Here is a 55,210-nt window from a genome sequence, read left to right on the forward strand (position 1 = left end):
GGCCGGGTTGAACTGGTCTACACCCTTGACTGGTACATACCAACGCGGTTGAGTATGCCTCCCCACCCCCCCACCACGGCCGCCCCGCACGCCGTGGCCGGTCCGACCGGCACGCGCGCACAAGGCTCCGCTCCGCCCCACCCCTGTGACGGGAGCGGCCGTGCTCCGCCGAAGGAGGCAGATCCGTGTCGAGGCGCCGTATATCCGCCCTGGTGACCGTACTCGCCCTCGCGGGAGCCGTGCCCGTGCTCCTGCCCGCCACCGAGGCGTCCGCCGCCTCGTGCGCCGGCTACCCGGCCTGGTCGGCCGACGCGAACTACAACACCGGCGACATCGTCCGCTACACCGACGGCAAGGCCTACCGGGCCGAGCACGCCAACCCGGGCTACGACCCGCTCATCAGCACCTGGTACTGGGAGCCGTACGCCTGCGACGGCGGCTCGGAGACTCCCGTCGGCAACTTCGTCGTGTCCGAGGCCCAGTTCAACCAGATGTTCCCGGGCAGAAACTCCTTCTACACCTACAGCGGTCTGACCGCCGCGCTCGGCGCCTACCCCGGCTTCGCCAACACCGGCAGCGACACCACCAAGAAGCAGGAGGCCGCGGCCTTCCTCGCCAACGTCAGCCACGAGACCGGCGGACTCGTCCACATCGTCGAGCAGAACACCGCCAACTACCCCCACTACTGCGACTGGAACCAGCCCTACGGCTGCCCGGCCGGCCAGGCCGCCTACTACGGGCGCGGCCCGATCCAGCTCAGCTGGAACTTCAACTACAAGGCCGCGGGCGACGCGCTCGGCATCGACCTGCTGAACAACCCCTGGCTGGTGCAGAACGACGCGGCCGTCGCCTGGAAGACCGCCCTGTGGTACTGGAACACCCAGTCCGGGCCGGGCAGCATGACCGGGCACAACGCCATGGTGAACGGCGCCGGCTTCGGCCAGACGATCCGCTCCATCAACGGCTCCCTGGAGTGCGACGGCAAGAACCCGGCGCAGGTGCAGAGCCGTGTCACCAAGTACCAGCAGTTCAGCCAGATCCTCGGCGTCTCACCCGGCGGCAACCTCTACTGCTGAGCCGCGCGGGGTGTGTGCGAAACTCCGCCGATGACCTCGGAGACGATCACCGCGGAGTCCGCGGGCACCTGGCACCTCGGCGACCTGCCCGTCCGCCGCGTCGGCTTCGGCGCGATGCGGCTGACGGGCAGCGCCGCCTTCCACCTCGGTGCGCCGAGCGACCGGGAGCGGTCCCTCGCCGTACTGCGCCGGGCGGTCGAACTCGGCGTCAACCACATCGACACCGCCGCCTTCTACTTCTCGTCCCTGCGCTCCGCCAACGAACTGATCAACAGCGCGCTGGCTCCCTACGCCGACGACCTGGTGATCGTCACCAAGGTCGGCCCGTACCGCGACTGGTCGGGGGAGTGGGGCACCTCCGCCCGGCCCGAGGACCTGCGGGCCCACGTCGAGGAGAACCTGCGCCAACTCGGCCGGGACCATCTCGACGTCGTCTACCTGCGCCGCATGCGGCAGGACTCGATCGCCGACCATTTCGGCGCCCTCGCCGAACTGCGCGAGGCCGGCCTGATCCGCCACCTCGGCATCTCCGACGTGGAGCCCCGGCACCTCGCCGAGGCCCAGGCCATCGCGCCCGTGGTCTCGGTCCAGAACCGGTACGGCCTCGGCTTCCACGACCCCGCCACCGACGAACTCCTCGCCCTGTGCCGTGCGCAGGGCATCGCTTTCGTGCCGTTCTACGCCATCGCCGGCGAGGCCGGGCCGCAGGGCGCCGGCACGGCCCACGAGGACGAGGTCCGCGCGGTCGCCCGGGCGTACGGCGCGAGCCCCGCGCAGGTGCGGATCGCCTGGACCCTGCACCAGGGCCCGAACGTCCTGGCCATTCCCGGTACAGGCAACCCCGGCCATCTCGCCGAGAACGTCGCGGCGGGCGCCCTCCGCCTCACCGACGAGGACCTGGCGCGACTCGACCGCGCCCGGACGCGCTGACCCGCCCGCCCGGCGGCTCGCGCTCCCCGGCACGGACCGAGGCGTGCCCACGGCCGGAGACGCCGGACGGGCCGAGGCGTACCCCACGGGCCGGGCCCACGCGCGCTACACGGTCCACACCCCGTCCCGCATGAGGTGCCGCTCCTTGAGCTCATGCACCTCGTGCCACGCCTGCACCGCGAGCGGACGCACCCGGAACCAGGCGTAGGAGGCGCTGTCCTCGCGCGGGTCCCAGCCGGTCTTCGCGAGGAACGCCTCGGCCGCCGCGGCCGGCGCCTCCCGCGGTCCGAACGTCTCGACCTCGCCGTCGATCAGGGCGACGTCCCGCGTGTGCCCGAAGGCCAGCCGGGCCCGGGCACCGTCACGCAGGTTGCGGCCGGTCGGGTTGGTGAGCCGCGTGCACAGCCAGACCGACTCCCCGTGCCACACGAACCACAGCGGAACCATGCAGGGCAGGCCGTCGGCGTCCGCCGTGGCCACCCAGATGTCCTCCTCCCGCTCCAGGCGGTCCAGCACGTCCTGCTTGCGTCGCCCGGGCTCACGCGGCGGTGCGGTGATCTTCATATCCGTGACGGTAGTGGACGGGCGGCGCTCGCACCTCGGGCCCCGGACGTAGGACCGGAGACCGGCACGGCATTGTGCGGAGAGCAGTTTTACGTATAACCTCTCCCGTCAATCGCCCGTCCCGAAAGGCCCCGATGACACGCATCGCCCTGGTCGCCCTCGTCGTCGACGACTACGACGAGGCGATCCGCTTCTACACCGAGGCCCTCGGATTCCGCCTCGCCGAGGACACGCCCCGGCCCGACGGTTCCCGCTGGGTCGTCGTCGAACCCGGTGGCGCGGCACAGGGCACCGCCCTGCTGCTGGCCCGCGCCAGGGGAGAGGCCCAGCGCTCCCGGATCGGCGACCAGACGGGCGGGCGCGTCGGCTTCTTCCTGTACACCGACGACTTCGCCCGCGACCACGCCCGTATGACGGACGCGGGTGTGACCTTCCTGGAGGAGCCCCGGCACGAGCCCTACGGTTCGGTCGTCGTCTTCCAGGACCTGTACGGCAACCGCTGGGACCTGCTCCAGCCCGCCGACTCCTGACCCAACCTGCCCCGCATCCTTGCCCAACGACCCGCCGAGGAACGACCGCACATGCCATCTACGCGCATAGACACCGAGACCCTCCGCCGCCTCCCCAAGGCGGTACTGCACGACCACCTCGACGGCGGCCTGCGCCCCGCGACCGTGGTGGAGCTGGCGGAGACCGTCGGCCACACCCTGCCCACCACCGACCCCGCCGAGCTGGCCGCCTGGTACTACGAGGCCGCCAACTCCGGGGACCTGGTGCGCTACATCGCCACCTTCGAACACACCCTCGCGGTGATGCAGAACCGCGAGGGCCTGCTGCGCACCGCCGAGGAGTACGTCCTCGACCTCGCCGCCGACGGTGTGGTCTACGGCGAGGTCCGCTACGCCCCCGAGCTGATGACCAGCGGCGGACTGACCCTCGCCGAGGTCGTCGAGACCGTCCAGGAGGGCCTGGCCGCCGGCATGGCCAGGGCGGCGGCAGCGGGCACGCCGGTCCGCGTCGGAACCCTGCTCTGCGGCATGCGGATGTTCGACCGCACCCGGGAGACCGCCGACCTCGCGGTGGCCTTCCGGGACGCCGGTGTCGTGGGTTTCGACATCGCGGGCGCCGAGGACGGCTTCCCGCCCGCCGACCACCTCGACGCCTTCGAACACCTGCGCCGCGAGAACGTGCCCTTCACCATCCACGCCGGCGAGGCGCACGGGCTGCCCAGCATCCACCAGGCGCTCCAGGTGTGCGGCGCCCAGCGCATCGGTCACGGCGTGCGCATCACGGACGACATCCCGGACCTCGCGGCGGGCAAGCTCGGCCGCCTCGCCGGCTGGGTCCGCGACCGGCGGATCGCCCTGGAGATGTGCCCGACCTCCAACCTCCAGACGGGCGCCGCGACCTCGATCGCCGAGCACCCCATCACCGCGCTCAAGGACCTCGGCTTCCGCGTCACGCTCAACACCGACAACCGCCTCGTCTCCGGCACGACGATGACCCGCGAGATGTCCCTGCTGGTCGAGCAGGCGGGCTGGACGGCCGAGGACCTGCGCACGGTCACGGTGAACGCGGTGAAGAGCGCCTTCATCCCCTTCGACGAGCGCAGGGCCCTGATCGAGGACGTGATCCTGCCGGGTTACGAAGCGGCGCTCTGAACGAGTCCGCGCGCGTAGGCGGCCTGTCCGACGTGCTGGAGATCGTCGGACAGGACGCTCACCAGCCGGGCGCCGAGGGTGACCGGCGGGTCCCAGTCCTCGTCCACGATCCGTTCCAGGTCCCCCGCGGTCAGGGAGCGCAGGGCGCCGAGCGTCTGCTCGTGCACGGCGTCGTGGTAGCCGGTCAGCAGGTCGGCCGAGTCGACCCGCACCTTCGCGACCTCCGCGGAGCTGTGGCCGTACCCGGTGTCGTGGCGGGGCAGACCGAGGGCGAAGCGTTTCTCCCACTCGCCGGTCAGCCACACCTGGTCGAGCCCGAAGGCGTCCGCGACGTGGTCGTCCTGGACGCGGGTGAGGTGCCAGACGAGCCAGGAGACGGAGTTGGCGTCGTCGGCGGGACGGGCGTTCAGGGCGTCGGGGTCGAGGCCCTCGACGGCGGCGTGGACTTCTTCCTGGATGCGGCCGTAGCCCTCGATGAGAATGTCCTTTGCGTGCATAGGTCCACCATCGCGCACTCCTTCCTCACGCGCTTCCCGTTTCCAGCAGCCCCATCAGTGCCCGCGCCGCAGGGCTGGTGGCCTCGGCCGGTGGCAGCAGCGCGATGGTCTCGTACGCCGTGTCGTCGGTGTCCTTCAGCGGCAGTGAGGTGAGGGAGGCCCGCTTGTGCCGGAAATGGCGCGGCACGACCGCGATGCCGAGGTTTTCGTCGAGCAGGTCGAGCAGACCGTGTACGTCGTTCACCTCCAGCGCGACGGTCCGCCGTACGCCCGCCTCGGCGAAGGCGGTGTCGGTGACGCGGCGCGGGCCCCAGTCCGGGTGGAAGTCGACGAAGACCTCGTCGGCGAGATCGCGCGGGGTCAGCACCGCGCCGACCGTCGCGAGGCGGTGGCCGGGATGACAGAGGACGGTCATCGGCTCACCGGCCAGCGAGACCGAGCGCAGCTGGTCCGTGTCCGCCTGCGTCCGGTAGGCGAAGGCCAGGTCGAGCCGCCCGGCCGCGACCTCCTCCGCCAGCTCGCCCGAGCCCGCCTGCCGCAACCGGATCTCCACGTCCGGATGCTCCCTGCGGAACGCGGCCAGCAGGCCGGCCACCGGTACCCCGGCAATGCACTGCTCGGTGCCCAGCGACAGCGTGCCGCGCAGCACGCCCTGCACCGCGGCGACCGCCTCGTGCGCCGAACGCACCTGGGCGAGGATCCGCTCCGCCTCGCCCAGCAGGGCCCGCCCGGCCTCCGTCAGCGTCACCCGGCGGGTCGTGCGTACGAACAACGGCGCCCGCAGCTCCCGCTCCAGCGCCCGGATGGACGCCGACAGGCCGGACTGGGAGACCAGCAGCCGTTCCGCCGCGCGGGTGAAGTGCTGGTCCTCGGCGACCGCGACGAAGTGCTGGAGATGACGCAGTTCCATGACTGAGAAGCGTAGCCGCACAATCCCATCGGATTCTTCTGTTGGACCACTGCCCGCAGGTCACGACAGAGTGGGACACGGTTCCGCCCAAGCCCCGTACCCCCGGGTGCCAACCCCTCTGGAGTCGCGTTGTACACCGCACACCCCGACCGCTACGCGGACATGCCCTACCGGCGCACCGGACGCAGCGGCCTGAAGCTCCCCGCGCTCTCGCTCGGCCTGTGGCACAACTTCGGCCCGGACCGCCCTGTCGAGACCCAGCGCGCCATCCTGCGCCGCGCCTTCGACCTCGGCGTCACCCACTTCGACCTCGCCAACAACTACGGCCCGCCGCCCGGCTCCGCCGAGTCCGCCCTCGGCGAGGCCCTGAAGGCCGACTTCGCGTCGTACCGCGACGAACTGGTCATCTCCACCAAGGCCGGCTATCTGATGTGGCCCGGCCCGTACGGCGAGTGGGGCTCGCGCAAGTACCTGCTGTCCTCCCTCGACCAGAGCCTGACCCGCATGGGCCTGGACTACGTCGACGTCTTCTACTCGCACCGCCCCGACCCGGAGACTCCCCTGGAGGAGACGATGGGCGCCCTGCACACGGCGGTGCGGCAGGGCAAGGCGCTGTACGTCGGCGTCTCCAACTACTCGCCGGAGCAGACCCGCGAGGCCGCGCGCATCCTCGCCGAGCTGGGGACCCCGCTGCTGATCCACCAGCCGCGCTACTCCATGCTCGACCGCCGCCCCGAGACCAGCGGCCTCCTGGACACCCTCGACGAGCTCCGGGTCGGCTCCATCGCCTACTCCCCGCTGGAGCAGGGCCTGCTGACCGGCCGCTACCTCGACGGCACCCCGGAGGACTCGCGCGCCGCGAGCGACAGCCCCTTCCTGAACTCCGACGCGGTCACCGAGGAACTGGTGGGCAAGCTGCGCGACCTGGACGAGATCGCGAAGTCCCGCGGCCAGTCGCTGGCCCAGATGGCGCTGGCGTGGGTGCTGCGCGAAGGCCGGGTGACCTCCGCCCTGGTCGGCGCGAGCAGCCCGAAGCAGCTGGAGGACAGCGTGTCGGCCATCGGGAACCTCGACTTCGGCTCCGACGAACTGACCCGGATCGACAAGATCGTCAACCGGTAGTACGCGCCCGGACGATCCCGGAGGCGGTCCGCCCCTCCGGGATCGTCGGCGTTCGCGAGGCGTCGGAGGGCGAGCCGAGGACGGAATGCCCGGCGGACCGTCACGCCCCCTCGGGCACCCGGTCCAGGAAGCCGTACACGGCCCGGATCCGTCCCTCGGCGTCCAGCGTGACCACGTCGGATCCGGCCACGGGCGCGGTGCCGTCGGCCTCGCTCACCAGCTCCCAGGAGAAGCGCGCCGTGTCGTGGTGCCCGTCCACGGCACCCGACAGCCGGAAGACGAAGCCGGGGAACTGCTCGTGCGTCGCCGCGATCACGGCGGAGATCTGCTCGTGGCCGCGGACGTCGGCGAGGGGATCGGTGTAGCCGCCGTCATTGGTCCAGGCCGCGGCAACCGCCTTGGCCCGGGCGTCCGGTCCTGCGTTCCAGGCCTCGAAGTAGCGGGCGACGGCATCGTCGTAGCGGCGGGTGGGTGCGGACATGGCGATCAGCCTCCGTCGAAGTGGTACGCGCTGGTCAGGGACCGGGTCCCGGTCGCGGCGACCCGGTACCGCAACCATGCCCGGACCCGTCGGCGGCGTCGATTACCCCAGAGGTCATGACGCCGGAACCGGGGCGCGAAGGAGGCGCACCCGAAAGCGTGGAGACGGCGCACCTCGGAGTGCTGACAACGGGGCCGCGAGCCGCAGGGTTTCGGCCACCAACGGCCGTGAATATGCCAGGAGACTGGCCGGAAATTCATGGTGACAGTGGTTCAGTAGTGAACATACTCACCTCTAGGACGTCTCACACCATGCGACAGCGTCCTCACGCACAGCACACGCGCCGCACGGACGTCATGCCCGACCGGCAGGCGGGCCGGGCGACGGGGGAGGGGAGCAGTGCACGACGAGTTCCTGTGCCATGTCACCGCCTACGGCGTCTGCGACGGCCGGCGTATCGGCGTACCTCTGGGCACCTACCGGGCTCCCACCCTCGCCCTCGCCCTGTGGTGGCTGCGCGACCGCGCCTCCTGGATGGCCGAGCGGCTGGATCCGCAGCCCGACACCCCGCACTTACCGCGCGGCGCCCTGACACCGGTCGCCGACGACGCCCCCGACGTACCGCGCGTCCTGCGCACCTGGTGCGCCGACGACGTCCAGCAGGAAATGGTCGCCGACGAGTTGGCGGCGGGGCGCCTGGTGCGGATCGCCACCAGCGACGACACCACCGAGTACGAACTGATGGCCGAGTCCGTGGACGCGCTGCGCATGCAGCGGGCCTCCCCGCCCCTCGTCGTCCCCGTCGCCTGAACCGCCGGAACACCTGCCGGCGCGTCACCCGAGTGTCTGCGGTGTGTTCTCCGAGTGTCTGCCGGCGCGCCGCACGGGCGTCTGCCGTGCAGCCCTAGGGACCCGCCGGGGCCCGGCCGCCCCGCCGGCCCGCCCACCGAGCGAGCAGGGCGCCGAGGAACCCGGCGACCAGCCCCCACAACAGGGCGAGACCGACGGCACCGCGCAGGCGCGGCCGCAGGAACACCTGCCCGGACAGCCCACCGCCCAGGTCGCCGATGCCGAGCACCGACAGGCCGTAGTGCGCGGAGATCCGGCCGACCAGGCCGATCATGAGGACCGTGAGTGCCAACGCCACGCCCAGGCGCACGGCATGCAGCCAGGCCGGGGTCCCGGCCGGAGAGCGGGACGCGAGCACGAACCCGGCCGCCAGGACCAGGACCGCCGCGACGGCCAGGAGCCACCACCACCGCCCGTCGTGCTCGGTGAGCGTCCCCAGGTCCAGGGTCGAGACGTCCGGCGTGCGCAGCACCTCGTCGAGCACATGCGGCATCGGCAGCCCGAAGGGCCCCTCCACCCGCCCGTCCCAGGAGGCGCCGAGACCGATCGTGAGCGCGAGCCACGCCAGGTTCGGCAGCCCGAGCAGCAGCACGGCGAAGGTGTCCGCGGGATGTCCCCGCGTTCCGGCGACGACCAGCGCGACGACGGCGCCGACGACGACATAGGCGAGCAGCAGCGCGACCATCGCGTACGCCGCCGGCCGCACCGACGTCTGCGGGCGCAGGAGCCGCCCGGGCAGCGGCGCCCCGCGCGAGACCAGCAGGGCCAGCACGAGCACGCCCGCCAGCCACAGCAGGCCGAAGAGGACGGTCAGCGGCACGTCCGTGGTGAAGCCGACCCTCGGGGTGACGCCGAACAGGTCGCCGAGGTCGCTCAGCACGCCTTCCCCGAGGGAGACCTCGAAGGTCTGGCGGGCGGCGAAGGACAGCCCGAGGAGGGCGAGCAGCCACAGGACCGCGATCCGCCCGGCCCAGCCGGCCAGCTCCGGGGCGCCGGCCACCGCCCGGTGGCGCAGTGGCCGCAGAAACCCCCGGGCGATCACCAGGGCACCGGTCAGCGTGACGGACAGCGGGATCACGGTCAGCCCCGCGTCGCTGTCGGCGAACTCGCCGGCGTCGCCGGACAGCTCCAGCGCGCCGCCCACGGCGGTCACCACGGTCGCGGTGACGACCCGGGGGAAGGCGTTGTCGGGCAGGTCCGCCGCCCCGGCCGCCCACAGTCCGAGCGCGGCCACGGCTCCCATGGCGACCAGCCCGGCCAGCACCGTGGCCAGGGCCTGGACCCAGCCGTGCCGGGCGACTGCCCGGCCGGAAGGGCCGGAGGGGGTTCGCGAGCTCACGCTGCCACGCTAAGCAGCACCCGCCGGGCCCGCCCGGTGACAGGGCCGTCCGCGTCGGCCGGAGTACGGCAGCACCGTGCGAGCCGGGCCGAGGGCCGGCACGGGCAGCTTCTGCGCGCGCCGGCCCGAGGGCGGCTCGGGCCTCGGTTCGTGGCCTGCCCCGGCGGGCTGTCCGTGAGGAGAGCCCGCCGGGAACACGCGACCGGGGCACCGGCGCGCCCGGCCTCCGTCGGAGCCGGTCCCGGTGGCTCAGCCCGCCCGGACGACGAGGGCGTTGTCGCCCAGCCCCAGCAGCCGGTCGGGCGGCACCTCGCCGCGCGTCGTGAGGACGGCGAGGACCCGGCCGGTCTCCGGGTCGAACGCCACGTCCAGCACCGTGCCGTGGGCGGTGCCCGCCTCGGTCAGTACCCGGCGGCCCAGCAGGTCGTGGTGGGGCGGAACGGTGTGCGGGGCGGCGGCGGAACGGACCCGGACGGCGCCCGGGCCGACCGCGTGCACCGAGTCCCAGGGCAGCACGCTCTCCCTACGGAGACGGCTGCCTCGCAGCCGCACATGGCTCACCACGCCGGACGCGACGTCGACGGTCAGGGACGTCACGGTGCCGATCGGCCCGGCCCCGGCCGGCGGCACCACCGGCAGTCCCCGCACCTCGCTGAACAGCATCACGGCAGCGAGCCCTTCCAGGGACCGGGGACGCCACCGACCAGGGCGGTGAGACCCGGCAGGTCGTCGGCGACGCGCCGGGCGGCGTCCTCGGGCAGCACCAGGGACCGGCCGGAGACCGTGACCGTCCCGCAGCGCGGCACGTACACCCGGCGGTGCCGCCGGCCCGGACCCGGCGCGAACCGTCTGCTCGCCGCCACCCGGAAGCCGACGATCCGCCCGTCCGTGCCGCCCTCCACCACGACGTCGAGCACCGTGCCGATCTCGGTACCCGACTCCGTCAGCACCCTCGCCCCCAGCACCCGGGCCCGCAGGGTCCGCTGGTGCGCCATCATGGCCGCGGCGCTCACCAGGCCCCGCCGGTCGCGGATCATCACCGCGTCGTGGCCCAGCGCGTACACGGCCGACCAGGGCAGACTCTCCTTCGGCGGGCCGGACAGCAGGCGCCGTCCGCTCAGAGTGAAACCGGTGATCCGGCCCGCGGCGGCGTCGCATACGGTGTCCTTGACGAGGGCGACGGCGTCGCCGCCGAGGGTGACCACCGGCCGGGTGGTGAGGCTTCGCGCGGCCATCAGTTCGTTCATCGCACACCCTTCCCGCCCCCTCGGGTTCCCCGCGCCACTGTGACGATGCCCGCAGTACGAGACAACGGGGACTGCATGGCCGGGCTCGGGGTACGAGGACAGGTGCAGCAGCGTCCGGCCAGTCCGGCTTCCGAGAGAGAAACGCATGACCGAATACCTGGACGGGGCAGTGATACCGACTGGTTTCGACGTACCCGTTGAACCGCTGAGGCGGGCGGCACACTACTCCGGTGAGCCGGGATGCATAGCGCAGGCGCGTTCCTTCGCCTCGCTCTTCCTCGATCAGTTGAGGACCGAGTGGTGCGCCACGATCGGCGGGCGCGCCGACGGCGCGGTACTGCTGGTGGTGAGCGAGCTGATCACCAACGCCGACCGCCACAGCAAGGGGCCGTACATCCTGGAGCTGGAGGGCACGGGCGCCTCGGTGGCGGTGACCGTCTACGACAGCAGTGGTGCGGCGCCCCAGCGTTTCCCCCGCGACCCCGAACGCGTCGGCGGGCACGGCCTGGAGATCGTCCACGCTCTGGCCAAGGCGGTCGTGGTCGAGCGGGTACCGGTCGGCAAGCGGGTGCGCGCGGTGGTGCCCCTCACCGAAGCGTGACCGTGCCGCCCCACCGCTGAGCTGTCCCAGCGGCGGTCTCCTCCTCGAACCGAGCGGCCTCGATCCGAGCGGCGACCTCCGCGCGCGCCGACACCCGTCTTCCCGCCGTGCGCCGTCGGTCAGGCGCAGCCCAGCTCGCCCAGCATGCCCTCGCGCAGCCGGCCGATGATCCGCTTGATCAGCCGGGACACGTGCATCTGCGAGCAGCCGAGCCGCTCGCCGATCTCCGCCTGGGTGGCCTCCTCCACGAAGCGCATGTGAATGATCTGCCGGTCGCGCTCACTGAGCTCGGCCATCAGCGGGGCGAGCGAGTGGAAGTCCTCGACGAGCCGCAGCCCGTCCTCCTCCACACCGATGAAGTCGGCCAGCACCGACTCCCCGTTCTCGGGCCCGTCACCGGTCAGCGCCGCGTCCAGCGAAGAGGAGTTGTAGCCGTTGGACGCGATCTGGCCCTCGACCACCTCGTTCTCGCTGATGTTCATCAGCGTGGCGAGTTCGGCGACGGTGGGCTCGCGGTCCAGGCGGGAGGAGAGCTCCTCGCGTGCCTTGGCCAGCTCCACCCGCAACTCCTGGAGCCGCCGCGGCACGTGCACGGCCCAGGTGGTGTCACGGAAGAAGCGCTTGATCTCGCCGACGATGTACGGCAGCGCGAAGGACGTGAACTCGACCTCGCGCGACAGCTCGAACCGGTCGATGGCCTTGATCAGGCCGATCATGCCGGTCTGGACGACGTCCTCCATGTCGTCCCCGCGACCGCGGAAACGGCCGGCGGCGAACCGCACCAGCGACATGTTCATCTCGATCAGAGTGTTCCGCGCGTACTGGTACTCGTACGTGCCCTCTTCGAGTTCCGTCAGACGCTGGAAGAACTGGCGGGACAGCTGCCGCGCGTCACGCGGAGCCACGGTGCGGGGGTCCACGGCACCCAACAGCGATCCGGCATCCGTCCTGCTCCGGGCGGTCTCCTCGACGACCTGCGCACCCGGCCGGATCACGGCGCTCTCCATTACCTCTCCCACGAAAGTCACGGTTCGACGTCTCCCTAGGTTCTTCCCGCTGGCGGGTACCCGGGTCGCGGCGGCACATGCCTCCCGTTCTCACGGGTGGCGGAAATCGTGCCGCTGCGTCTTCGCGGGGTGATCTGTCACCTCTCAGCGTAGTCCCGTGCGCGGCGGGCGGCACGCCGCGAACTCCTCGTGTTTCCCTCTGGGCGGAACGCCGGCCCCTTCCGTCGTGCGGCGGGACTCCTAGGCTGGGAAGGTGACCAGCCACGTGCCGAACGAAGCCCGAGTCATCCCCCTGCGCCCGCAGCCGCGTCCGCGTCCGCGGGCCGCTCGCCCGGGAGCCCGCCCCGCCGCCTCGCCGGTCCCCCCGGAACGGAGGTCGCCCACCTTCAGGGAGCCACTGTGGCGCGATCTGGTCGGTGACGTCCTGCGCCGTGAACGCCTCGAGCAGGAACGCACCCTGAAGGAGGTGGCGGAAACCGCCCGGATCTCCATGCCGTATCTGTCGGAGGTGGAACGCGGCCGCAAGGAGGCGTCGTCGGAGGTGCTGGCCGCCGCCGCGGGGGCCCTCGGCCTGGGCCTGGGCGACCTGTTGGCGCGGGCCCAGGGAGAGCTGGTCCGCCTCACCTCGCGGCACACCGGAGCCGGCCGGAGCCGCGGTACGACCGGCGCCCACCACGACGGGATGTGCCTGGCCGCCTGACCGTCCGCACGGGCCGGCGCCCCGCGGACCGCGGGACGCCGGCCCGGCCTCTCACACCCCCACCAGGCGCCGGCTGAGCACCTCGTCGGCCAGCCCGTACGCCACGGCCTCCTCGGCGGTGAACACCTTGTCGCGGTCCATGTCCGCGCGCAGCGTCGCGACGTCGTGCCGCGTGTGCCGGGCCAGTACCTCCTCGACCTGGGAGCGGATCCGCACCATCTCCTTGGCCTGGAGCGCCAGGTCCGAGACCGTGCCCTGCCGTCCGCCGCTGGCCGGCTGGCCGAGCAGGACCCGCGCGTGCTCCAGCACGAACCGCCGCCCAGGATCCCCGCCGGCCAGCAGCACGGCCGCCGTGGACGCCGCCTGCCCGACACAGAACGTCGAGATCGGCGCCTGTACGAAGGTCATCGTGTCGTAGATCGCCATCAGCGACGTGAACGAGCCGCCGGGGGAGTTGATGTAGACCGCGATCTCGCTCTCCGGGGCCGACGACTCCAGATGGAGGAGCTGCGCGATGACGACGTTGGCCACGCCGTCGTCGATCTCGGTGCCCAGGAAGATGATCCGCTCCGACAGCAGCCGGCTGAACACGTCGTAGGACCGCTCGCCCTGCGGAGTCCGCTCGACGACGTTCGGAATCGTGTAGCTCCCCATGTCACAGCCCCATCCGTCGCCTGGTGGCGGCCGGGCGCACGTCCGCGAGGGACTGGACGACCTGGTCCACCATTCCGTACTCCTTGGCCTCCTCGGCCGTGAACCAGCGGTCGCGGTCACCGTCCCGGGAGATGGTCTCCGGGCTCTGACCGGTGTGCTCGGCGGTGATCCGCTCGATGGTCCGCTTGGTGAACTCCAGGTTGTCGGCCTGGATCTCGATGTCGGCGGTGGTACCGCCGATGCCCGCCGACGGCTGGTGCATCATGACCCGCGCGTTCGGCAGGGCGTGGCGCTTGCCCGCCGCGCCGACGCTCAGCAGGAACTGCCCCATGCTGGCGGCGAAGCCCATGGCGAGCGTCGAGACGTCGTTCGGGATCAGCCGCATCGTGTCGTAGATGGCGAGCCCCGCGTGCACCGAGCCGCCGGGGCTGTTGATGTACAGGCTGATGTCGGTGCGCGGGTCCTCGGCGGAGAGGATCAGCAGCTGGGCGCAGATCCGGTTGGCGGAGACCTCGTCGACCTGGGTGCCCAGCAGCACGATCCGCTGCGCGAGCAACTGCGCGGCCAGATGGTCGTCGAACCGGGTCGCGGGGGTGTCGCCCTCCTGGGCCCGGGGCAGCGTGGCCGGGCCGGCGATGAGTGGAGACATCGGCGCTCCTTGTCGAGTCGTCGGGGGAGTCGTACGCGGCCGGTGGCGCCGCGGTTCCTCCACTCTCGGCCCGCCCCGGTGACCGGCGGGGATTTCTCTGCCCGTGGCAGATTCGCCAGGGGCAGAGCGCCCGTCCGAGAAGAATCCCGTGCGGCCGATGAGTTCCGTCGCTCGCACCGGTCGACAGTGGTGAGCGTGTTCCACACCAGGAGGTACTCATGAGCAGCGACGGATTCACCACGTGTCTGTGGTTCGACGGCCGGGCGGAGGAGGCCGCGCACTTCTACGTCTCCCTCTTCAAGAACTCCGGCGTCGGCCCCGTCACCCGCTACCCGGAGGGAGCGCACCAGCCCGCCGGCACCGTGCTCACCGTCGACTTCACGGCCAACGGCCAGAAGTTCGTCGCCCTCAACGGCGGCCCGGAGTTCAGGTTCAACGAGGCGATCTCCTTCCAGATCACCTGTGAGAACCAGGAGGAGGTCGACCACTACTGGACCAGGCTCACCGAGGGCGGCGGCGAGGAGGGCCCCTGCGGCTGGGTGAAGGACAGGTTCGGAGTGTCGTGGCAGGTCGTCCCGGGCCGGCTCGAGGAGATGTTCCGCGACCCGGATCCCGCGAAGGCGGCGCGCGCCAACCAGGCCATGATGGCGATGCGCAAGCTCGACATCGCCGCGCTGGAGAAGGCGTACGCCGGGGAGTGACCTCACGACGACCCGAGGGGGAGGTGCCGAAGGTCACGGACGTCTCCTGAGCCCCGTCCGGACACCCCGCCGGGCCATGGCATGATCGGGCGCATGCGTGAACGTGTTGTGGCCGCGTGCGACGGGGCTTCGAAGGGAAACCCGGGTCCGGCCGGCTGGGCCTGGGTGGTCGCCGACGCCTCTCAGAGCCCGGTCCGCTGGGAGGCGGGCCCGCTCGGCAAGGCCACCAACAACATCGCCGAACTCACGGCGCTGGAGCGCCTGCTGGCATCGACCGACCCCGGCGTACCGCTCGAGGTCCGGATGGACTCGCAGTACGCCATGAAGGCCGTCACCACCTGGCTGCCCGGCTGGAAGCGCAACGGCTGGAAGACGGCCGCCGGCAAGCCGGTCGCCAACCAGGAGCTGGTCGTACGGATCGACGAGCTGCTCGACGGCCGCTCGGTCGAGTTCCGCTACGTGCCCGCCCACCAGGTCGACGGCGACCGGCTCAACGACTTCGCCGACCGTGCCGCCAGCCAGGCCGCCGTGGTCCAGGAGCCCGCGGGCAGCGGCCTCGGCTCACCGGAGCCGCCGCCGTCGCCGGACGTCCCGGCGGCCCGCAAGGCACCGCGCCGGGGACCGGGCGCGGCCCGCAAGAGCGGCGGCTCGTCGGCGCGCACCATCAAGGCGAAGTTCCCGGGTCGCTGCCTGTGCGGCCGCTCGTACGCGGCGGGGGAGTCCATCGCCAAGAACGACCAGGGCTGGGGCCACCCGGAGTGCCGCACGGCGGCGGCCGGATAACCCACGCCGTCCCCCGGCCGCGTAGCGCCGGTCCGCACCCCCTCACTTGTTACTGTGCGTTCCCGAATGACCGCGATGACCGTAATGAGTGCATACCAGGGGTGTGTGTGAAGGTCGCTTGTGTCGGCGGCGGGCCCGCCGGACTGTATCTGTCGATCCTGCTCAAACTGCGGGACCCCTCCCACGACATCACCGTCCACGAACGCGACCCGGAGGGCTCCACCTACGGCTGGGGCGTCACCTACTGGCGCGGGCTGCTCGACCGGCTCCAGGAACACGACCCCGAGTCCGCGCGCGCCGTCGAGGAGAACTCGGTGCGCTGGCGGGACGGTGTCGCCCACGTGGGCGACCGGTCCACCCGGCACCACGGCGACGAGGGCTTCGGCATCGGCCGCCACCGGCTCCTGGAGATCCTCGCCGCCCGCGCCCGCTCCCTCGGTGTGCGCCTGGAGTTCGAGTGCGAGATCACCGGCGACGCCCCGCCCGCCGCCGACCTCGTCGTGGCGGCCGACGGGGTGGGCAGCGCCCTGCGCACCCGCCACGCCGGTCACTTCGGGACCGACATCCGCGCCGGGCGCGACCCCTACGTCTGGCTCGGCACCACCAAGGTCTTCGACGCCTTCACCTTCGCCTTCGTCGAGACCCGCCACGGCTGGATCTGGGCGTACGGCTACGGCTACGGCCCCGAGGGCAGCACCTGCGTCGTCGAGTGCGCGCCCGAGACGTGGACCGGCCTGGGCCTGGACCGGGCCGACGAGGCCGAAGGGCTGATCCTGCTGGAGAAGCTCTTCGCCGACGTCCTGGACGGCCACCCGCTCACCGGCCGGTCCGCGCCCGGCGCCCGCGCCCCGTGGCAGACCTTCCGCACCCTCACCAACCGCACCTGGTCCCGGGACAACCTCGTCCTGCTCGGCGACGCCGCCCACACCACGCACTACTCCATCGGCGCCGGCACCACCCTCGCGCTGGAGGACGCCATGGCCCTGTCCGCGGCCCTGCGCGAGAGGGCGACCCTCCCGGAGGCCCTCGCCCACTACGAACGCGAACGCAGGGCGGCCCTGCTGCCGGTGCAGAGCGCGGCCCGCCACAGCGCACAGTGGTACGAGAACCTGCCCCGCTACATCCACCTGCCCCCGGAGCGGATGTTCGCCCTGCTCGGCCAGCGCCACTCGCCCCTGCTGCCGTATGTCCCGCCCCGTCTCTACTACCGGCTCGACCGGGCGGCCGGACAGCTGGAGGCGCTGCGCCGGCTCAAACGCTGGCTGGGACCGCGGGTGGCGCGGACGGCGCAGGCACGGAACCTGGCCGCCCGCGAGTAGCGGGACGTGACCGAGCACTCCCGGCGCGGTGCGGGATCACTCCGGATGACAGACTGGCGGCATGGACGAGCGCACATTCGACAGGTCGGATCAGCACGCATCGGTGGTCGGCCTCGGCACCTGGCAACTGGGCGCCGACTGGGGAGACGTGGACGACAAGGAAGCCCTCGCGGTGCTGGAGGCGGCGGCCGAGTCGGGGGTGACCTTCTTCGACACGGCGGACGTCTACGGCGACGGACGCAGCGAGGAGACCATCGCCACCTTCCTGCGCGGCAGGCCCGACCTGCACGTGCTGGTCGCCACCAAGATGGGCCGCCGGGTCGAGCAGATCCCGCAGAACTACGTCCTCGACAACTTCCGGGAGTGGAACGACCGCTCCCGCCGCAACCTCGGCGTCGACGTCGTCGACCTGGTGCAGCTGCACTGCCCGCCGACCTCCGTCTACTCCACCGACGAGGTGTTCGACGCCCTGGACACCCTGGTCGCGGAGGAGCGCGTGGCCGCGTACGGCGTCAGCGTGGAGACCTGCGAGGAGGCCCTGGCCGCGATCGCCCGGCCGAACGTGGCCAGCGTCCAGATCATCCTCAACCCGTTCCGGATGAAGCCCCTGCGCGAGGTCCTCCCGGCCGCCCGGGAGGCGGGCGTCGGCATCATCGCCCGGGTGCCGCTGGCCTCCGGCCTGCTGTCCGGCAAGTACACCCGGGACACGGTCTTCGCCGCGAACGACCACCGGAACTTCAACCGGCACGGCGAGGCCTTCGACCAGGGCGAGACCTTCTCGGGCGTCGACTTCGCCACGGGCGTGGAAGCCGCCGCGGAGTTCGCCGCGCTCGCCCCCGAGGGATACACCCCGGCCCAGCTGGCGCTGCGCTGGATCATCCAGCAGCCCGGCGTGACCACCGTGATCCCTGGTGCCCGTACGCCCGAGCAGGCCCGCGCCAACACGGACGCCGCCCGGCTGCCGGAGCTGTCCGAGGACACGCTCTCGGCGATCCGCGACCTCTACGACCGCCGTGTCAAGGACCAGGTCGAGGGCCGCTGGTAGCCGGTACCCGGTAGTCGGTCACCGGCCTCACGGCACCAGGAGCAGCTGCCGTTCCCGCTCCTGGTCGCCGGAGGCCGCTCCCTCGTTCCGTGTGCTGAAGGCGTGGGACAACGTCTCGCTCGCCGCCTCGACGGCCTGCGGCGTGCCCTGAACGGTGACCGTCACCGGCGCGGACAGCGGGGCACCCGCCTCACCCGGTGCCGAGGACGCCTCCGGGGCCGCCGGGGAGTCGAAGGTCGCGGTGCGCACCGTCGCCTGCTCGTCGGCCGGGAGGCCGTCGGGTGCGCCGAAGACACCCTCCAGTGCGCGGACGATCGCCCGCGCGTCGTCGATGCCGCCACCGCTGAGTGTCACGGTGAGCTGAGTGTCGGACATCCTTCGCCTTCCTCCTGGGCCTGCGTCGGTCCCGGCCCGTGTAACCGTCCCCCGATCACTCAAACAGGGCGCCCCGGCCTCGGCACGGCGCCTGAGCACGGGGAAGGCGGGAAGAGGGAAGAGGACGCAGGCCGCGGCAACCGGGAGGAACAGTGACGGACTCGGACACGGCGGACGGCAACGGCTCGGGCCGACGCAGGGGACGCAACGAGAGCGAGGAGGAGCGGGCGGACCGGATGTGGACGGAGCTGATCCAGGAGGTCCGCGTCGCGCAGATGGGCGTGCAGATCCTGTTCGCCTTCCTGCTGACCGTGGTGTTCACCCCCAAGTACGACGATCTCTCGGACACGGACCAGACGATCTACCTCGTGACGGTCGTCCTCGGCGCCGTGACGACCGGGGCGCTGATCGGGCCGGTGTCCCTGCACCGCATCGTCTCCGGGAGGCGCGTGAAACCGCAGGCCGTGCGGTGGGCCTCCCGGCTGACCCTGCTCGGCCTGGTGCTGTTGCTCGCCACGATGGCGGCCTCGCTGCTGCTGATCCTCCGCGTGGCGACGGACGACGGCTTCGTGCCCTACCTCGTCGCCGGCGTGGTGCTCTGGTACCTGCTGTGCTGGTTCGGGATCCCGCTGTGGACCCGGCACCGCTACACGTCCCGCTGAGACCGGTCGCGCGAAGGTCAGCCCTCGGCCATGAGCTCGGCGAGGAAGTCGTCGACGCGCACCCGCTCCTTCCCCGGCCGGACCATGGCGTGCGTCTCGCGCAGGAAGGCCTCCACGGCCGCCGCCCACACGAACACCACGGCGTGGTGGCGGTCCCCCTCGGGCCGGGCGTCGCCCAGCAGCTCGATGCGCAGTTCGTCCCACAGGCCCCGCGACTCGGGACGCATCCGGACGTCGCCCACGCCGACCGGGCGGGTGAGTCCGTCGCCCACCATCTCCCTGTCCAGCGTCCAGCGGGCGAGCACGCGGCCGTCATGGCTGAACACCATGGTGAGCGCGAACGGGTCCGCGGCGTCGTAGCCGAGGTGGGCGAGCACCGGGAAACGGTCGGCGTCGCCCGCCTGGAGCTGCACCACCAGGGTCTTGTGCACGACGGTGTTCACGACAGGACCTCCAGGGGAACGGACGTAGAGCCCTCTAGTACCCCGCCCGTCCGCAAGATGCTCACGCAGACGGGTGATTCGCCCGCGTCCGGGTTTCGGCCCGGAGCTCAGGATCCGCCCAGCGCCTCGCGCAGCGCGGGCAGCAGCGTCTTCTCCGACCAGTCCAGGAAGGCCGGTTGCGACTCGCCGCCGATCTGCACCAGGGCGACCTCGGTGAACCCGGCCTCCGCGTACGGGCGTACGGCCTCCACGAAGGCGTCCGGGTCGTCGCCGCAGGGAATCGACTCGGCGACGTCGTCGGGTGTCACGAACTGGGTGGCCGCGTCGAAGGAGTCCGGGTGCGGAAGTTCGGAGTTGACCTTCCAGCCGCTGCCGAACCAGCGGAACTGGTCGTGCGCGCGCTTGACCGCCGTGTTCCGGTCGGGGTCGTAGGAGACCGGCAGCTGCCCGACGCGCGGCTTTCCCTCGCCGCCGTGCCGGTCGAAGGCCTCGAGCAGCCGCGGCTTGGGCTCGGTGGCGATCACCAGGTCGGCGTGCTCGCCCGCGAGTGCGCAGGAACGCTCCCCGGAGACGGCGATCCCGATGGGCGGCGCGCTGTCCGGCAGGTCCCACAGCCGGGCCGACTCCACGTCGAAGTGGGCGCCGCGATGGTTCACATGGCCGCCCTCGAACAGTGCCCGGATGATCTCCACGGCCTCCTGGAGCATCTCGTGCCGCACGTCCACGGCGGGCCAGCCGCCTCCCACCACGTGCTCGTTGAGGTTCTCGCCCGAGCCGAGCCCCAGCCGGAACCGGCCCTCGGACAGCAACTGCAGCGTCGCCGCCTTCTGCGCCACCACCGCGGGGTGGTAGCGGAACGTCGGACACGTCACGTACGTCATCAGCGGGATGCGGGAGGTCGCCTGCGCGGCGGCGCCCAGCACGCTCCACGCGTACGGGGAGTGGCCCTGCGAGCGCAGCCACGGGAAGTAGTGGTCCGAGGTCACCGAGAAGTCGAACCCGACCTCCTCGGCCCGCACCAGATGGCCGACGAGATCACGGGGGCCGGCCTGCTCGGTCATCATCGTGTATCCGATTTGCACCATAACGGACGAGTCCCCGTCCGGGCGGACGGAAAACGGAGCGAAACAGAGCGCGATTCAGAGCGGAATTCAGAGCGGAACTCAGAGCGTGGAGGGCGCGTGGACGGCGCGAGCGCGGTGCCACGACGGTCACTCCGGGGCCTCCCGGAACGTCTTCAGAAGGGCGGCGAGCGCCCGCTCGTTCGCGGTGTCGTCCCAGTCGGCGGCCGGAGTGGTCCAGCGCAGCGAGAAGCTGCGTCCGTCGCCCAGGAGGAAGCCACGGCCGAAGGTGCGCGACCGGGTGCCGCCGTCCCCGGCGACCCACTGCATGTCGGCCGCCTCGCGTCCCCGGTACGTCGTCGCGTGGATCTCGCCGATCCGCCGGTACTCGCCCGACCGTTGCAGACCGGGCTCGACGTCGTCGCGCCAGACCGTCACGGGGTCCGTACCCGCGCGCTCGCTGTAGGTGACCGCGAGGGTCCGGGGATCGTCGGACGCGCCGAAGACGACCCGGTACGCCCCGTCCGGCACCCGCGAGGTGTCCAGCCGCCGCCAGCCCTCGGGGAGGGCGACGGAGAAGCCCTCCGGAGCCTCGTGGCGGCGGAAGCCGGCCGGCACGGCGTTGCCCGACGGCGGCGGCGGGGTCGTACTGGGCGGGGGTGAGGGGGAGGAGGGAGCGGTGGCGTCGCGGGACGGGGTGGTGGTGGGGGCCGAGGGGCGGTCCCGGGTGCCGGTGGCGGATTCGCCGCCCGTGCCGGGCAGACCGTGGGTGACGGCGAGGACGGCGAGGACGGCGACCGTGACCGCGACGACGGCCAGGACTGCCCCGGCGGCCGTCGTCCGCCGGCTCCACTCGCGGCTCACGTGCCGGGCGGCGGCGCGAGCGCCGCGCAGCCGGGGGTGGGGCACCTCGCGCACGGGGGCGTCGGCGCCCTCCGTCAGCACCCGGGTGAGGGCCTCGCGGACCACGGGGCGGCTCAGCCGCTCCCGGGAGTCCTTGCGCAACAGCCCCCGCACGGCCTGCGTGAGCGGACCGGCGCGCACCGGTGTGCGCAGCGGCAGCCGGTCCACACCCTTCAGCGTCGTCTCGGGCCGGCCCCGGTCACGGAACGGCGGACGGCCCTCGGCCATCGTGTAGAGGAGCGCGCCCAGCGTCCAGAGATCGGCCGCCGGCCCGATCCGCTCGTCGCGTGCCTGCTCGGGAGAGGCGTACGAGGGGGCGGTGAGCCGTGCGGCGAGGGTGGCACCGGCCAGTCCGAAGCCGGTGACGACGACGGAGCCCTCCTCGCCCACGAACACCTGCCCCGGGCTCAGCTCGCCGTGCACGACACCCTGGTCGTGCGCCGCCTCCAGCACGTCCAGCAGCTCCAGGCCGATGCGCGCGGCCCGCACATAGCCGAACGTGCCCTGCCGGTCCAGGAGTTCGCCGAGCGGTACGCCGCCGACCCATTCGGTCACCGTCCACAGGGCGCCGTCCGCCACCACCGCGTCGACCACCTCGGCGATCCGGCCGGGGCACAGCGACTGCACGGTCTCGCAGGTGCGGACCACCCGGCCGGCGGTCCGGCGCGCGTGCGCACCGGGCTGCTCCTGCGGGAGCCCGACCCGCGTGACCAGGTACGGGCGCCCCGTCCCGGCGTCCTGACCGGACCAGCAGACACGGTTCGTCTCACGGTGGACGACCTCGAGAAGGCGGTACCGTCCGGCGACCAACTCTGGTGTGGAGACGCGCGCCCTGCCCATGGCCATCCCTCGTTCGCACCGCCGGCTGTCAGCTTGCCCAGAGGTACGGAGAGAGGGCCTTGGTGCGTTCAACGCCGGTGCGACACCGGGTCCCTTTCTGACCCTTCTTCAAAACGGCGCCAGGATCGTGTGCTGGAAAGCGGCGTCAGCGCAGGCCGAATCGGTGCGCCCAGGCCGTCATGTCCGCGCTCGTGGAGTTGCCTCCGCACACCACCAGCCCGATCCGGGCGCCGTCACCCACCCGCTCCACCACGCGCCGGGCCGCGGGCAGCAGACAGCCGGCGGCCGGCTCGGTCCACAGCTTGCCGTGCTCGGCGAGGGCCAGTGAACCCTCGACGGCCTCCCGGTCCGGCACCACGAGCACCTCGCCCACGAGCTCCGACACATGGTCGTACGTCAGCTGCGAGACGGACGGGGCGCTGAGCGTGGTGACGACCGAGGACAGGGGCACGGTCAGTGGTCCGCCCGCCGCCAGCGCCCGCGACATCGCCTCGGCGCCCTCGGTCTCCACGCCCCAGATCCGCACGTCCGGCCGCAGGTCCCGCAGCGCCGCCGCGACTCCCGCGATCAGCCCGCCGCCCCCGACGCTCACGACCACGTCGGTGAGCCCTCCGGCGTCCTCGGCGAACTCCAGGCCGACGGTGCCCTGGCCCGCGATCACCACGGGGTCGTCGAAGGGGTGGACGAGAGTCAGTCCCTCCTCCCGCAGCCGGGTCACCAGCGTGAAGGCACTGTCCATGCCGTCGGTGAGCCGCACCAGCGCGCCCGCCTCCTGCGCGGTCTCCACGGAGCGGGCGGGTGCCGTACGCGGCATGACCACCGTGGCCTTCACGTCGAGGGCGGCGGCCATGACGGCCACGGCGATGCCGTGGTTGCCGCCGCTGACCGCGACGACACCGGCGGCCCGCTCGGCCTCGGTCAGCGACAGCAGCTTCGCCGTCGCACCGCGCGCCTTGAAGGAGCCGGTGCGCTGGAGCAGCTCCAGCTTCGCGGTGACCGGGACCCCGAGCAGCGCGGACAACCCGGGGCTGGGCACGGTCGGGGTGCGTACGACATGTCCGGCGATCCGCTCGGCCGCGGCTTCGATCTCCGTGATCCCGATCAAGGCAGTCATCCTTCCGGCGCGGGCGGTGATCCACGCCGCTTCGCACCCTTTCGCGCGCCGCGCCCGAGGTCAACACGGTTCCCGAGGACGGGGGAGCGTCCGCGTACCGGGCCCGCGCCTCAGTGCTGCTGCCCCTTCTGCGGTGTCACCTCACTCGGCCGTACGACGACATAGCCCTGCCCCTGGAGTACCAGTTGCACGGCCTCGCCCGAACCGCCGCGCAGCATCGAGCCGATGGACTGCGAACGGTGCAGGGAGGTCGACAGTCCCGCCGACCAGCCGACGATCGCGTCGGTGTCGACGTACACCGGGTACTCGGGCGAGACCGGGATGACCAGCGGGCTGCCCTCGCACACCAGCCCCAGCCTGCCATGGCCGGTGAAGACGCTGTTGAACAGCCCGCCGCCGGTGATGCCCGCGCCCTTCACGGTGGCGATGCGGTACGACAACGAGGAGTCGAAGCACAGGACGTTGCGGCCGTTGACCGTGAACTCGTCGCCGGGCTCCACCTCCACGACGAAGCAGCTCTGCGCCTCGTGCGCGAACCAGGCCTCGCCCTGTCCGCGCACCGCCATCAGGGGCAGGCCCTCCCCGGTGACCGCGCGCTTGAGCATGCCGCCCACGCCCTGGCCCTTGCGTTCGAACTGGAGGTTGCCGCGATAGGCGACCATCGCGCCCTGCCGGGCGAGCATGTCGCCGTTCACCGTGTAACGGATGCACTTGGAGTTCTCGACGGTCATGCCCGGCGCGGTGGCGGGCTGCACCATGTGCTCGCTGGAAAAGAGGTCACCCTTCATACGGGCATCCTCGCCCGGAGTCTCCCGTTCCGCCAAGATCGCGTTCCTGTCGACGTGTTCAGCCGCCGAAGACCTGGGTCCAGTAGGTGCCCGACCGGCCGCCGCAGGCGAGGCCGATCCCGATGTGGGTGAAGTCCGCCTTGAGGATGTTGGCGCGGTGCCCCGGGCTGTTCATCCAGCCCTCCACCACGTCGGCGGGGGAACGCTGGCCGCAGGCTATGTTCTCCCCGACCGTGCGCCGCGTGGCACCCGCGGCGGCGGCCCGGTCCCAGGGCTTGCCGCCGTCGGGGTCGGTGTGGGAGTAGAAGTCGCGGGCCACCATGTCCGCGCTGTGCGCCTGCGCGGCCCGGGTCAGCCGGGCGTCGACGGCCAGCGCGGGGAGGCCGGCCCCGGCCCGCTCCCGGTTGGTGAGGTCGACGACCTCGGCCGTCGTGCGGGCCAGGCCGTCCGGGGTGAGCGGCACGGCCCACACCACGGTCCAGTACGTGTCGTCCGAGGGCCCGCCGGTGACGGACGCCCACCCGGCGTGCGTGAAGGCCGCCTCGTGCAGTGTGCGCCGGGTCCGCTCGGTGCGCAGGCAGTACGCGACGAACTCGGTGGGCGTGCGCGGGCCGGAGACCAGGTGCTCGCCGACGGTGAGATAGGCGTAACCGGCCAGGGCGACGCGCTGGTGGACGGAGACACCGTCCCGGGTCTCGACGCTCAGTGTGCCCGCGGCGGCCATGGCGGCGGCGTGGGCACGGGCCGCGGAGACCAGGCGCGGGTCGGTGGAGACGGGACGGGAACCGGCGGCGGTCCGGGCGGAGTTGACCAGGGCGAGGAAGCCGTCGGGGTCGGCGGGGGAGGAGGAGTCGGCGGGGGACGCGGCCGGTGTCGCGGCGCCGGGCGAAGGGGTGGCGGGCGCGGGCGAGGGTGCGTCGTCGTCCACGTCCACCCCGAAGTCGCGGGCGAGACCGGCGAGTCCGTCGGCGTACCCCTGTCCCAGAGCACGCAACTTCCATGCCTCGCCGCGTCGGTAGAACTCCGCGAGCAGCAGTACGGTCTCCTGCCGGGGGCGCGAGGGGGTGAACCGGGTCAGCGCGTGCCCGCGCGCGTCGGTGACACGGAGGGTGGGGGAGGGGAGGGCGCTCAGGGTGGTCCCGGGGTCCGAGGGGCTGACCGCCACCGTCACCCGGGTGGCGCCGGGGCGCAGCCGCGCGGGATCGACGGTGAGCGTGTCACCCCGCAACCGGGCGCCAGGTGCCTCCGGCTGGTTGTAGAAGACGAAGTCGCCGTCGCCGGCCACCTTGCCACCGTCATCGGTGATGAGTGCCGTCACGTCGAAGCCACCGGGCACCCGCACGCTCACGGGGCCGTCGGGCAGGGGGACGTTGCCTCCGGGGACCAACTCGCTCATCGTGCCGCCTGTGTCCTCGTTCCATGTTTTCGGCCGGGGGTGCGTTTCGGTCGGAGTGTCGCGGTGTCGGTGTCGGGTCAACGTCCACAGGGCAACGGGGGTTCCCGGCGCACGGCCGGCGCCCAGGGCTCAGCCCGAGGCCGTTCGCTCCGGAGTGATCAGGCCCTGCCGGTAGGCGACGGCCACCGCCTCCGTGCGGCTGGCCGCCCGAAGCTTGGCGAGGATGTTGGAGACGTGGACGCTCGCCGTCTTGGCGCTGATGAACAGCTCCTCACCGATCCGGCGATTGCTGCGGCCGAGGGCGAGGAGCCGCAGTACGTCCTGCTCGCGGGCGGTGAGCACCGCCGCACGGCCGCCGGTGGGCGCCGCGTCCGTCAGCCGGCCGCGGCGGACCAGGTCGTCCAGCCGCTCGCGCAGCAGCGTCGCGCCGAGCCGGTCGGCCTCCCGGCGTACGGTGTCCGCCTCGGCCGCCGCCTCCTCGCGGCGGTCGGCCGCCAGCAGGGCCTCCGCCAGCCGCAGCCGGCACCGCGCGCGTTCGTAGGCGTCGCCGTACGCGAATCCCGCCACCGCCTTCTCCCAGGACGCCGGGTCCGGACCGGTCCCGGCGATCCGTGCCAGTTCCGCCTCCGCGCGCGCCAGCCACGCCTGGCCCTCCGGGCCCTGCGGTGTGCCGTCCTCCCCTTGTCCGGCGGACGACCTGGCCTGCTCCACCAGGTCCGCCGCCGTCTCCTTCCAGCGACGGGCCCCCGACTCGTCGCCCGCCCCGCGCGACTCGACGACGCTGTCGGCGACCGCGGACAGCGCGAGGGCGATCAGCTTGACCGTCACGGCGGGCCGCGTGCCCGCGTCGTCGGTGAGCGCCTCGACGGTGGACCGCATCCACCGCACGGCGTCCTCCGGGTCCCCGCGCAGCGCGGCGGCGTCGGTCAGCACGACGCCCGCGACCATCGTGCCCATCCAGTCGAACGGCCCCTCCAGCATCGCGCGGGCGCGTTCGGCGGCCCCGGCGTCGCCGCGGGCCAACGCCACGTACAGACCGGGCCCGAGGGCGTGACCGTCCGCGGCGGGCAGCACCCCGGCACTGTCCGCGGTCCCGCGCACACAGTCGTCCCAGTGGCCCAACGTGTACTGCACCAGCAGCCGCAGATAGCGCATCTCCCGCGGATACGGCGACGACAGCAGCCCGGAGCGGCGGGCCCGGTCCAGTCCCTCCGCCGCCCAGGGCAGGCACTCCTCCAGGTCACCGGACTCGAAGCAGCCGATGGCGAGATTGAACAGCGCGCGCATCTCCACCGGCGCGTTCCCCGACCGCCGCGCCAGCTCCCGTGCCTCCAGCAGCCGCTCCCGGCCCTTCGGAGTGCTCCTGTTGTCGCCTTCGAGGCCGGCCAGGGAGATCAGGAGGTCGGCGCGTGCGTCGGTGACGCCCAGGTCCTTCGCGACGCGCAGGGCACGGCGGGCCACCCGCAGCGCCGTCTCGTTCTCGCCGACCTGGCGGGCCGCCGTCACATGGGTGGCCGCCGCCCACACCCACGTCGACGACGGCGGCTCGGCGGGGATCAGGCTGAGCGCCTCGCTGCTGTGGGCGAACGCGGACGACAGGTTGTCGACGTTCAGCAGGTTCCCGGCGAGTGTGTAGCGGACCCGGGCGGCGAGCTCCAGGTCCGCGTCGTGGCCGAGGCCGGCCAGCGCGGACCGGGTGAGGGAGACCGCGCGGTGCAGCTCCCCGGCGTGCGCCGCGGCCGCCGAGGCACGCAGCGTCAGCGTCACGGCGTCGGGGACGCCGGGCCGTGCGGCGGCGTCGACGGCCGGCCACAGGTCCAGGGCCGACTCGACGTGCCGCAGCTCCTCCGCGGGCGCGCCGACGCGCTGGGCGTGGTCGGCGGCCTCCAGCGAGGCGGCGAGCGCTTCGGGCAGGTCGTGACTCTCGCGGTAGTGATGGGCGCGCTCGGCCGCGCTGTCGGAACGGCGGTCCCTGGCGGCGAGCAGCCGCGCGAAGGCGCCGTGCAGCCGGGCCCGTTCGCCGGGAAGCAGGTCGGCGTAGACCGCCTCCCGCGCCAGGGCGTGCCGGAAGGAGTAGGTGCCCCCGTCGCCGGAGACGAGCAACTGCCGCTCCACGGCCTCGCGCAGCGCCGACTCCAGCTGCTCCTCGGGCAGCCCCACGGCGTCCCGCAGCAGATCGTGCCCCACGCGGCGCCCGGCCACCGCGGCGGTGCGCAGCACCTGCTGGGCGGTCTCGGAAAGCTGCTCGAAGCGGATGAGCAGCACGTCGGCCAGACCGCTGGGCACGCCCTTGGCGGGCGTGTCCGTGGCCGCGACCAGTTCCTCGGCGTAGAAGGCGTTGCCCTCGGCGCGTTCGACGATCCGGTGCACGGTGGTGTCGGGCAGCGGCCGGTCCCGCAGGGAACGCACCAGCCGGGCCACGTCGGCGTCGGGCAGGGGCCGCAGCTCCAGCCGCTCCACGGTGGGCAGGCGCACCAGCTCGGCCAGCAGGGGCCGCAGCGGGTGACGGCGGTGCAGGTCGTCCGCCCGGTAGGAGGCGAACACCGCGAGCCGCCCGCCGGGCACCCCGCCCGCGGGCCGTTGCGGAACTCCCCGGCTGAGCAGGAACCTCAGCAGGTCCCGGGAGGACTGGTCGGCCCAGTGCAGGTCCTCCAGGACCAGCAGCAGCGGGGCGACGTCCGTCAGCTCGGTCAGCAGCGCGGCCACACCCTCGAACAGCCGCAGCCGCGAGCGCGTGGTGGGATCCCCGTCGCCCCCCTCGTCCGGACCGCCGCCGAGCAGCCGGTCGGCCACCGGATGGGCGGCCAGCACGGCGGCGAACCGCTCGTCGGCGGCCAGCACGCCGAGGATCTCGGTGAAGGGCAGGTACGGCAGGCCGACGTCGCCCAGGTCGACGCAGTGCCCGGTGAGCACGGTCGTCCCGGCCGCGGCGGCCCGCCCGGAGACCTCGTCGAGGGTCCGGGTCTTGCCGACCCCGGCGTCCCCCGCGATCAGTACCGCGCGGGCCTCTCCGGCGCGGGCGCGCTCCAGCACGCCGGTGAGACGGGCGAGTTCGTCCTCGCGGCCGACGAGCGGGCTGGCGAATGAGGTCTGCGGCACGTTGCCATCCTGGCATGCGGGTCCGACAGCCCATGCGTGAACGAGGGCGCCGCGTCGAGCGGGCCGTGGCAACCCGCCGGCCCGAGCCCGCCGGCCCGAGTCGCCGGGCCCGGCCCAGCCGGCCGCAGAAAGGCTCCGGGCGCCCAGCACGCAGAACTCGTCGCCCTCGGTCGCGTCGACGTTCAGCTGCTCCCACTGCGAAGTCCTGGGGACCGGGTAGGGAAGACTGGACTTCATGGACGTGACCGCGACACAGGGAGGGAACCGCATGACGCGCCCGATCACGGCAGGGGTCGACGGTTCGGAGGAGAGCCTGGCCGCATTGGCCTGGGCCGCGAGGGAGGCGGTCCGCCGGGGAGCGCCTCTGCACGTCGTGCACGCCTGGCGGTTCCAGCCGCAGGACGCGGCCGCCACGGGGGACCGGGACGTGCAGGAGCGGTGGGTCCGGGACTCGGTCGCCGAGTCGGTGGGGACCGTCACCGAGCGGTATCCGGACCTCACGGTGTCCACCGAGGTCCGCGAGGGCGACGCCGTCGCCGCGCTGCTCGCCGCCGCGGGCGACGCCGGGACGCTGGTGCTCGGCTCGCGCGGCCACGGGGCGGTCGTCGGGTTCCTGCTCGGCTCGGTCGGCCAGCAGGTGATCGCCCAGGCGCCGCGACCGGTCGTCCTCGTACGGGCCGGAGAGGAGGCCGCGACCGAGGTCGCCGGCCGTGAGGTCGTCGTGGGACAGCAGGGGGAGCCGGAGGACAGTGCCGACGTGATCGGGTTCGCCTTCGAGGCGGCCGCCGCGCGCGGTGCCACCGTCCGGGCCGTCCGGGCCTGGGCCCTGCCGACGGTGTTCACCTACAGCCCGGGGTCGATGCGGCTCGCCGACGAGGCGGGGGGCCTGGAGTCCTACGAGAGGAAGGCGCTCGGCGAGGCGCTCGGGCCGTGGCGCGAGCGCTTCCCCGACGTCCCGGTGATCGAGCACGTGGAGATGGGCAGCGCGGGGCAGGTGCTGCTGTCGGTGGCCGCGGACGCCCAGCTGATGGTGGTCGGCCGCCGGGCCCGTCGTACGGCGGTCGGCGCCCGGATCGGCTCGGTGGCGCACGGCGTGCTGCACCACGCGGACTGCCCGGTGGCCGTGGTCCCGCACATGTGAGGCCCGCACATGGTGGAGGCGCACACGTGCGACCCGCACACGTGGCGCCCGCACACGTGGCGCCCGCACACGTGGCGCCCGCACACGTGGCGCCCGCGCGTGTCACGTGTGCGGGCGTCCCGACCGGGCCGTGACTCAGTCGGCCGTGGGCTGCAGGGTCTCCCGGGCCCTGGGCAGGATGTTCGCGATGTAGTCCACCACGGCCGTGTCCAGGCCGATGTCGTGCTGGGCCCGCTCGGACAGGTACCAGCGGTGCTCCAGCAGCTCGTGGTAGATCTCGGCCGGGTCCATCGCACCGCGCAGCTCCACCGGTACGGCGCGCACGGTGGGCCGGAAGACCTCGCGCACCCAGCGGTGGGCCAGAACCTCCGGGCGGGCGCCGAGAGGATCGCCGGGGGCGTAGTCGTCCTGGGTGGCCATCCAGCTCTCCAGGTCGTTCAGCAGCCGCCGGGCCTGGTTCTCCTCGGCGTCCAGGCCGGTCAGACGCAGCAGCTGGCGCTGGTGGTGGCCGGCGTCGACGACCTTGGGCACGAAGGTGACCGTGTCGCCGTTCGAGGCGTGCTCGATCTGCATCTCGGCCACGTCGAAACCGAGGTCGTTGAGCCGCCGGATCCGGCGCTCGATGTAGTGGTACTTGCCCGCCGGATAGACGGAGGTGCGGGTCAGCTCCTCCCACAGACTCCGGTAGCGGGCGCAGATCTCGGTACCGAAGTCGATCGGGTCGACGGAGGGGTGCAGCGCCCCCGACGCCTCCAGGTCGAGCAGTTCGCCGCTGATGTTCACCCGGGCGAGGTCGAGGTCGTAGTCGCGCTGCCCGTCGCTCAGCCGCGGGTGCAGGTCGCCGGTCTCGGCGTCCACCAGGTACGCGGCGTAGGCGCCCGCGTCGCGCCGGAAGAGCGTGTTGGACAGTGAGCAGTCTCCCCACGCGAACCCGGCCAGGTGCAGCCGGACCAGCAGCACGGCCAGGGCGTCCATCAGGCGGTGCATGGTCGCCGGGCGCAGCGTCGTCTCGAACATCGACCGGTACGGCAGCGAGCCGCCGAGGTGCCGGGTGACGAGCACCGGTTCCAGCGGCTCACCGGCGGTGCCGAGGCGGCCGGTGACGACGGCGAGCGCGTCCACCGCGGGGATGGCGAGGCGGTCGAGGTCGCGCAGCAGCTGGTATTCGCGCAGCGCGGGCCGTTCGGCCAGCTCCTTGACGGCGATCACCTCGTCCCCGGCGCGGGCGTAGCGGACCACGTGGCGGGAGATGCCGCGCGGCAGCGGCACGAGGTACTCCTCGGGCCACTCCTCCAGCGGCGTCTGCCACGGCAGTTCGAGCAGGAGCGCGGGGTGCTCCGGATTGGTGGCACTGATCTGCAAGGCCATGCCCCCGACTCTAGAACGCCCGTTCCCGAGCCTGTCGCGCGAGGCGTCCTTCTCGCCGAAGTGCCCGATGCCGTCAGGAAGGCGGCGGCAGCGGCGGGTCCGGCGGGTCCCGTGGCAGCGCCGGGTCCGGCGGAGGCGAACCCCGGACGGAGCGGCGCCGCGCGGCGGCCGGCCGCATCCCGAACAGGAAGCGTGTCACCGGCGTCCTGCGCACCCCGTACTCGTATCCGACGAGGATCGCCCCCAGCGAAGCCGTCACGATCACCGCGTACTCGACCGCCATCGGCGCGGACCATCCGACCACGCCGTACGCGAAGGCGACCACCACCGGCTGGTGCAGCACGTACAGGGGCAGCGCGGCCACCCCCAGATACCGCAGTGCCGCGTCCCGTCGCGCGGCCCGGCCGGCCGTGCCGGGCCGTGTGCGTGCCGTCCGGTTCCGGGGCCGGTCCAGCAGGCCGAGGATCGAGACCACCCAGCACCAACCGGCCGCCCCGAAGGCCGCCCGGGTGAACAGGGCGAGGGGGTCCCATGCGGTGAACGGGTCGTCACCCGCGACGAATCCGGGCGCGGACCCGGCGAACAGCGCGAGTCCGAGCAGGCCCACCGGTACCGCCGCGCGGCGCGTCACCTCCCGGATCCGCCCGTCGTCGGCGAGGGCGAAGCCGCACAGGAAGAACAGCAGATAGGCCCAGCGGTTCCAGCCCGCGTAGTCCTCCTCCATGCCCAGCAGCGCGTTGACGGCGGCGAGCGGCAGCGCGGGGAGCAGCAGCAGGGCCGGGTGGCGGCGCAGAGCGGGGGCCACGCGTCCGGCGCCGGTCGTCAGCCGGGTCGCCACCGGGGCGAGCAGCAGGCAGAAGGCGAGCAGCAGGACGACGAACCACAGATGCCCGGTCTCGAAGTGGTCCCCCTCCACGACGAAGGGGAAGTCGGCGAGGTCCGGGCGGACGGTCAGGAAGCGCGGCCAGAACCGCCAGTACGACTCGTCGTAGCCCGGGTCGGCGGCGCGCAGCCGCAGCCACTGGGGGAGGGGGCACAGGACCGCCGTCGCGAAGACGAGGGGGACGCCCAGGCGCAGCAGGCGTTCCCGGGCGAACCCGCCGGGTCCGCGGCGGCGGATCGAGTGCCGGGCGCCGAGACCGGCGACGAGGAACAGCATGGGCATGGCCCAGACCACACCGAACCCGGCGACGACGGTGACGGCGTCCGTGGTCTGCGCGTTCTTGACGTAGAAGTCGTCGTCCGGTGAGAACACGAGGGCGGTGTGGAAGAAGACCAGACCCAGTACGACGAGAGCGCGCAGCGCGTCGAGTTCGCCGCGCCGGCCGGCGTCCGCACCTCGCCCCGTGTCCGGCCCTCGTCCCGTGTCCGCGTTCATCGGCCCTCCCGCCCGAGGTGCGCCCAGTGTGGGGCAGCGGGCCGGGGGAGGACAGACTTCCGGTACGGCCCGCGGGCCGGGCGCCGAGTACGGCGGTTCAGCGCACGCCGTGCGGGCGGAACTGGACGCTGATGCGGGGCCCGCCGGCGCGGGTGCTCTTGGGGACGCAGTGCTCCCAGGTGCGCTGGCAGGAGCCGCCCATCACGATCAGGTCGCCGTGGCCCAGCGGACGGCGCACCGTGTCGCCGCCACCGCCCGCCGGGCGCAGCAGCAGGTCCCTGGGCGCCCCGACCGACAGGATGGCGACCATCGTGTCCTGTCGCGCGCCCCGTCCGATCCGGTCGCCGTGCCAGGCGACGCTGTCCCGGCCGTCGCGGTAGTGGCACAGCCCGGCGGTGGTGAAGGGCTCGCCCAGCTCCTCGGCGTAGTGAGCGGACAGCGCGTCGCGGGCCTCGGCCAGCAGCGGGTGCGGCAGCGTGTCACCGACGCCGTAGAAGGAGAGCAGCCGGGGTACGTCGACCACCTGGTCGTACATGGCACGCCGCTCCGCGCGCCACGGGACCTCGGCGGCCAGTCGTTCGAACAGCGCGTCGGCGCCGCTCAGCCAGCCGGGGAGCAGGTCGATCCAGGCACCGGAGCCGAGGCGGGTGCGGCGCAGCCCGTCGAGCGGGCCGAGCCGGGCCTCGTCGGTCTGGTCGAAGAGCGAGCCCTGGAGATGCGTGGTCATGGCACCAGCGTACCTCTCATTCGAATCTGCGTTCTATTTTCGTGGATGTGGGCGGTCCCGTCGCGAAGGCCTGTGGATACGGCGGCGTATCCGATACATTTCCGTATCGAGTGAGGGAAGGAGGGCCGGACATGGTGGTGAAGGAGACGGCCGGCCGCGTCACCCGGCGGCGTGTGCGGACCCGCGCGAACCTTCTGGACGCGGCGTTCGCGGTGTTCGCCGCCAAGGGTTTCGGCCGGGTGTCGATCGAGGAGGTCTGCGAGGCGGCCGGTTACAGCCGGGGCGCCTTCTACTCGAACTTCGACAGCCTCGACGAGCTGTTCTTCGCGCTCTACCGAGAACGGGCCGACCTGATCGCGGAGCAGGTGTCCGGCGCACTGGCACTGGACGGTCCGGACCTGGACGTGCCGGCCGCCGTGAACCGTGTCACCGAGGTGCTGCTCCTGGACCGGGAGTGGCTCCTGGTGAAGACGGACTTCCTGGTGCACGCCGCTCGCGACCCGGCCGTGGCACGGGCCCTGCTGGAGCACCGGGCGCGCCTGCGACGCGCGATCGCCGACCGCCTCGCCCGGGCGCGCGGGCACACCGCCCTGCCCGCCGTGCTGGGCGACGCCGACGGCGCCGCGCACGCCGTGGTCGCCGCGTACGACGGAGTCACCACCCAGCTGCTCCTGGACCGGGACGTCGAGCACGCCCGCGCCTGGCTGGGCCGGCTGCTCACCGCACTGCTCACCGAGGGCGGCAGCACTCCTTGAAGCCCTGACCCTTGAAACCCCACACCACTCGAACCCCGAACCCCCCGAACTCCCAGACCTCTTGAACCCCAATGACACGCAACAGGAAGGGACGGTCGCCATGGATGCCGACGTCATCGTGGTCGGAGCGGGCCTGGCGGGCCTGGTCGCGGCCCACGAACTGACCAGCCGGGGCAGGAGAGTGGCCCTCGTCGACCAGGAGAACGCGGCCAACCTCGGCGGGCAGGCCTTCTGGTCCTTCGGCGGCCTCTTCCTCGTCGACTCCCCTCAGCAGCGGCGCCTCGGCGTCAAGGACTCCTTCGACCTGGCCTGGAACGACTGGCAGGGCAGCGCGGGCTTCGACCGGACCGAGGACGAGGACTCGTGGGCGGTGCGCTGGGCCCGGGCGTACGTCGAGTGGGCGGCGGGGGAGAAGCGGTCCTGGCTCGCGGGGCACGGCATCACCTTCCTGCCCACCGTCGGCTGGGCCGAGCGCGGCGACCTCCGGGCCGGCGGACACGGCAACTCCGTGCCCCGCTTCCACATCGCCTGGGGCACCGGCACGGGCGTCGTCGAGCCGTTCGTGCGGTACGCCAGGCAGGCCGTGCGCGACGGGCTGCTCACCTTCCACCACCGTCACCGCGTCGACCACCTGGTCGTCGAGGACGGCACCGCGCGCGGCGTGCGCGGCACGGTACTGGCCGAGGACCACTCGCCTCGCGGGGTCGCCTCCAGCCGTGACGCGATCGGTGAGTTCGAACTCACCGCCCAGGCCGTGATCGTCACTTCCGGCGGCATCGGCGCCGACCACGACATCGTCCGCCGTCACTGGCCCGAGCGCCTCGGCACCCCGCCCGCCGAGATGGTCACCGGCGTCCCCGCCTACGTCGACGGGCGGATGCTCGACATCAGCGCCGAGGCGGGCGCACGCCTGGTCAACCGCGACCGCATGTGGCACTACACCGAGGGCATCCGCAACTGGGACCCGGTCTGGCCGGGCCACGGCATCCGCATCCTGCCCGGACCGTCCTCCCTGTGGTTCGACGCCCTCGGCCGTCGCCTGCCCGAACCGTGCCTGCCCGGCTACGACACCCTCGGCACCCTCCGGCATCTGCGCACGGCCGATGACCTCGCCGGCCACGACCACTCCTGGTTCATCCTCACCCAGAAGATCATCGAGAAGGAGTTCGCGCTCTCCGGCTCCGAGCAGAACCCCGACATCACCGCGAAGGACCGCGCCGGGTTCCTGCGCGAACGCGTCCTCGGCAAGGGCGCCCCGGGCCCGGTGGACGCCTTCCTGCGCAACGGCGCCGACTTCGTGACCGCGCCGAACCTGGAGCAACTCGTCGACAGGATGAACGGGCTGACCGACAAGCCGCTCCTCGACGCCGCCGGCATCCGGCGTCAGATAGAGGCCCGGGACCTCCAGATGGCCAACCCGTACGCCAAGGACGCCCAGGTCCAGGGCATCCGCAACGCCCGCCGCTACATCGGCGACCGCCTCGGCCGGGTCGCCACGCCGCACCGCGTCCTCGACCCGGCGGCGGGCCCGCTGATCGGCGTCAAACTGCACATCCTCACCCGCAAGACCCTCGGCGGCATCCAGACCGACCTCGACTCCCGCGCCCTGGGCGTCGACGGCACACCCGTCGAGGGCCTGTACGCGGCGGGTGAGGTGGCCGGTTTCGGCGGCGGCGGGGTGCACGGCTACAACGCGCTGGAAGGTACCTTCCTCGGCGGCTGCCTGTTCTCCGGACGGGCGGCGGGCCGGGCCGCGGCACGTCAGACCGCCTGACGGCACAAGCCGCCGCGCTCCGTCTCCTCACGCCGCACCGAGCCCGGGCCGCCCTCACCGAGCCCAGACCCTCGCCGAGCCCAGGCGCCCGCGCCGAGTTCGCGCCGTCGCCAGGTCCGGGCTGTCATCGGGCCCGCGCGTCGCGGGCTCAGGCCCCGTCGAGGAGGCGGAGCAGCACGGCGGCGTGGCTCTCCTCGGGCGACTTGGACGCGGTCAGCAGCGTCACGTCCCCCTCGCGCGCCAGCTCCCGTACGTGGTCGAGGAGCTCAGCCGCCTCCGGGGCGGCCAGCTCGGCCTCGTACCGGTCGGCGAACTCCTCGTAGGATCCCTCGTCCGCGTGGTACCAGCGGCGGAGTTCGGTCGACGGGGTGAGCCCCTTGGGCCACTCGTCCACGTGCGCGGCGTCCTTCGCCACACCCCGCGGCCACAGCCGGTCCACCAGGACCCGCACGCCGTCGTCCGGTTCGGGCGGGTCGTAGACGCGGTGCACACGGACACTCATGGCCGGGGTCCTCTCCACTGTCGGCGGAAAAGCTGTCGTCGCGAGCCCTGTCCGGCGCCCGCGCCGGACCCGGTCAGCCGGACCTCCGGCGTACGGCCTCGCGGCGCTTGAGCGCACGGCGTTCCAGCTCGCTGGCCCCGCCCCAGACACCGAGGGGTCTGCCCCGTGTCGAGCGCCCACCGCAGACACTGCTCCTGGACCGGACAGCGCCGGCAGACCGCCTTCGCCTGCTCGGTCTGCAAAGCGGCCGGACCGGTGGTCCCGATCGGGAAGAACAGGTCGGGGTCCTCCGTGCGGCACGCGGCGTGCTCTCGCCAGTTGTCCATCAAAGTCACCTGCGATCGGTATCGTTCGCGTCCTCGTGCATGCCTTGCTCCGTTCCGGGTGACCTGTCGACAGCGGGGTGAAACCGGCGCGACGCCTCGGGCCGCCTGCCGCGCCTACCTCAGCAGCGCCTCCCGGGCCGTCGCCACCACCGCGTCGGCCACCGCCGCCAGCGCCGGGGAGTCGAGTTTCCACTGCTGCCAGTACAGCGGGACGTCCACCGCCAGATCCGGGGCGAAGTCGACGATCCGGCCGGTGCTCAGCAGCGGCTCCGCCTGCGGTTCGGGCACCATGCCCCAGCCCAGGCCGGCGGCGACGGCCTCGACGAAGCCCTCCGAGGTCGGCACATAGTGCCGGGCGGGACTCGCGCCGCCGAGACCGAGCCGCCGCGCGAAACCGTCCTGGAAGTCGTCCCGCCGGTCGAAGAACACCACCGGCGCCTCGACGAGGACCTCCTGCGGCGGCCCGTCCAGATGCCGCGCGGCGAACCCGGGAGCGGCACAGGGGAGATACCGCATCCGGCCCAGGTACCGGACGGCGCAGCCGGGGACGGGGTCGGGCGACGACGTCACCGCGGCCATCACCACGCCCTCCCGCAACAGGGTCGCCGTGTGGTCCTCGTCCTCACGGCGCAGCTCGAAACAGAGCCGCGGCTCCCGGGGCACCCGCGTGAGGGCGCCGAGGAACCAGGTCGCGAGCGAGTCGGCGTTGACGGCGACCGAGACCCGGGTCGGCTCCCCGGCCCCGCCGCTCAGCCCCAGTTCCGTGTACGCGTCCCGTTCCAGCCGGGCCACCTGGCGGGCCAGGCGGACCAGCACCGCGCCGGAATCCGTCGGCCGCACCGGCTTGGTGCGCAGCAGCAGGACCCGGCCGGTGCGCTGCTCCAGCGCCTTCACCCGCTGGCTGACCGCGGACGGCGTCACGTGCAGCGCGGCGGCGGCCGCGTCGAACGTGCCCTCGTCCACCACGGCCAGCAGGGTGCGTACCTGATCCAGCGGAAGGTCCGCGAAAGCCGCCGCGGTCGTTCCCGTCATGCCTGCCCGTCCGTCCGTCTGTACGTCCGTCTGTACGTCCGTACCCCTCATCACGAACGCTAAGGTTACGTAAGAATCTTTAGCTGTACGTCCTGTGATCGCCCGCTTAGCGTCGAGAGCATGCACAACGCCCTCTCCGCCGCGGCCGCCGGCTTCGGCACCGGCCTCTCGCTCATCGTCGCCATCGGTGCCCAGAACGCCTTCGTCCTGCGCCAGGGGATCCGCCGCGAAGCGATCCTCGCGGTGGTCGGCATCTGCGCGCTGTCCGACGCCCTGCTCATCACCCTGGGCGTCGGCGGGGTCGGCGCGGTGGTGGTGGCCTGGCCGGGCGCGCTCACCGCGATCGGCTGGATCGGCGGCGCCTTCCTGCTCTGCTACGGCGCCCTGGCCGCCCGGCGCGTGTTCCGGCCGGCCGGTGCGCTGCGGGCGGACGGCGACGCCGCGGGCTCCCGCCGCCGGGCGGTCCTCACCTGCCTGGCACTGACCTGGCTCAACCCGCACGTCTATCTCGACACCGTGTTCCTGCTGGGCTCGGTCGCCGCCGACCAGGGGCCGCTGCGCTGGACGTTCGGCCTCGGTGCCGTCGTCGCCAGCCTGTGCTGGTTCGCCGCGCTCGGATTCGGTGCCCGCTACCTCGGCCGCTTCCTGGCCCGGCCCGCGGCCTGGCGCGTACTCGACGCCCTGGTCGCCACCACGATGATCGTGCTCGGGGTCACGCTCATCGCCGGAGCGTGAGCGGGGACCGGCCCGGCCCCCGCGTCCGGCGCCGCCTCACAGGGAGCCGCGCCCGTGCAGCGCGTAGTGCTCCATGAGCCGGCCCCTGGTGGTCTCCAGCCGGTGCGCGAGGATCTCGGCGACCGAGCGCACCAGCACGATGCCCAGCTGCGGGTCCTCCTCGCACAGGGCGAGCACCGAGGCCGCGTCGAACTCGTAGGCGCGTACCGGGCTGAAGGCCTCGGCGCCGAAGTCCCATTCGTAGGGCGGGAACAACCAGGACCAGCCGAGCAGGTCGCCCGCGCCCAAACTGGCCACCTGGACCTGTTGCACGGACGTCACCCGCTGGGTCAGGGAGACCGCGCCGGAGCGGATGACCCAGAAGCGGTCGGCCCTGCCGCCGGCCTCGAAGATCCGGGCGTCCTCCGGGAAGGAGACCTCCCGGGCGAGTGCCGTCAGCCGATCGCGCTGGGGAAGGGGGAGGGCGGTCAGCAGTTTGATCGCTTTGGTCATGGCACGGGGCTCCTCGCCGGCGATTCGGTTCCGGGGCTTTCCCTATGCCCATTTCAGTCGCTCGCAGCGCCCTCAGCACCTCGGCGGACGGCCAATTCCGTGCGGATTCCGTGCCGGATCCGGGGGCGGCCGGGGCGGGGCATGAAAAAGCCCTGGCTGGACGGGGGAAGCCAGCCAGGGCCGTAAGCGGTGACGTACGAAGGACACTCCGGTCGACCCCGTCGCCACGTATGGGTGAACGCTAAACCATTTCCGGGTCTTCCAAGAAGCGGGAAGCGGGTCACGTGACCCGTTTCACTCGCCGGGGCCGCCGCCGCTGCCTCCCCGCCTCCGGGGGCTCACCCGCCGTGCTCCGCGACGACCCGGATCGTCTCCAGGCCGGGATCGCTCGGGTCGGGCAGGTACATCCCGGCCTCCAGGCCGCTGCGCAGATACCGCAGGACGGGTTCGGCCAGCCGCTCGCCGGGCAGGACGGCCGGGATGCCGGGCGGATACGGCGTGATCATCTCCGCCGCGACGCGGCCCGCGGCCCGGTCGAGCGGCACGTCCTCGGTGGGCCCGAAGAACGCGTCCCGGACCAGGCCCGCCTGCGGCATCCGCAGCTCGGACGGTGAGGGCACCTCCACGCGCGGAGCGGGATCCAGGCCGGGGGCGGCGTGCGCGAGATCCTTGAGCGCGGCCAGCAGCTCGCCGGCGGTCTCCCGGTCGTCGCCGTGGGTGATCTGGGCGCCGATGCGGCGGTGGTCGGTGATGTGCGCGATCACGCTCCGGTGCTCGCGCAGCCAGTCCGCCGCCTGGAAACCCGAGATGCCGAGCTCGTCGAGGTCGATGACGACGGGCAGCGGATCGAAGCCGTGGGCCAGGCCCGGCCCGCAGAAGTCGTCCCGGTCGTTGACGTGCATGCCGTCGATCTCCTCGACGGCCGCGCGGACCTCCGCCGCCAGCTCCAGGGCACCGCCCATCAGCTCGTGTCCGCGCAGCGCCATCTGGCGGCGCCAGCCGTCCAGCCCGGCGAAGATCAGCGCCGAGGGGCTGGTGGTGCCCAGCAGGTCCGCCCGCATGCCGAGCAGCTTCGGTGGGACCAGGTCACCGCGCAGATGGAACACGGAGCCCTGCTCCAGACCGCTGCCCATCTTGTGGATGCTGGTCACGCAGATGTCGGCGCCCGCGTCCATCGCCCAGGACGGCAGATCGGGGTGGAAGGGCAGGTGCGCTCCCCACGCCTCGTCGACGATCAGCGGCGCCGAGCGGCGGTGGCAGACCTCGGCGACGGCCCGCAGGTCGGCGCTGGCGCCGTACGGTGTCGGGCTGGTGACCAGGGCACCCTTGGCGTCGGGATGGGCTTCGAACGCCTTCTCGAACTCCGCGGCGGACGGTGGATGGGCCAGGTGCCGCTCGGCGTCCCAGCGAGGCTCGACCCAGGCCGGTTCGATCCCGGACAGGATCAGCCCCGAGACCACGGACTTGTGGGCGTCCCGGCCGATCAGCAGCTTCTCGTGCGGCCCCGCGACCGCCAGCATCGCCGCCTTCACCGACAGGGAGGACCCGCACGTCGAGAAGAACGTGTGGTCGGCGTGCACGGCGTCGGCCATCAGCTCCTGGGCGCGCTGCAGCACCCGCCCCCGGGTGAGCCGGTCGTCGAGTCCGCCCGTCGCCAGCACGTCACCGTAGAAGACGGCGTCGCCCAGCACCTCGCGCACCGCCGGGTCGGCCCCACGCGCCTGTTTGTGCCCCGGCGGTGTGAACGACAGCCGCCCCTCGCGGCGGTAGTCGACGAGGGCTTCCAGAACGGGTGCGCGGGTGTGGTCGGCCGTCATGCCGATCCGGTTTCCCGCCCGGCCTCCGGTCAATCCGCCCCACCGCCCGTCATCCGGTCGGTGGCCCGTCGCTCCCCGCGGCGGCCTGTCATCCGGCCCGGCGGCCCGTCACTCCGCCCCGCCCCGCCGCTGTTCGGCCGCGCGTTCCGTCACTCCGCGTTCCGGCCCGGGGTCAGCACCTCGTCCAGCACCCGCAGGACGGCCTCGTACGCGATCGTCCGTACGGCGGCGTCCCGGGAGCCCTCCGGGTCGGTCGGCCGCAGTTCTTCCCTACGTGCCCGCCAGGTCCGCTCCTGAGCCACCGCGCAGGCCCTCGCGCGGTGCATGCGGCGCAGTAGTTCGTCCGAGTCCACAACATCCGTCATGTACTCCGCGTACCCCCGCGGAGCCCGTGGATGGCCGCTGGGCCGTACGGAGGGCCGGAGGTTTGGGGGTACGGGCAGAGGTCAGCCGGAAGTAGCGAGGCCGCACGGCGCGCGGACGGCGTGCGGTCGGCGGATCCGGCTTATCTCACCGACCAGGGAGCTGACGGATGTGTGACAGGCACACGACCGAACCCGTCGTCGAGCGGCACGGCGCGGACCGGCACCGGCGGTACCGGCCGTGCAGGCCCGCCGAGGCACGCAGAACGGTCGAACGCGTCGTCACCGAACGCTGCGGCACCGACGGCCGCACGTCGTGCGACATGGGTGCCCTGTCGGACGCCGTGCTCGTCGCCTCGGAACTGGCCACCAACGCCATCCTGCACGGCGGCGGCATCACGGACTTCCAGGTCGACGTCGTCGGACCCGGCGTCCGGCTCTCGGTGTGCGACCGCAGCCACGACCTGCCGGTGGCCGTGCCGGCCACCGACCCCCAGGGGCGCCGCCGCGTCGGCGGCCGGGGCTGGCCGATCGTCTGCCGGCTGGCGTGTGACGTACGGGTGGCAGATCTCGCCTCGGGAGGCAAGTGCATCACCGTGGTCGTTCCGCTGTCCTGAGTACTTTTCGAAAAGCGGAGTTTGTTCCACCGGGGCAGGGGCAGTCGCAAGTTCGTGCTTCGGACCGGAGGCGCAGCAGCGGGAGCGGTATGGCTGCTCAGGCCCTCCGGGTGGTGACCCGGACAGTGCCGTTCCCGCGGAAAGTCCCCTGAGACCACCGTTCAGGAGCGAATGCGCATGCTCATCGAAACGCCCACCATCCGTCCCGGAACCACCGAGTCCACCAACGCTTCCGCCACTACCGCCACCACCGCCGCTCCCGCCCGTCGCCGGCACGACGACGCACCCGACACCATGGCCCTCTTCGGCCGGCTGGCGGGGCTGACGGACGGGCCCGAACGAGACGCCGTCCGCGACGAACTCGTCACGGCGTGGCTGCCCATGGCCCACCGGATCGCCGGGCGGTTCCGGGACCGCGGCGAGTCCATCGAGGACCTGCGCCAGGTCGCGGCGCTCGGGCTGGTGAAGGCCATCGACCGCTTCGACCCGGAGCGGGGAGCCTTCGAGAGTTACGCCGTGCCCACCATCACCGGCGAGGTCAAGCGCCACTTCCGGGACCGCATGTGGGCCCTGCGGGTGCCCCGCCGGGTCCAGGAACTGCGCAACAAGGTGCGGGTGGCCCGGCGCGAGCTGACCCAGAGCCCGGGCAGCCCCGAACCGTCCGTCGCCGCCGTGGCCGCCCACACCGGGCTGACCGAGGACGAGGTCAGCGCCGGTATGGAGGCGCTGGAGAGCTTCAGCACCCTGTCGCTGGACGCCGAACTCTCGGCCGGCGACGACGGCTACAGCCTCGCGGACACCCTCGGCGCGGCGGACGCCTCGTACGACACCGTGATCGACCGTGAGTCCGCCAAGGAGGGACTGCGCAGGCTGCCCGAACGCGAGCGGGCCATCCTCTACATGCGCTTCTTCGAGGACATGACGCAGAGCCGTATAGCCGATCACCTGGGCATCTCGCAGATGCACGTCTCGCGGCTCATCAGCCGCAGCTGCGCCCGCGTGCGCGACGAGGCGATGGGACAGCGGACCGTCCGCCGGGGATCCGGCCGACCGGTGCGGACCTGACGTACGCGGACCCGGAAACCCGCGGACCCGAGAACCCGAAGACCGAGGACCCAGGGAGGAACGGACGGATGTTGATGCCTCACCCCGTGGTGCTGCGCGGGCTCGTCGACGAGTACGAGGTGGCGGTGGTGCACGAGCCGGCCGACGACACGGGCGGACCGGGGCCCCGGACGCGGGACCTGGCGTACACGCTGTGTGTGTCGACCGGCACGCGTGACGTGGCACGGGCCCTGGAGGCCGCCCGCCACTGGCTCGCGGCCGGACCGGTCCCGGCCGGACCGGTCCCGGCCCCGGTACCCGTCGCCGTCGTCGAGACCGCGGGAGCCCGGGACTGACCCACGGCGGACAGGGGACGTGACGTGGGCCCGACTGCCCGCGCGCCGATCGACGGCGTGCGGGCAGTCGCCTTGTGCGCGCCGAGTTCCCCGCGCCGAGGCCGCGGCCCGGTGTGCGGCGAGAAAGCCGGGGCATCCGGAGTCCCGGAGGGGAGGACCACATGAACGCACGTGTCATGGCACGTATGGGACACGGCCGGGCCCGCCGGGCGGCGAACGGGTCGGCCGCCGAGGGGGCCGCCCGGGCGGGACTCACCGCTCGCGGCGTGATCTACCTGCTGGTCGGCATCCTGGCCCTGCAGATCGCCTTCGGGACCGGGAACCGGCAGGCGGACCGGGGCGGGGCCCTGGCCGAGCTGTCGGACAAGCCGTTCGGGGCCGTACTGCTGTGGGCGCTCGGTATCGGGCTCGTCGGTATGGCGCTGTGGCGGCTGTCCGAGGCGCTGTTCGGCGCCACGGGCAAGGACGGACACACGGCGAAGAAGCGGCTGCCGGCCGCCGCCCGCGCTGTGTTCTACGCCTTCGTCGCCTACTCCGTACTGGCCTTCGCGGCCGGCACCGGCTCCAGCGGCTCCAGCGACCAGCAGTCCCGGGACGTCACGGCCCGGGTGATGGAGATGCCCGCCGGCCGGTGGCTCGTGGGTGTCGCCGGCGTCGTGATCGTCGTCGCCGGAGTGGTGATCGGCGTACAGGCACTGCGCCGCAGCTATCACAAGAAGCTGAAGCTCGGCGCGCTGAGCCCCCGGGCCCGGCGGCTGGTCGACGTCACCGGTGTCGGGGGTGGCGCGGCCCGCGGACTCGTCTTCGCCGCGGCGGGTGTCTTCGCCGTGCGGGCCGCCGTCGACTACCGACCCGACAGGGCGAAGGGACTGGACGACACCCTCCGCTCCTTCGCCGACACCCCGCTCGGCCCCTGGCTCCTGGTCTGCGTCGCCGCCGGTCTGGTGCTCTTCGGTGTCTTCTCCTTCGCGCTCGCACGCTGGCGCCGCGTCTGAGCCGCCCCGCACGGGGAACACGGGGCGAATGAACGAACACGAGATTCCTCCGCCGGACGGACGTCCCGTGGACGTCTACCTCGACCTCCTGCGCATCCGCATGGAGACCCACGACTACCAGCTGCTGCTCAGCGTGGTGGAACCCGTCCTCCAGGCGATCGACGAGCACCAGATGCCCACCATCGACTTCTCCCTGGACGGGGACAACGCCGAGGCGCTGCCCCAGGAGATCAGGGACGAGGCCGCCCTGGTCATCGCCACCGCGGTCACGGGCCGGCTCGACAACGAGGTCGTCGAGATCAGCACCGACGAGACCGGTCCGGTCCGGGTCGTCACCGACGCGGTCACCGCCTCCGACCCCGAACGCCTCGGCGAGATAGCCGACTACCTCAAGGAACGCCACCGGCAGAACGACGAACTGCGCGGCATCGCCGAGGCGAGCGGTCTGCCCAGCGACTTCTGACCGTCACCGCCGACGACCGTCACCGCAGACGACCGTCACGGCGTCGGCGTCCTGACCGGCACGCCCAGCGGCCGGGCGAGGCCCACCACGGCCTCGTCCAGGCGCTCCAGGTGCCGCAGTACCCGGCCGGTGATGCGGCCGTACCGCGGCACCCCGGCGGCGTCCGGCTCCAGCAGCGAGGCGATGCTGGGCCCGGTCTCCACCTCGGTCCCGGCGTCCTCGTCCGCGACGCGCGCGGCGATCGCCTCGATGTTGCGCACCGTGCGCCGCACCGCCCCACGCAGCCGCGGGTCGGCGGCGATCGAGGGATGGGTGGGCAGCAGTTCGGCCGTCGCGGCCAGCGACCGCGCGTGATAGGCGCAGGTCTCCAGCAGCGCCACCACGTACTGGGCCGTGTCGCGCCGGGCCCGCAGCGGCGTGATCGGATGGGTCAGCGGCTGGGTGGCCGCCCGCAGATCGCCCAGCGCCTGGTCCAGCTCCCGCGCCGTGTCCAGCAGATCGGCCGCCGCCCCGCCGCTGAGCTGGTCGACGGCGCCCTCGGTGACATCGGTGAGCCGCTCCAGTACCGTGCCGAGCAGTTCGTTCGTACGGCGGTCGGTCCGTATCGGCAGCACCAGCGCCGCCGCCGCGATCCCGCAGGCCGCGCCGAGCGCCGTCTCCTCCACGCGCAGCAGCAGTACCGACAGGCTGTAGGTGTGCAGCAGGGTGTACAGCAGCCCCAGCATCGCGGTGACGAAGAAGGACATCAGCGTGTAGGACAGCGGCGCGGTGTAGAACATCGCGAAGATGAGCACCAGCACCAGCGCGAACGCGATCCAGGTGTGGCCGCCCACCAGACCCGCCAGCACGATGCCGGCCACCACCCCGAGCATGGTGCCCAGCACGCGGCGGTAGCCCTTGACGAGGATCTCGCCGGTGGAGGCCGTGTTCAGGAAGACGATCCAGCAGGCGAGCACCGCCCAGTACCAGCGCTCGGCGGACAGGAACTCCCCGCCCAGGATGGCCAGCGACGACCCCACCGACACCTGCACCGCGGCACGCGTGGTGGGCCGCCGCAGCCCGGTCGGCTCCTCCTTGGGAGCGTCCGCCTCACCGGCGTCGATGGCGGCGTCCTCGGCGTCCAGCTCCTCCCGGGAACGGGTCGTCGCCGGCGTGTCGTCCGACTCGTCCTGCGGCCCGTCCAGGGCGATCCTGAGCCCCATGACCGCGCGCGCCGTCTCGCCGAGACCCCTGAACACGTCCTGGACGGCCGCTGTCGCCTCGGGCAGGTTCTCCTCGTCGCGGTAGCCGAGGAGCCGGTTGCGCAGATGGGACAGCGCGGTGCCGCGCGCCTCGGCGGGCGGCCGCAGCACCAGCGTGCGCAGCGCCCCGAGATCGCGGCGCAGTATCTCCGTGGCCTCGCCGGGCGCCGGCGAGCGGCCCACCGCGGGCGCCGGCGCCCCCGGCAGATGCAGGGTCAGGGTGTCCGCCCGCTCGGCGCTGCGCGCGGTCAGCAGCAGCAGGCCGAGGCGCTCGGCGGCGATCTCGGCGTCCGCGATGCGCCGCTGCACCAGACGCGCCGTGGACGCGTCGGGAGTGCCCTCCTCCAGCCGGGACTGGATCATCAGTGCCGTCTCGTGCAGGCGAGCGGTGCCGTCGCGCAGGTGCTCGAGCGTCTTCCCGATCTCGTCCGGACCCGCGTCCAGCAGTTCCGTCTGCGTGGCGATCAGCTGGGCCAGCCGGGCGCGGAACGCCTGCCGCAGCCGCTGCAGAATGCCCGCCGACGTCGCCGGCACCACCGCGAAGCGCACCACCGCGCTGCACGCGAACGCGACCGCGATGGCGCCCCACAGCCCCGGCAGCGCCGACACCTCCGCGTCGACGAACAGGGACACGAAGTAGACCTGGAAGCCGATCAGCCCGAGCGCGGTGCCGCGGTCGCCGAACCGGCGGACGAAGACGGCGCAGAAGATGAGTACGACGAAGAAGACGTCACCGATGACGACCCGCGAGGAGAGCAGCGCGCTGACCGACACCGAGGCCAGGGCGACGGGCAGGCCCAGCGCCACGGTGACGGCCTGCGCACCGGACTCGTTCTCGCGGATGGCGAAGGTGGCGACCATCGCCGTCATGGCGCCCGCCACCAGATGGGGGACGTCCGCCCCGAACACGGCGAGCACCGCCAGCGCCAGGGCGATCGCGCCCACCGTCCGCAGCCCCGCCGTCAACCGCAGCAGCCCGGGGTCGGACGCGGCGAGGCGGTCCCGCAGCCGTGTCCGCGCCGAGCGCCCCGCTGCCTTCACGCCGCCGTACACTCTCCCGATTCACGCCTGACTCCCGGCAGGTTCGCGCCGAGATCCACTTCTCAGCATGTCATGCCGCGAGCCGGCCCCGGCCGCGGGGTCACAGCTCCGCCCGGTCCGCCCCCCTGACCCGCTCCCGCACCTGCTCCGGCGTCAGATACGCGTCGGTGTATTCGAAGTCCTTCAGCTTGGCCGGTTTGCGGGCCTGGAAGCCGGTGCGTACGAAATCGTCGCCGGCCACCGCGTTGAGCGCCCAGTTGGCCGCCACCCGGGCCTTGGCCACACCCGTGCGCAGCGCCGACCAGTGGTAGCCGCGGGCCACGGCCTGGGCGGGCAGACCCTTCAGTTCGACGCCGAGCGGCTTGGAGACCGCGTCGGTGCCGCCGAGGTCGACGACGAGACCCAGGTCCTTGTGGACGTACGGCCGCATCGGCTGGTTGCGCAGGGTGGCGATGAGGTTCTCGGCGACGTGCCGGCCCTGCCGCATGGCGTGCTGCGCGGTGGGCGGACAGACGGCGCCCTCCTGGCCCTTGGCGAGGTCGGGTACGGCGGCGGAGTCGCCGAGCGCGAACACCCCGTCGTGGTGGGGAAGGCACATGTCGGCGGTGACCGCGAGCCGTCCCTTGACCGTCTCCGCGCCGAGCGTGGCGATGAGCGGGCTCGCCACCACTCCGGCGGTCCAGATGAGCGTGCGGGTGGGCACCACCCGGCCGTCCGTGAAGGTGACCTCCTCGGGCCCGGCCTTCGCGATGGACACGCCCAGGGAGATCTCGATGCCGCGCCGCGTCAGGACCTCCTGCGCGTCGCGTCCGAGCTTCTCGCCCAGCTCGGGCATCAGCTTCGGGGCGATGTCGATCAGGTGCCACTTGATCAGGCTCGGGTCCAGCCGGTTGTAGCGCTTGACGGCCGCGTGCGTCAGCCGCTGCAGGCAGGCGGCGGTCTCGGTGCCCGCGTAGCCGCCGCCGACCACCACGAACTGCAGCCGGGAGGCGCGCTCCGCGGGATCCCGGCTGGCGTCGGCGAGGTCCAGCTGCGAGATGACGTGGTCGCGGATGTACGCGGCCTCCGCCAGCGTCTTCATGCCGAACGCGTGGTCGGTGAGCCCCGGGATGTCGAAGGTGCGGGTGATGCTCCCGGGGGCCAGCACGATGTAGTCGTACGGCTCGTTGACGATCTGGTCGGTGATGGTGCGCACCACGCAGACCTTCGCCTTGAGGTCCACGCCGATGGCACCGCCCGGGATGATCCGGGTCCGGTACTTGCTGCTGCGGCGCAGGGAGAGCGCGATCGACTGGGGAGTCAGCACCCCGGAGGCGACCTGGGGCAGCAGCGGCAGATAGAGCTGGTAGGAGAACGGCGTCACCAGGGTGACGTCGGCCTCGTGGGGGGAGAGCCTCCGCTCCAGACGACGGACGCACTCCACGCCGGCGAAACCTGCGCCGACCACCAGGATCCTGGGTCGTGTCACGGTGTTCATCCCTTTCTGCGGCTCCAGGCGGTCTGCCGCGAACGCCATTCGCCTGCCCGTGGATCGCTGCTTCGCACCTCGTCGATCCCACCGCGCCCACGCGGTTTCGGCCAGCGGGGCGCGGCAGGCAGGCGACACACCCTGATCACCACCATGCCCCGCCCGGGCCCTGAGCGCACCGGGCGGGAGCGGACCGGGCGGGAATCTCCCGTGGGGGAGTGGTGTCGCCGACGACGACGGGCCGGGGTCAGCCGGACCCGCGGAGGTGGCAGAGCAGCAGGCACACGTCGTCGTCCCGCTCGGAGTCGCTGAGCAGGGGCCGCAGGATTCCGTCCGCCGAACCCTCCAGGTCCGCCTCCAGCTCCGCCGAGCCGAACGACCCGAGGGTCTCCGCCAGTCGCGCGATCCCCGGGTCTATGCCCCGGGCGCGGCGTTCCACCAGGCCGTCCGTGTACAGCGCGAGCGTCGAACCCGGCGCCAGCGGCACCGTGTGGTCGGCGATCTCCTGCTTCAGCGGGATGCCGAGCATCGCACCCGGTTTGGCGTCCAGGGTCTGGACCCGCCCGTCCGGGGTACGCAATACCGGCGGCGGATGCCCCGCGGCGGCCCACGTCAGGGTGGGGTCGTCGGGGTGGAAGCGCGCGATGACGGCGGTGGCGAACAGGTCGGGCTGGAGGTGGTGCAGGAACGTGTGCAGCCGGGTCAGGAGCCGGCCGGGGCTGCCGCCGTCGACGGCGTAGGCCCGCAGCGCGGTGCGCAGCTGACTCATCATCACGGCCGCGCGCAGCCCGTGCCCGGTCACGTCGCCCACCACGGCGATGACACCGCCGTCGGGCTGGCGGAACGCGTCGTACCAGTCGCCGCCGATGTTCAGCCCGTGGGTGGCCGGCAGATAGCGCGCGGCCAGGCCGAGCCCCGGCGGGGCGGGCAGTTCCGTCAGCAGGGCCCGCTGGAGCGTCTCCGCGATGTCACGGTTGTGCTGGTAGCGCTGGGCGTGGTCGATCGCGGTACTGGCCCGCCGGGTCAGTTCGATCACCATCACGGCGTCGTCCGGGTCCCAGCGTTCTCCGGGCGGGGACAGCGTCACCACGCCCAGCGGCGCCTGCCGCGTCGGCAGCGGGATGCACAGCAGGGGCCGCTGAGGGGCCAGCGCCGAGGGCGGCTGGTCGTCGACGCCGGGCAGACCGCCGGGGTGCGCTGCGGCATACTGGGGCCGCCCGGTGCGGGCGGCGACCACGGCGGCGGCCGGATGGGCGGGCCCCGGCCGTTCGCCCTCCTGCTCGAACAGCCAGACGTCGACACTCGCCGCGTACTCCGGCACCAGCAGCTCCGGCAGTCGGCGCACGATCTCGTGGTGGTCGAGCGACGCCGTCAGCACCGCGCTCGCGTCCGCGAGGAACGTCAGCCTGCGGCGGGCGTTCTCCGCCTCCGTACGCGCCTTGCGCTCGGCGGCGAACGCCTCCCGCTGGGCCCGCCCGGCGGCGTCCAGCTCGGCGTGCAAGGCCACGACGCCCTGGTTCGTCTGGTGCAGCTCCTCCCGGTGGAAGACGACCAGGTCCTCCTGCTCGGTGAGCCGGTCCAGTACGAGCGCCGTGTCCTCGTCCGCCCCCAGCAGAGCCTCCGCCAGCGCGGCCGGGTCGTCCACCGAGGCGTCGGCGTCGGCCGTCGCGAACGCCTCGGGGCAGGGCACCGTGACCCGCCACGGCGGCTGACCGGCGGCTGCGGCGTCACGCGACGGCGTCAGCACCGCGTGCAGCACACCCTCCCCGGCCTCCGGCGTGGCGCGGGAAGCGGTGCCGGTCTCCAGGGTGAGCCGCCAGGTGCCGCCCTTGGTCAGGCACAGCCGCAACTGCGCCCCGAGCGAGGCCACCAGCCGCGCGCGCTCCAGGGGCGGCACGCCGTAGGCCGTGGCCAGGCGCGCGGTGGTGATGCGTGCCCGTGCCGCGTCGGTGGTGTCGGTGATCTCCCAGGTACGGGTCATGGGCGGTCCGGCGGGTCGGGGGCCAGCACGGCCACGGCGGTGTCGTCCCGCACCGGGCGGGCCGAACTGCTGGCGTCGCGGACCGTCACGGCGGCCGTCACCGCCGGGTCGGCCGCTGTGCGGCAGGTGTCGGGCGTCGGGGTCCAGCGGCTCGGCAGACCGTCGCTGTGCAGGACCAGGACCCGGTCGTCCGCCCAGACCGCCTCCTGCTCGCGCAGGGTCGTGGGCCGATGGGTGCCGACGATGCCGGGCCGGGACACCAGGTGCCGCCAGGTGCCGCCCTCGCACAGCCGCGCCCCGATGTTGCCGATGCCGGCGAACCTGAGGACCGCGGCGCGTGTGTCGACCTGCGCCACCGCCACGGCCGCGCCGCGGGTACCGGTCAACGCCGTGTCGAGCCGCCGCAGCGCCTCGGCGGGCGCCAGGTGGGCCGAGCCCCGCAGCGCCTCCACGGCGGCGGTCGAGGCACGCGCCGCCTCCGGGCCGTGTCCCAGCCCGTCGGCCAGCATCAGCGTGACCCGGTCCCCGGACCGGACCCAGGCCCAGGCGTCGCCCGAGTAGTCGGCCCCGCCGAAGGGGACGTTCACCGCACCGGCCCGTACACCGGCCGCCGGACCCGGTTGTGCGGCACGGCCGTCGGGTGCGGCGCCGATCCGGGCGACCACCACCGTGCCCCGGCCCGGGACGCTGTGCAGGTCGAAGTCGTCGGCGAGGCGCGCGCAGGTGCCGAGGCCGGCGCCGAGGGAGCGCGTCGTGCTGAAACCGTCGCTCAGCGCGGCGGCCACGTCGGCGATCCCGGGGCCGTGGTCGACCGTGACGACCTGCACGAGGCGGGTCTCGTCACGTTCGGCCGTGAGAACGGTGGGCGCGACGACGTCGATGAGGACCTGGCCGCCCCCGGCGTGCTTGAGCAGGTTGGTGGCCAGCTCGGTCGCCACCAGCGCCGCGGTGGCGGTGTGCTGCTCGTCCAGACCGGCCAGGGTGGCCGCGTGCTCCGCCGCCACCCTGGCGTCGCGCACCCGGGTCGAGTCGTGCACCGGGACGTCCCACACGCGTGGCATCAGGACTCCTCACGCGGGCGGGGCGCCCGGCCCACCCAGGAGGTCACCCGCACGGTGGTGCCGGCCCCCGGGCTGCTCTCGATCGCGAACTCGTGCACCAGGCGCCGCGCGCCGCCCAGCCCCATGCCCAGCCCGCCTCCCGAGGTGAAGCCGTCGCTGAGCGCCTGCTCCAGGTCCGCGATGCCCGGTCCCTCGTCGCTGAAGGTCAGGCGCAGTCCCCGCGTGCCCCCCTCGGTGAGGGGCTGTGTCTCCATCGTTCCACCGCCGCCGTACACGAGCGTGTTGCGGGCCAGCTCGCTGGCCGCCGTGACCAGCTTCGTCTGGTCCACCAGCCCGAAGCCGAGCTGGGCGGCCGCCTGCCGCACATGCTGACGTACCCACACCAGATCCATGTCCGAACGGATCGGCAGGCGGGCCTGGGCGCCCGCGGCAGTGTGCATCACGGACTCTCCTGGCGCAGACCGCCGAAGCGGGACGACGGCGCGTGCCGCGTGAGCAGCCCCATGGCCACCTCGGTACTGAGCGCGGTGTGCACCCCCGGCAGCGTCAGACCCAGCTCGACCAGGGTGATCGCGACCGCCGGCCGCATGCCGACGACCACGGTGCGCGCGGCCAGCAGCTCCGTCTGCCCGGCGATCTCGGCCAGCACCCGGCCGAGGAAGGAGTCGACGATCTCCACACCGGAGATGTCGATGATCACCCCCGTGGCCCCGCTGCGGGAGATGGTCTCGGCGAGGTCCTGCTGGAGCTGCTGCGCCGTGCTGTCGTGCAGGTCCCCCTGCAGGGTGACCAGCAGCACCTCGCCGAGCCGCAGCACCGGAACATGACCCGTCACGGGACCCGCGTGGGGCCCCGGGAATGCCTCGCTCACCGCGCGACCGGGCCGTTCGCGACGGGGTTCACGATGCCGACTCCGAGCTGGTGCAGTACGTACCCCAGGGCGTCGGCGAGGCTCGCCCGGGTGACCACGGTGCCCAGGTCCAGGCCGAGGTGGACCATGGTCTGCGCGATCGCGGGCCGGATGCCGGAGACGATGCACTCGGCGCCCATCAGCCGGGCCGCCGCTACCGTCTTCATCAGGTGCTGGGCCACCAGCGAGTCGACGGTCGGGACTCCGGTGATGTCCAGGATCGCGTAGCGCGCCTGCTGCTCCACGATGGACTCCAGCAGGGTCTCCATGACGACCTGGCTGCGGGCGCTGTCCAGCGTTCCGATGAGCGGAACGGCCACGATGCCGTCCCACAGCTTGATCACGGGAGTGGCCACCTCCAGCAGCTGCAGCCGCTGGCGGTCGATGAGCGCCTGCCCCTCGCTGAGCGCCGTCTGCATGACCACGACCCGCAGGGTGCCCATCAGCACGCTCAGCGTGGTGACGCAGTCCCGGGCGTGGGCGGCGGAGGCGTCCGGCAGGTCGGCCACGAGCAGGTTCTCGACCGGCGGGCGCAGGGCGGCCAGTTCGCTCGACACCTGGGCGGTGCTCAGGCCGGCCCGGGAGCGGGCCGCGCCCATCCGCGCCAACTGCTCGCGCACCGTCGTGAATCCGGCGGCGTCCGGGTCCTCCACCCGTGCCGCGTCGGCGACTTGGGCCAGTGCGTCCACCACGGCCTTGCCCGCCTCGACCGCCTCGTCGCGCGAGACGGTGAACACGGCCCGGAACAAGGGCTCGTCCGCCCATCGCTGGGCGATCTGCTCACGACGCCGCCGCAGGAAGTCCCTGACCTCGTCCGTCGGCGATCCCGCTGTTCCCTCCGCCTGTTCCGGCACCTGTTCCACTCCTCATCCGCGTTGCGCCGCACGGCACCCCGAAGGTGACGTGACGGCGACGTGAGTCTGCCGGGCGACAACTGTAACCACCCGCCGACCTCGTACGACACCTGCTCCCGCGTGAACGGTCCGGATGAGCGCCGGGCAGGAGAGGTCTCAGGCGTCCGGAACCCGCGGTCCCTCCGGCTGGGCGTCGACGCGGGAGAGCGCCTCGTCGATGCTCTCGGAGACCGGCACGGTGATGCTCACCCCGGTCAGGTCCAGGACGCGGCGGACCGCCGGGGCGGGCGAGATGATGTGCACGCTGCCCGGCAGCTCGCGAGCCTCCTGATAGACCCGCAGGATGATGTTCATGCCGGAGGAGTCCATGAACGGGACCTCCGACAGGTCCAGCAGGAAGTGCCGTCGGCCGTGGTGGAGTTGGTTGGCCAGATGGTGCTGGAACTCGGTCGCCGTGTCGACGTCCAGGTAACCCTCCACCTTGAGCAGCGCGACCTCCTCCCGGGGCAGCGTCACCTCTACGGACAGCGGGTTCTGGGCTATGGGCACGTGTACCTCCAACAGGACGGCCGGCGGCGGCTCGGCATGTGCCGCCGCGCCCGGCGGTTACCCCCGAATCCGCGACCCACACCTGGCCGGCCGGGACCGGAGTCCCGCGCCGTCCGTCAACCGACCCGGATACCCACGAGGCAGGTGTCGTCGTCCGTGTCCGACCTGCTGTAGGTGAGCAGCCGGTCCAGGTGCTGGTCGAGGGTTTTCGGTGTCGGACGCACGGTGTTCAGCAACTGGTCCAGTGCCTCCTCCACCGAGCGGTCGCGGCGTTCGATCAGCCCGTCGGTGTACATCAGCAGCGTGTCCTCGCCGGCCAGCCGCACCTCGTCCTCCTCGTACACCGCCTCGGCCACCGCTCCCAGCAGCATGCCCCGCAGCAGCGGCAGCGGCTCGGCCCGGGGGCCCCGGACCAGCACCGGCGGCAGATGGCCCGCCCTGGCCCAGCGCAGTGTGCGCCGGGCCGGGTCGTACAGGCCGCACACCGCGGTGGCCGTGACCCCGCCCGTCAGATGGTGCGCCACGATGTTGAGCCACGACAGCAGCTGCCCCGGTCCGGCACCGGTCACCGCCAGGCCGCGCAGCGCGTTGCGCAGGACCACCATGCTGGTCGCGGCCTCTATGCCGTGCCCGGCCACGTCCCCCACGCACAGCAGCACCCGCCCGCTCGGCAGCATCACGGCGTCGTACCAGTCGCCGCCCACCAGCTGCTCCGTCTCCGCGGGCCGGTACCGGACGGCCACCTCGAGGGCCGGCACCTTGAGCGGCGTCTGGGCGGGCGGCATGATCGCGTGCTGCAACTGCAGGGTCAGCCGGTTGCGCTCGATGGCCTCCTGCTCGGTGTGCGCCAGCCGGTCGCGCGTCGCCGCGAGCGCCACCTCGGTCCAGTGCTGCGCCGAGATGTCCTGATACGCCCCGCGTACGAGGAGGAGGCGGTCGTCGGTGTCCAGGACCGGCTCGGCCACCACCCGGACGTGCCGGGTCACCCCGTCGGGCCGCTGCAGCCGGAACGCCGCCGACGCCGGGCGCCGGTGGTGCATGAGGGTGCGCAGGAACCGGCCGATGACGACGGCCTCGTCCGGGTGGGCGTGGGCGGTCAGCTCCTCCAGCGGTACCGGCGTACTCGCCTGCGGACGCCCGTACAGGTCGAACAGCTGTCCGTTCCAGGTGATCTCGCCGGTCAGCAGGTTCTCCTCGAAACCGCCGATGCGGCCGAGGCGCTGGGCGTGCTGGAGCAGGCTGGCCAGCCGGGCCGCCTCGTCCTCGATGCGCCAGATGAGCAGGACGGCGTTGCCGTGCCGGCTGACGCTGATGTCCGCGAGTGCCGACAGCGGCACCTGGTCCACCAGCGCGGTCAGGTTCATGCGCCGGGCCCGGAACGGCTCGCCCGTGGCGTACACCCGCT

57 protein-coding genes and 1 pseudogene (1 of these 58 only partly in view) are annotated in these 55,210 nt (G+C 72.9%); 22 read left to right on the forward strand and 36 right to left on the reverse strand.

Going from position 1 to position 55,210, the window contains the following annotated elements:
* Positions 1–185: 185 nt before the first annotated feature.
* A complete protein-coding gene (locus QC283_RS17295; protein ID WP_279562428.1) occupies positions 186–1,076 on the forward strand; it encodes a glycoside hydrolase family 19 protein in 891 nt (296 codons plus the stop codon).
* Positions 1,077–1,106: 30 nt separating this feature from the next.
* Complete coding sequence (locus QC283_RS17300) at positions 1,107–2,006, forward strand: aldo/keto reductase (protein ID WP_279562429.1); 900 nt, start codon at positions 1,107–1,109, stop codon at positions 2,004–2,006.
* Between the two features lie 105 nt (positions 2,007–2,111).
* Here QC283_RS17300 and QC283_RS17305 read toward each other — a convergent pair whose 3' ends face one another.
* A complete protein-coding gene (locus QC283_RS17305; RefSeq protein WP_279562430.1) occupies positions 2,112–2,570 on the reverse strand; it encodes a pyridoxamine 5'-phosphate oxidase family protein in 459 nt (152 codons plus the stop codon).
* A gap of 134 nt (positions 2,571–2,704) precedes the next feature.
* Between QC283_RS17305 and QC283_RS17310 the strand changes: the two genes are divergently transcribed.
* Both QC283_RS17310 and QC283_RS17315 read left to right on the forward strand, forming a co-directional pair.
* The gene (locus tag QC283_RS17310; RefSeq protein WP_279562431.1) at positions 2,705–3,100 is read left to right on the forward strand and encodes a VOC family protein; all 396 of its coding nucleotides are present in this window, start codon (positions 2,705–2,707) and stop codon (positions 3,098–3,100) included.
* A gap of 51 nt (positions 3,101–3,151) precedes the next feature.
* On the forward strand, positions 3,152–4,231 hold the full coding sequence (locus QC283_RS17315; RefSeq protein WP_279562432.1) for an adenosine deaminase: 1,080 nt from the start codon (positions 3,152–3,154) through the stop codon (positions 4,229–4,231).
* Here QC283_RS17315 and QC283_RS17320 read toward each other — a convergent pair.
* Both QC283_RS17320 and QC283_RS17325 read right to left on the reverse strand, forming a co-directional pair.
* Positions 4,213–4,728, reverse strand: coding sequence for a mycothiol transferase (locus QC283_RS17320; protein WP_279562433.1), 516 nt, complete (start codon positions 4,726–4,728; stop codon positions 4,213–4,215). The two genes, QC283_RS17315 and QC283_RS17320, sit on opposite strands and share 19 nt — an antisense overlap.
* A gap of 25 nt (positions 4,729–4,753) precedes the next feature.
* Positions 4,754–5,638: a LysR substrate-binding domain-containing protein gene (locus QC283_RS17325; protein ID WP_279562434.1), complete on the reverse strand. Its 885-nt coding sequence runs from the start codon at positions 5,636–5,638 to the stop codon at positions 4,754–4,756.
* Between the two features lie 129 nt (positions 5,639–5,767).
* Between QC283_RS17325 and mgrA the strand changes: the two genes are divergently transcribed.
* Positions 5,768–6,760: an L-glyceraldehyde 3-phosphate reductase gene (gene mgrA, locus QC283_RS17330; protein WP_279562435.1), complete on the forward strand. Its 993-nt coding sequence runs from the start codon at positions 5,768–5,770 to the stop codon at positions 6,758–6,760.
* A 100-nt stretch (positions 6,761–6,860) separates the two neighbouring features.
* On the opposite strand, the gene QC283_RS17335 is transcribed toward mgrA, so the two are convergent.
* Positions 6,861–7,241, reverse strand: a complete 381-nt coding sequence (locus QC283_RS17335; protein WP_279562436.1) for a nuclear transport factor 2 family protein — start codon at positions 7,239–7,241, stop codon at positions 6,861–6,863.
* A 399-nt stretch (positions 7,242–7,640) separates the two neighbouring features.
* On the opposite strand from QC283_RS17335, the gene QC283_RS17340 reads away from it, so the two are divergent.
* On the forward strand, positions 7,641–8,051 hold the full coding sequence (locus QC283_RS17340; protein ID WP_279562437.1) for a hypothetical protein: 411 nt from the start codon (positions 7,641–7,643) through the stop codon (positions 8,049–8,051).
* 94 nt (positions 8,052–8,145) lie between these two features.
* On the opposite strand, the gene QC283_RS17345 is transcribed toward QC283_RS17340, so the two are convergent.
* The 3 genes from QC283_RS17345 to QC283_RS17355 all read right to left on the reverse strand — a co-directional run bounded on the left by QC283_RS17345 (position 8,146) and on the right by QC283_RS17355 (position 10,676).
* Entirely contained in the window at positions 8,146–9,429 is a 1,284-nt protein-coding gene (locus tag QC283_RS17345) for a streptophobe family protein (protein WP_279562438.1), read from the reverse strand.
* Positions 9,430–9,678: 249 nt separating this feature from the next.
* Positions 9,679–10,095, reverse strand: coding sequence for a PRC-barrel domain-containing protein (locus tag QC283_RS17350; RefSeq protein ID WP_279562439.1), 417 nt, complete (start codon positions 10,093–10,095; stop codon positions 9,679–9,681).
* Positions 10,092–10,676 (reverse strand): PRC-barrel domain-containing protein, encoded by a 585-nt coding sequence (locus QC283_RS17355; RefSeq protein ID WP_279562440.1) that lies wholly within the window; start codon positions 10,674–10,676, stop codon positions 10,092–10,094. Before QC283_RS17355 ends, QC283_RS17350 begins: the two co-directional genes overlap by 4 nt.
* A gap of 145 nt (positions 10,677–10,821) precedes the next feature.
* On the opposite strand from QC283_RS17355, the gene QC283_RS17360 reads away from it, so the two are divergent.
* On the forward strand, positions 10,822–11,277 hold the full coding sequence (locus tag QC283_RS17360; protein WP_279562441.1) for an ATP-binding protein: 456 nt from the start codon (positions 10,822–10,824) through the stop codon (positions 11,275–11,277).
* 119 nt (positions 11,278–11,396) lie between these two features.
* On the opposite strand, the gene QC283_RS17365 is transcribed toward QC283_RS17360, so the two are convergent.
* Complete coding sequence (locus QC283_RS17365) at positions 11,397–12,284, reverse strand: RNA polymerase sigma factor SigF (protein ID WP_279562542.1); 888 nt, start codon at positions 12,282–12,284, stop codon at positions 11,397–11,399.
* Between the two features lie 253 nt (positions 12,285–12,537).
* Here QC283_RS17365 and QC283_RS17370 point away from each other — a divergent pair, with 253 nt between their 5' ends.
* On the forward strand, positions 12,538–12,984 hold the full coding sequence (locus QC283_RS17370; RefSeq protein WP_279562442.1) for a helix-turn-helix domain-containing protein: 447 nt from the start codon (positions 12,538–12,540) through the stop codon (positions 12,982–12,984).
* Positions 12,985–13,035: 51 nt separating this feature from the next.
* On the opposite strand, the gene QC283_RS17375 is transcribed toward QC283_RS17370, so the two are convergent.
* Together QC283_RS17375 and QC283_RS17380 are read right to left on the reverse strand one after the other, a co-directional pair.
* Positions 13,036–13,638, reverse strand: coding sequence for a ClpP family protease (locus QC283_RS17375; RefSeq protein ID WP_279562443.1), 603 nt, complete (start codon positions 13,636–13,638; stop codon positions 13,036–13,038).
* Between the two features lies 1 nt (position 13,639).
* Positions 13,640–14,287, reverse strand: a complete 648-nt coding sequence (locus tag QC283_RS17380) for an ATP-dependent Clp protease proteolytic subunit (RefSeq protein ID WP_279562444.1) — start codon at positions 14,285–14,287, stop codon at positions 13,640–13,642.
* A gap of 218 nt (positions 14,288–14,505) precedes the next feature.
* Between QC283_RS17380 and QC283_RS17385 the strand changes: the two genes are divergently transcribed.
* The 4 genes from QC283_RS17385 (at position 14,506) to QC283_RS17400 (ending at position 18,135) form a co-directional block, all read left to right on the forward strand.
* Complete coding sequence (locus QC283_RS17385) at positions 14,506–14,988, forward strand: VOC family protein (protein WP_279562445.1); 483 nt, start codon at positions 14,506–14,508, stop codon at positions 14,986–14,988.
* Between the two features lie 81 nt (positions 14,989–15,069).
* Positions 15,070–15,771 (forward strand): ribonuclease H family protein, encoded by a 702-nt coding sequence (locus tag QC283_RS17390; RefSeq protein ID WP_279562446.1) that lies wholly within the window; start codon positions 15,070–15,072, stop codon positions 15,769–15,771.
* A gap of 101 nt (positions 15,772–15,872) precedes the next feature.
* On the forward strand, positions 15,873–17,090 hold the full coding sequence (locus tag QC283_RS17395) for an FAD-dependent monooxygenase (RefSeq protein WP_443032622.1): 1,218 nt from the start codon (positions 15,873–15,875) through the stop codon (positions 17,088–17,090).
* Positions 17,091–17,151: 61 nt separating this feature from the next.
* The gene (locus QC283_RS17400) at positions 17,152–18,135 is read left to right on the forward strand and encodes an aldo/keto reductase (RefSeq protein WP_279562448.1); all 984 of its coding nucleotides are present in this window, start codon (positions 17,152–17,154) and stop codon (positions 18,133–18,135) included.
* 27 nt (positions 18,136–18,162) lie between these two features.
* Here QC283_RS17400 and QC283_RS17405 read toward each other — a convergent pair whose 3' ends face one another.
* Entirely contained in the window at positions 18,163–18,510 is a 348-nt protein-coding gene (locus QC283_RS17405) for a hypothetical protein (protein WP_279562449.1), read from the reverse strand.
* A 152-nt stretch (positions 18,511–18,662) separates the two neighbouring features.
* Here QC283_RS17405 and QC283_RS17410 point away from each other — a divergent pair, with 152 nt between their 5' ends.
* Positions 18,663–19,172, forward strand: a complete 510-nt coding sequence (locus QC283_RS17410) for a DUF6328 family protein (protein WP_279562450.1) — start codon at positions 18,663–18,665, stop codon at positions 19,170–19,172.
* Positions 19,173–19,189: 17 nt separating this feature from the next.
* On the opposite strand, the gene QC283_RS17415 is transcribed toward QC283_RS17410, so the two are convergent.
* From QC283_RS17415 to QC283_RS17445, 7 genes are all read right to left on the reverse strand, one after another.
* On the reverse strand, positions 19,190–19,615 hold the full coding sequence (locus QC283_RS17415) for an SsgA family sporulation/cell division regulator (protein WP_279562451.1): 426 nt from the start codon (positions 19,613–19,615) through the stop codon (positions 19,190–19,192).
* Between the two features lie 107 nt (positions 19,616–19,722).
* A complete protein-coding gene (locus QC283_RS17420; protein WP_279562452.1) occupies positions 19,723–20,700 on the reverse strand; it encodes an LLM class F420-dependent oxidoreductase in 978 nt (325 codons plus the stop codon).
* A 126-nt stretch (positions 20,701–20,826) separates the two neighbouring features.
* A complete protein-coding gene (locus tag QC283_RS17425) occupies positions 20,827–22,425 on the reverse strand; it encodes a serine/threonine protein kinase (protein ID WP_279562453.1) in 1,599 nt (532 codons plus the stop codon).
* A 139-nt stretch (positions 22,426–22,564) separates the two neighbouring features.
* Positions 22,565–23,524, reverse strand: coding sequence for a threonine/serine dehydratase (locus QC283_RS17430; protein ID WP_279562454.1), 960 nt, complete (start codon positions 23,522–23,524; stop codon positions 22,565–22,567).
* A gap of 119 nt (positions 23,525–23,643) precedes the next feature.
* Entirely contained in the window at positions 23,644–24,321 is a 678-nt protein-coding gene (locus QC283_RS17435; protein WP_279562455.1) for an AIM24 family protein, read from the reverse strand.
* Positions 24,322–24,379: 58 nt separating this feature from the next.
* The gene (locus QC283_RS17440; protein WP_279562456.1) at positions 24,380–25,717 is read right to left on the reverse strand and encodes a CAP domain-containing protein; all 1,338 of its coding nucleotides are present in this window, start codon (positions 25,715–25,717) and stop codon (positions 24,380–24,382) included.
* A 129-nt stretch (positions 25,718–25,846) separates the two neighbouring features.
* On the reverse strand, positions 25,847–28,816 hold the full coding sequence (locus QC283_RS17445; RefSeq protein ID WP_279562457.1) for a helix-turn-helix transcriptional regulator: 2,970 nt from the start codon (positions 28,814–28,816) through the stop codon (positions 25,847–25,849).
* 268 nt (positions 28,817–29,084) lie between these two features.
* On the opposite strand from QC283_RS17445, the gene QC283_RS17450 reads away from it, so the two are divergent.
* On the forward strand, positions 29,085–29,957 hold the full coding sequence (locus QC283_RS17450; RefSeq protein ID WP_279562458.1) for a universal stress protein: 873 nt from the start codon (positions 29,085–29,087) through the stop codon (positions 29,955–29,957).
* A 135-nt stretch (positions 29,958–30,092) separates the two neighbouring features.
* On the opposite strand, the gene QC283_RS17455 is transcribed toward QC283_RS17450, so the two are convergent.
* From QC283_RS17455 to QC283_RS17465, 3 genes are all read right to left on the reverse strand, one after another.
* A complete protein-coding gene (locus tag QC283_RS17455; protein ID WP_279562459.1) occupies positions 30,093–31,325 on the reverse strand; it encodes a DUF4032 domain-containing protein in 1,233 nt (410 codons plus the stop codon).
* Positions 31,326–31,398: 73 nt separating this feature from the next.
* Positions 31,399–32,703 carry an acyltransferase family protein gene (locus QC283_RS17460; RefSeq protein ID WP_279562460.1) on the reverse strand — a complete coding sequence of 435 codons (1,305 nt, stop codon included), beginning with the start codon at positions 32,701–32,703 and terminating at the stop codon, positions 31,399–31,401.
* A gap of 97 nt (positions 32,704–32,800) precedes the next feature.
* Entirely contained in the window at positions 32,801–33,430 is a 630-nt protein-coding gene (locus tag QC283_RS17465) for an alpha-ketoglutarate-dependent dioxygenase AlkB (RefSeq protein WP_279562461.1), read from the reverse strand.
* Positions 33,431–33,561: 131 nt separating this feature from the next.
* Between QC283_RS17465 and QC283_RS17470 the strand changes: the two genes are divergently transcribed.
* Together QC283_RS17470 and QC283_RS17475 are read left to right on the forward strand one after the other, a co-directional pair.
* Positions 33,562–34,185: a TetR/AcrR family transcriptional regulator gene (locus QC283_RS17470; protein WP_279562462.1), complete on the forward strand. Its 624-nt coding sequence runs from the start codon at positions 33,562–33,564 to the stop codon at positions 34,183–34,185.
* A gap of 100 nt (positions 34,186–34,285) precedes the next feature.
* Positions 34,286–35,959 carry an FAD-binding dehydrogenase gene (locus QC283_RS17475; protein ID WP_279562463.1) on the forward strand — a complete coding sequence of 558 codons (1,674 nt, stop codon included), beginning with the start codon at positions 34,286–34,288 and terminating at the stop codon, positions 35,957–35,959.
* A 148-nt stretch (positions 35,960–36,107) separates the two neighbouring features.
* Here QC283_RS17475 and QC283_RS17480 read toward each other — a convergent pair whose 3' ends face one another.
* From QC283_RS17480 to QC283_RS17490, 3 genes and pseudogenes are all read right to left on the reverse strand, one after another.
* On the reverse strand, positions 36,108–36,461 hold the full coding sequence (locus QC283_RS17480) for a DUF488 domain-containing protein (RefSeq protein WP_279562464.1): 354 nt from the start codon (positions 36,459–36,461) through the stop codon (positions 36,108–36,110).
* Between the two features lie 73 nt (positions 36,462–36,534).
* Positions 36,535–36,787: pseudogene (locus QC283_RS17485) on the reverse strand (WhiB family transcriptional regulator).
* A gap of 114 nt (positions 36,788–36,901) precedes the next feature.
* Positions 36,902–37,819, reverse strand: coding sequence for a LysR family transcriptional regulator ArgP (locus tag QC283_RS17490; protein ID WP_279562465.1), 918 nt, complete (start codon positions 37,817–37,819; stop codon positions 36,902–36,904).
* A gap of 120 nt (positions 37,820–37,939) precedes the next feature.
* Here QC283_RS17490 and QC283_RS17495 point away from each other — a divergent pair, with 120 nt between their 5' ends.
* On the forward strand, positions 37,940–38,554 hold the full coding sequence (locus QC283_RS17495) for a LysE/ArgO family amino acid transporter (RefSeq protein ID WP_279562466.1): 615 nt from the start codon (positions 37,940–37,942) through the stop codon (positions 38,552–38,554).
* A gap of 36 nt (positions 38,555–38,590) precedes the next feature.
* Here QC283_RS17495 and QC283_RS17500 read toward each other — a convergent pair whose 3' ends face one another.
* The 3 genes from QC283_RS17500 to QC283_RS17510 all read right to left on the reverse strand — a co-directional run bounded on the left by QC283_RS17500 (position 38,591) and on the right by QC283_RS17510 (position 41,228).
* On the reverse strand, positions 38,591–39,046 hold the full coding sequence (locus tag QC283_RS17500) for a cyclic nucleotide-binding domain-containing protein (protein WP_279562467.1): 456 nt from the start codon (positions 39,044–39,046) through the stop codon (positions 38,591–38,593).
* A gap of 338 nt (positions 39,047–39,384) precedes the next feature.
* A complete protein-coding gene (locus QC283_RS17505; protein WP_279562468.1) occupies positions 39,385–40,863 on the reverse strand; it encodes an aminotransferase class I/II-fold pyridoxal phosphate-dependent enzyme in 1,479 nt (492 codons plus the stop codon).
* Between the two features lie 149 nt (positions 40,864–41,012).
* Positions 41,013–41,228, reverse strand: a complete 216-nt coding sequence (locus tag QC283_RS17510) for a hypothetical protein (RefSeq protein ID WP_279562469.1) — start codon at positions 41,226–41,228, stop codon at positions 41,013–41,015.
* A 167-nt stretch (positions 41,229–41,395) separates the two neighbouring features.
* Here QC283_RS17510 and QC283_RS17515 point away from each other — a divergent pair, with 167 nt between their 5' ends.
* From QC283_RS17515 to QC283_RS17535, 5 genes are all read left to right on the forward strand, one after another.
* The gene (locus tag QC283_RS17515) at positions 41,396–41,842 is read left to right on the forward strand and encodes an ATP-binding protein (RefSeq protein ID WP_279562470.1); all 447 of its coding nucleotides are present in this window, start codon (positions 41,396–41,398) and stop codon (positions 41,840–41,842) included.
* Between the two features lie 177 nt (positions 41,843–42,019).
* The gene (locus tag QC283_RS17520) at positions 42,020–42,907 is read left to right on the forward strand and encodes a SigB/SigF/SigG family RNA polymerase sigma factor (protein ID WP_279562471.1); all 888 of its coding nucleotides are present in this window, start codon (positions 42,020–42,022) and stop codon (positions 42,905–42,907) included.
* A 68-nt stretch (positions 42,908–42,975) separates the two neighbouring features.
* Entirely contained in the window at positions 42,976–43,242 is a 267-nt protein-coding gene (locus QC283_RS17525) for a DUF5133 domain-containing protein (protein WP_279562472.1), read from the forward strand.
* Between the two features lie 161 nt (positions 43,243–43,403).
* Positions 43,404–44,237, forward strand: coding sequence for a DUF1206 domain-containing protein (locus QC283_RS17530; RefSeq protein ID WP_279562473.1), 834 nt, complete (start codon positions 43,404–43,406; stop codon positions 44,235–44,237).
* 28 nt (positions 44,238–44,265) lie between these two features.
* Positions 44,266–44,700, forward strand: coding sequence for a hypothetical protein (locus tag QC283_RS17535; RefSeq protein ID WP_279562474.1), 435 nt, complete (start codon positions 44,266–44,268; stop codon positions 44,698–44,700).
* A 35-nt stretch (positions 44,701–44,735) separates the two neighbouring features.
* Here QC283_RS17535 and QC283_RS17540 read toward each other — a convergent pair whose 3' ends face one another.
* From QC283_RS17540 to QC283_RS17580, 9 genes are all read right to left on the reverse strand, one after another.
* The gene (locus QC283_RS17540; RefSeq protein WP_279562475.1) at positions 44,736–46,982 is read right to left on the reverse strand and encodes an FUSC family protein; all 2,247 of its coding nucleotides are present in this window, start codon (positions 46,980–46,982) and stop codon (positions 44,736–44,738) included.
* 100 nt (positions 46,983–47,082) lie between these two features.
* A complete protein-coding gene (locus QC283_RS17545; RefSeq protein WP_279562476.1) occupies positions 47,083–48,459 on the reverse strand; it encodes an NAD(P)/FAD-dependent oxidoreductase in 1,377 nt (458 codons plus the stop codon).
* A gap of 238 nt (positions 48,460–48,697) precedes the next feature.
* Positions 48,698–50,431 carry a PP2C family protein-serine/threonine phosphatase gene (locus QC283_RS17550; RefSeq protein WP_279562477.1) on the reverse strand — a complete coding sequence of 578 codons (1,734 nt, stop codon included), beginning with the start codon at positions 50,429–50,431 and terminating at the stop codon, positions 48,698–48,700.
* Positions 50,428–51,492 carry an ATP-binding protein/SpoIIE family protein phosphatase gene (locus QC283_RS17555; RefSeq protein WP_279562478.1) on the reverse strand — a complete coding sequence of 355 codons (1,065 nt, stop codon included), beginning with the start codon at positions 51,490–51,492 and terminating at the stop codon, positions 50,428–50,430. The genes QC283_RS17550 and QC283_RS17555 overlap by 4 nt, the downstream gene beginning before the upstream one ends.
* A complete protein-coding gene (locus QC283_RS17560) occupies positions 51,492–51,932 on the reverse strand; it encodes an anti-sigma regulatory factor (RefSeq protein ID WP_279562543.1) in 441 nt (146 codons plus the stop codon). The genes QC283_RS17555 and QC283_RS17560 overlap by 1 nt, the downstream gene beginning before the upstream one ends.
* Entirely contained in the window at positions 51,932–52,363 is a 432-nt protein-coding gene (locus tag QC283_RS17565; RefSeq protein ID WP_279562479.1) for an STAS domain-containing protein, read from the reverse strand. Before QC283_RS17565 ends, QC283_RS17560 begins: the two co-directional genes overlap by 1 nt.
* The gene (locus QC283_RS17570) at positions 52,360–53,256 is read right to left on the reverse strand and encodes an STAS domain-containing protein (protein ID WP_279562480.1); all 897 of its coding nucleotides are present in this window, start codon (positions 53,254–53,256) and stop codon (positions 52,360–52,362) included. The genes QC283_RS17565 and QC283_RS17570 overlap by 4 nt, the downstream gene beginning before the upstream one ends.
* A 156-nt stretch (positions 53,257–53,412) precedes the next feature.
* Positions 53,413–53,805 (reverse strand): STAS domain-containing protein, encoded by a 393-nt coding sequence (locus tag QC283_RS17575; RefSeq protein WP_279562481.1) that lies wholly within the window; start codon positions 53,803–53,805, stop codon positions 53,413–53,415.
* 116 nt (positions 53,806–53,921) lie between these two features.
* On the reverse strand, positions 53,922–55,210 hold the 3' portion of the coding sequence (locus tag QC283_RS17580) for a SpoIIE family protein phosphatase (RefSeq protein ID WP_443032623.1). It continues 1,219 nt past the right edge of the window; 1,289 of the gene's 2,508 nt are visible here — the last part of the coding sequence; its start codon lies beyond the right edge, outside the window — the gene reads right to left on this strand; its stop codon occupies positions 53,922–53,924.

Source organism: Streptomyces sp. DH41, from assembly GCF_029813785.1.
Classification (GTDB): Bacteria; Actinomycetota; Actinomycetes; order Streptomycetales; family Streptomycetaceae; genus Streptomyces.

Bases quoted from the DNA above. Each gene is read 5' to 3' on its own strand.
- QC283_RS17365 (WP_279562542.1), bottom strand. From the start codon at position 12,284: ATGGAGAGCGCCGTGATCCGGCCGGGTGCGCAGGTCGTCGAGGAGACC.
- QC283_RS17500 (WP_279562467.1), bottom strand. From the start codon at position 39,046: ATGACCAAAGCGATCAAACTGCTGACCGCCCTCCCCCTTCCCCAGCGC.
- QC283_RS17535 (WP_279562474.1), top strand. From the start codon at position 44,266: ATGAACGAACACGAGATTCCTCCGCCGGACGGACGTCCCGTGGACGTC.
- QC283_RS17555 (WP_279562478.1), bottom strand. From the start codon at position 51,492: ATGCCACGCGTGTGGGACGTCCCGGTGCACGACTCGACCCGGGTGCGC.
- QC283_RS17360 (WP_279562441.1), top strand. From the start codon at position 10,822: ATGACCGAATACCTGGACGGGGCAGTGATACCGACTGGTTTCGACGTA.
- QC283_RS17515 (WP_279562470.1), top strand. From the start codon at position 41,396: ATGTGTGACAGGCACACGACCGAACCCGTCGTCGAGCGGCACGGCGCG.
- QC283_RS17530 (WP_279562473.1), top strand. From the start codon at position 43,404: ATGAACGCACGTGTCATGGCACGTATGGGACACGGCCGGGCCCGCCGG.
- QC283_RS17380 (WP_279562444.1), bottom strand. From the start codon at position 14,287: ATGTCTCCACTCATCGCCGGCCCGGCCACGCTGCCCCGGGCCCAGGAG.
- QC283_RS17385 (WP_279562445.1), top strand. From the start codon at position 14,506: ATGAGCAGCGACGGATTCACCACGTGTCTGTGGTTCGACGGCCGGGCG.
- QC283_RS17560 (WP_279562543.1), bottom strand. From the start codon at position 51,932: ATGCACACTGCCGCGGGCGCCCAGGCCCGCCTGCCGATCCGTTCGGAC.
- QC283_RS17400 (WP_279562448.1), top strand. From the start codon at position 17,152: ATGGACGAGCGCACATTCGACAGGTCGGATCAGCACGCATCGGTGGTC.
- QC283_RS17490 (WP_279562465.1), bottom strand. From the start codon at position 37,819: ATGACGGGAACGACCGCGGCGGCTTTCGCGGACCTTCCGCTGGATCAG.
- QC283_RS17470 (WP_279562462.1), top strand. From the start codon at position 33,562: ATGGTGGTGAAGGAGACGGCCGGCCGCGTCACCCGGCGGCGTGTGCGG.
- QC283_RS17550 (WP_279562477.1), bottom strand. From the start codon at position 50,431: ATGACCCGTACCTGGGAGATCACCGACACCACCGACGCGGCACGGGCA.
- QC283_RS17525 (WP_279562472.1), top strand. From the start codon at position 42,976: ATGTTGATGCCTCACCCCGTGGTGCTGCGCGGGCTCGTCGACGAGTAC.
- QC283_RS17305 (WP_279562430.1), bottom strand. From the start codon at position 2,570: ATGAAGATCACCGCACCGCCGCGTGAGCCCGGGCGACGCAAGCAGGAC.
- QC283_RS17325 (WP_279562434.1), bottom strand. From the start codon at position 5,638: ATGGAACTGCGTCATCTCCAGCACTTCGTCGCGGTCGCCGAGGACCAG.
- QC283_RS17375 (WP_279562443.1), bottom strand. From the start codon at position 13,638: ATGGGGAGCTACACGATTCCGAACGTCGTCGAGCGGACTCCGCAGGGC.
- QC283_RS17465 (WP_279562461.1), bottom strand. From the start codon at position 33,430: ATGACCACGCATCTCCAGGGCTCGCTCTTCGACCAGACCGACGAGGCC.
- QC283_RS17455 (WP_279562459.1), bottom strand. From the start codon at position 31,325: ATGGCCTTGCAGATCAGTGCCACCAATCCGGAGCACCCCGCGCTCCTG.
- QC283_RS17475 (WP_279562463.1), top strand. From the start codon at position 34,286: ATGGATGCCGACGTCATCGTGGTCGGAGCGGGCCTGGCGGGCCTGGTC.
- QC283_RS17440 (WP_279562456.1), bottom strand. From the start codon at position 25,717: ATGAGCGAGTTGGTCCCCGGAGGCAACGTCCCCCTGCCCGACGGCCCC.
- QC283_RS17510 (WP_279562469.1), bottom strand. From the start codon at position 41,228: ATGACGGATGTTGTGGACTCGGACGAACTACTGCGCCGCATGCACCGC.
- QC283_RS17355 (WP_279562440.1), bottom strand. From the start codon at position 10,676: ATGAACGAACTGATGGCCGCGCGAAGCCTCACCACCCGGCCGGTGGTC.
- QC283_RS17495 (WP_279562466.1), top strand. From the start codon at position 37,940: ATGCACAACGCCCTCTCCGCCGCGGCCGCCGGCTTCGGCACCGGCCTC.
- QC283_RS17405 (WP_279562449.1), bottom strand. From the start codon at position 18,510: ATGTCCGACACTCAGCTCACCGTGACACTCAGCGGTGGCGGCATCGAC.
- QC283_RS17315 (WP_279562432.1), top strand. From the start codon at position 3,152: ATGCCATCTACGCGCATAGACACCGAGACCCTCCGCCGCCTCCCCAAG.
- QC283_RS17320 (WP_279562433.1), bottom strand. From the start codon at position 4,728: ATGCACGCAAAGGACATTCTCATCGAGGGCTACGGCCGCATCCAGGAA.
- QC283_RS17425 (WP_279562453.1), bottom strand. From the start codon at position 22,425: ATGGCCATGGGCAGGGCGCGCGTCTCCACACCAGAGTTGGTCGCCGGA.
- QC283_RS17420 (WP_279562452.1), bottom strand. From the start codon at position 20,700: ATGGTGCAAATCGGATACACGATGATGACCGAGCAGGCCGGCCCCCGT.
- QC283_RS17335 (WP_279562436.1), bottom strand. From the start codon at position 7,241: ATGTCCGCACCCACCCGCCGCTACGACGATGCCGTCGCCCGCTACTTC.
- QC283_RS17505 (WP_279562468.1), bottom strand. From the start codon at position 40,863: ATGACGGCCGACCACACCCGCGCACCCGTTCTGGAAGCCCTCGTCGAC.
- QC283_RS17300 (WP_279562429.1), top strand. From the start codon at position 1,107: ATGACCTCGGAGACGATCACCGCGGAGTCCGCGGGCACCTGGCACCTC.
- QC283_RS17545 (WP_279562476.1), bottom strand. From the start codon at position 48,459: ATGAACACCGTGACACGACCCAGGATCCTGGTGGTCGGCGCAGGTTTC.
- QC283_RS17480 (WP_279562464.1), bottom strand. From the start codon at position 36,461: ATGAGTGTCCGTGTGCACCGCGTCTACGACCCGCCCGAACCGGACGAC.
- QC283_RS17435 (WP_279562455.1), bottom strand. From the start codon at position 24,321: ATGAAGGGTGACCTCTTTTCCAGCGAGCACATGGTGCAGCCCGCCACC.
- QC283_RS17520 (WP_279562471.1), top strand. From the start codon at position 42,020: ATGCTCATCGAAACGCCCACCATCCGTCCCGGAACCACCGAGTCCACC.
- QC283_RS17390 (WP_279562446.1), top strand. From the start codon at position 15,070: ATGATCGGGCGCATGCGTGAACGTGTTGTGGCCGCGTGCGACGGGGCT.
- QC283_RS17310 (WP_279562431.1), top strand. From the start codon at position 2,705: ATGACACGCATCGCCCTGGTCGCCCTCGTCGTCGACGACTACGACGAG.
- QC283_RS17450 (WP_279562458.1), top strand. From the start codon at position 29,085: ATGACGCGCCCGATCACGGCAGGGGTCGACGGTTCGGAGGAGAGCCTG.
- QC283_RS17460 (WP_279562460.1), bottom strand. From the start codon at position 32,703: ATGAACGCGGACACGGGACGAGGGCCGGACACGGGGCGAGGTGCGGAC.